Origin of the sequence: Nostoc sp. (genome assembly GCF_036919895.1) — a bacterium.
Classification (GTDB): Bacteria; Cyanobacteriota; Cyanobacteriia; order Cyanobacteriales; family Nostocaceae; genus Nostoc.
Window position 1 is genome coordinate 1 of record NZ_JBALBW010000059.1, and the last position, 44,201, is coordinate 44,201.

Below are 44,201 nucleotides of genomic sequence, written 5' to 3' on the forward strand. Positions count from 1 at the left end.
GATCGTCAGACTGAGGCAAGGGGGCAGGGGGCAGGGGGCAGGGGGGAAGTTTCTCTTTGACTAATTCAAAGCTTAATGTGCCGTCAGCGTTTACCTTGGCATTAATCAGCATCATATTGGGTGCGATCGCGGCAATAGCTGCTTCTGGTTCCCCAGACAAGGTAATCAGTGCATCTGCTTGGGTATCTTCGTAGTAGAAGGCAAATTCTTCTTGCTTGTATTTGGGATTTAAAGGTGCAGCAGTGCCACACAGTGCGGCAGCCAAAAAGGTAATAGCCATTGGTGAACCGTTAGTCATGGCAATGGCAATGCGATCGCCCCGTTTCAATCCAAAGCTGTTGAGTTGAGATACCAATCCAAGAATATTCTCGCGCAATTGCTTATAGGTTAGCGATCGCCCCCCAGGTGTCACGAGGGCCAAATGATTGTCTTCCCCTGCTAAAAGCTCAAATAAATTCATTAAAAACCTCCAGATTAATAAAAAAATTATTCTGCTTTTGTATAATATCAACCATTATTTACTTTCTTTTGTTAGTCAGTTGACGGTAAAGAACAAGAGCTAAAATTAAGTCAATAGTGTGTCTGTCATAACTAGAAATTAGAAAAATATTTTTCAGCAACTAAACCCCATCGATAAAATATGGATCGTCGGAATTTTCTAAAGTATGTCACTTTAGCAGGATCTAGTTTTGCCTTAACGAGTTGCGCTCAAGGCAAAAATTCCAAATTACAGGGTGAGGTGTCTCCCTCAGCGTCACCTGTGGCGGTAAATGAACCCCTAAAGGTGGGATTTGTTTATGTGAGTTCTGTAGGTGATTTTGGCTGGACTTACGCCCATGACTTAGGACGCAGAGATATGGAAGCCAATCTTCAAGATAAGGTAAAAACTACCTTTATTGAAAATGTCAACGAAGATATTGACGCTGAAAGGGTGATTCGTCAACTAGCATTAGATGGTAATAAGTTGATTTTTACAACTTCCTTTGAGTACATGAACCCCACAATTAAAGTTGCTAAAGACTTTGGTGATGTTATCTTTGAAAACTGTGGGGGATACAAGCGTGCTGCTAACGTTGGCACTTATCTAGGACGCTTTGAAGAACCGCGTTACTTAACCGGTATGATTGCTGGCAAGATGACAAAATCAAATGTAGTTGGGTTTATTGGTGCATACCCAATTCCAGAAGTAATTCGGGGAATCAATGCATTTACTCAAGGAATGCGCTCAACAAATCCCCAAGCAAAAGTTAAGGTACTTTGGGTACAAAGTTGGTACAATCCAGCTAAAGAAAGAGAAGCCGCTCAAGCTTTAATTAGTTCAGGTGCAGATGTACTAACGCAGCATACCGACTCTGGTGCTGTTGTCCAATTAGCTGAGGAAAAAGGCATTTATGCTTTTGGCTACAACAGTGATATGAGTAAGTTTGGTCAAATAACCCACCTGACATCAGTGATTAACAAATGGGGCAAATTCTATACAGATAAAGCCTTGGCTGTAATGAATAATAGTTGGAAATCTCAAAGTGTTTGGGATGGGATTGCTGAAGGGATGGTGGATATTTCCCCGATGAATCAAGCGATTCCTGCGGATGTGCAACAACTGGTGAATGCAAAGCGCGATGAATTTATTCAAGGTACTGCACATCCTTTTGATGGGTTAGTAAAAGACCAAAAAGGGGTAGTGCGAGTACCACAGGGTAAGGTGTTGGACGATCGCGGACAACTAGCGATGGATTGGTATGTCGAGGGAATTGAAGGGTCGATTCCCAAAATAAAATTATAGCCAGCAATTCAAAATCACCGTTAGCGATCGCGTAGCTTTCTTCCCCATCAGAGCAAGCGGAATCAAAGAGGTGGATCGCTAGAAGTTGAGATTGTTTCTCTATGAGACGCACTCGCGTTCGTCGTTTTTCCTAGCTATATCAGCCTCAAAAACCTTTGATATCTACCAGTTAGTCAGAGAAGGAGCTTTAGCTAGATAAGAGTTAGACCTTGCTAGAAATAATTTACAAACTGCGATCGCAGATTTGCAAGCAGCCGAAAAACAAGTTGCAGCAGGGATGTTCATTGGAATGAGTAAGGTACTACTCTATGCAATTGTGCATACTATTACAAGAGGTGAAGATTAAGTTGAAACTTTGGGAACCACTGAGACAATATACATATAGGACTCGTATTTGATTTTTGAACAAAATTAGGTATTGTAGGATGTGTTAGAACGAAGTTCGTAACGCATCCTTATCAAGGGTTTGGTGCCGTACTCTCCTTGCTAAGGTCGCTCAAGTCGGGAAACCCGCCCACACGACTCGCTCCCCTACGTATCTTTTCAGAAATCAAATCGGATTCCTCTAGTTCACCAAAGTTATAAGCATTGGAGCAAAGCAAATGAATGCTAGACTGATCGCTTTTTCTGGCTTTGTGACAGCATTTGTAGGTGCAGGAATAGGTTTTATTGCTGCTGGTTTATTTCCTTGCCCTTACACGAGTCAAATGTATCAAAATTTGGAGCAAAAATACGCCTTTGTGGGTGCAGTTGCTGGTTTGCTGATTGGTTCTAGTCAGGAAATTATTAGAGAACTCAAGCAAGAACGCGATGCCGAAGAAGACTTGCTCCGGGATTTGAACAAAGCTATTCACTCAAGTACAGATCAAAAACATTACTGATCTGTACTTGAGTGAATAGCTGTAATCTTATGCACAGAGGAAAATAAATTTCCCGATCGCTGAATTTGGAAAACCTCGCTCCTATTTCTCTGCCTTCGTCGGCTAGCTAAAGCGTACAAAAAGGGCTGAAAGTGCCAAGGACGAGTCAAGATGGAAGATCGAGAATCGCAAGAATCGGTTTGAAGCCGGATTTTTTCAAAAATCAAATAGGAATCCTATATACACTGCTCTCTATGCAAGTCAATTGGCTTGTATAATTGCGATTTGACATAGGAGAGTTGATGCGTTAACCAGAATAGAACGTTGCATTACACGATTCAGATGTCTACGTTTAAAATGAAATAGCTCTGCTGTACAGGTTTGGAGTTTTAAACCGGGAATTAGTTCAAACTCCAGTCATAAAAAGAATTGCCGAACTTAGCTGCAAAAAATTTACAGATTCTCATTATTATTTTTTAAATATTTTAATAACCCATTTAACTGTCTTAACTGTCTTAACTGTCTTAACTTTTAACTATCTTAACCGTCTTAACTGTCTTAACTGTCTTAACTGTCTACTTAATTATTGAATTATCTACTTTTAGCTGCTATTGCATTTTTTTGATAAATCTGAGACTATTTACAAGGCTAGTTTATATACCTTAAGTAAAAACTAGCTAATTAACTTTATATCCTCGAAGTTTCAAAAATTAAAATCATTAGTTTACAAGCTTAAAAAGCTTACACTCTAAAATAGTAAAATCTAAGATTGATTGTATTATTAGTATTTATCCGAGATTAGATTTAATTAATTTGTGGAGATTAAAATATTGTGGCAAATGATGTATATAGTCAATCAGTGATTACATTTGACGGGAAAGATGATTATATCGATTTTGGTAAAAATGATTTTGGTGGTGTTTTTGCTCAGGGAAGTACCGCCTTTACGATTTCGGGATGGGTGAATCCTCATAAGTTAACAGATCGAGCCACTACTTATGGAACGCATAATGTTTTTTTTGCTCGTTCTTCAGATCGATACAGTGATAATTTTGAGTTCGGAATTAGTGAATTAGGGAACCTAGATGTATACATTGATGAGAAAATTGACAACGTTCTCAAAACCTTTGGCAATGGAGAATTAACTATCGGACAATGGCACTTCTTTGCCATTGTTTTTAATAAGGGTCAACTGACTATATATCTTGATGATAGTGAGTATTTTGGCTATTGTACAGGTGACGCTTTAAACAAAGCAACTAGTTCTGTAACTCTGGGCGCAACTTTACACAATCAAATATATTTCACAGGACAATTAGCTAACATTAGCGTCTGGAATTATCCCTGTCCCCCAGTGGAAATCCAGAGTCATCGCTATCAGCCTCTAGTTGGAAATGAAGCCGGATTAGTAGCTTATTGGAAATTAAATGAAGGACAAGGGACAACTGTAAAAGACCAGACAGCAAATGCCCATAATGGAACCTTGCGTGGCAATCCTAGCTGGGATTTAGCAGAAATTTCATTAGGAACTGCACAATTATTGAATAGTGAAACAGCTAGTAGTTCGGAAGTGGAAAGCCAGTCGATTGTAGAGATTATTGCTGCTGAAGAAACTGCTAATGCGGTATTGATTGAGGTTCCTCCCGTTGAAGTTAGCGGAGTATCTCCGACAGAAGAAGGAAAAGCAAAAAAAGGGACAAAGAGACAAAGCGAAAAATCTACCAACATTTCATCCCGTATAATTCCCCAAATAATAGAGAAAAAAGCCGAAGAAGACCAAATTAGGGAAAACAAAGTTGCAGTCAATACTCAACAGCAACCACAAACATCAACTCAGGAGCGATCGCAAAAAACTATGAATACTAAAGCCAATCCCAAATACAAAATACTTGCCATTGATGGAGGCGGTATTCGAGGCATTATCCCCACAATGATCCTGGCAGAAATTGAAAGGCGGACACAAAAGCCGATTTTTAGTTTGTTTGATTTAATTTCTGGCACTTCTAGCGGCGGAATTCTGGCACTTGGATTAACTAAACCAAAATTAAATTTAGACGTACCTGATAGCCCACCCACCGCCCAATATAGTGCTGAGAATCTCCTGCAAATATATATTGAGTATGGGGCTGAAATATTTTACGAGCCATTCTGGGAAAAAGTACTCGGTCAGATAGAAGATATATTTGTTCAACCAAAATATTCTTCGGAGGGGAGAGAAGAAATTATCAGGCAATATTTTGGTGATACTTCTCTAGAAAATAATCTCAAAGAAGTTTTTGTAACTAGCTACGATATCGAGCAGCGAATTCCGATATTCTTTACCAACAAGCTAGAAAAACAACAGACAGAATCGAAAAAGTTCCGCAAGTTATGTGCGGGTTTTACGCTCACCGATGCGGCATTGGCAACTAGTGCAACTCCAACTTATTTCGCTCCCTATCGTGTTTCTAGTTCCCATAATCCCAACGGCTTTTATACTTTAGTCGATGGTGGAGTAATCGCTAATAATCCAGCTAATTTGGCTATTCTAGAAGCGCAAATTAGTAGACAAGAAAACAAACAAGTCCTGAATATAGAGGATATCTTATTAGTATCATTGGGTACTGGTTCTCTAACGAGTGTATATCCTTATGACGAAGTGAAAAAATGGGGACTATTACAATGGGCAAACCCACTGCTAAATATTGTACTTGACGGAGGAAGTGAAGTAGTCGCAGGAGAATTAGAAAGATTATTTGAGTCTAGCAACAAAGGTAATAAATCTTCTTATTATCGGTTCCAAACATTCTTAAAAAGTGAACTCGAAGCAATAGATAATGCCAAGCTAGAAAATATCCGGCAGTTACAACTTTTAGGTAACATACTCATCCAAGAAAAAAATCAAGAAATCGATGAGTTGTGTGAAATTTTAACCAAATAAATCTTAATATGAGAAATTAAAAAAATGGAAACCCTTCCCATCAAGATTTATGACGACACATTGCGAGATGGAGAACAGCAAGCAGGTCTATTTTTCTCTTACCCAAACAAACAAAAACTTGCCCATTTAATTGCCGAAACGGGAGTTCATGGAATTGACACTATGCCCTGTGTCTGCGAACAGGAAGCTGAACTAGTTAAAACATTAGTATCAGAAGGATTGGATAGTCAGATTTTGTCAGCTACCTTAATGAACAAGCAGTTTATTGATTTAGCCAAAGACTGCGGAGTTAAGCGGATCATCCTTTTCCATGCCGTTTCCGATCGACTACTGTTTTTACGAGATCCTCAAATCCGTCTGGTGAAAGAGTTTAAAGGGAAAACCATTGATGACAATATCCCCGCTCATGTCATCGATCAAATTCGCCAAAATGCTATCGATTTAATTGTCGAAAATTTGCATTATGCAACTGCGATCGCAGGATTGAGAGTAGACTTTGCAGCAGAAGATGCTTCTAGAGCCGATTTTGACTTTTTAGTGCAATGTATCCGCTCTTTTAGCCCTTATATTGAAAACTTCATTCTCTGTGATACGGTGGGGGTTCTCAGTCCAGAAAAGAGCTATATCTGGGTTAGCGACCTGCTCCAATCCACGACAGGGGTACCTTTCGGGGTACACTACCACAATGATATGGGCATGGCTCTCGAAAATACCCTCCAATCTCTCATGGCTGGAGCAATTTTAGTATCAGGTACATTTAGCGGCATTGGGGAACGTGCGGGAAATATTCCTATTGAGCAGGTATTGAATGGGTTACGAGTCCGCTTTGGAATTGAAGTCCAGGGTATAAACTATGAAGCGATCGCACCTGTGACAGATTACATTGAAAAATTAGGAGTTCGCCCAGCCCCCCCATACTCTCAAACTTCTCAATGGCATGAAACGGGGACTCATGTCAATTGTTTGTTTTCAGACCCCAACAGCTTTGCAATTTTTCCTCACGGCAATATAGACGTTGTATTTGGCAAATGGAGTGGAGTTAGTAATTTCCAATATCTGTTTGAAAAGCAAATGCAAAATCCTCAACCCAGAACGCAATACGAGAAAATGCGCTCAGTAATCAAATCTCTTGCTGTTGAGCAAGAACGTTATTTTACAGCCAACGAAGTATTGGAGTTATGGGAAAATGGGGTCTTTAAGTAAGCGATCCTATCGGATTGTTGGTATTCCAGGGGAAGGAATTGGGCCAGAAGTTGTGGAAGCTTCCTTAAAAATTCTCCAACATGTCGCTCAACTTGAGGGATTTACCTTACAGCTAGATTATGGTTGGCTTGGTGCAACTGCCTTGGAGCAGTTTGGTAGTTACTTCCCCCAAGCCACCGCTCAACTATGCGATGGAGCCGATGGGATTGTATTTGGTGCTGTTAGTCAAGGCGGATTACTAGAACTGCGAAAGCACTTCGACTTTTTTTGCAATCTTCGCCCCATCCGTAGCGTTGAAAGTCTCCTACATAAATCTAGTCTCCGACCAGAGAAAGTTCAAGGACTCGATATCTTGATCGTTCGAGAACTAGTCAGTGGCATCTATTTTGGGTCATCTGGACGAGCTTCAGATGACCAGGGAACTTACGGATATCATACGATGCGCTATTACGATGAAGAAATTCGTCGGATTGCTCGTAAGGCATTACAGCAAGCCCAAAACCGCCGAGGATTACTCACCGTAGCCCACAAAGAAAATGCCTTGCCCCATCTGCCCTGGACTCGTCTAGTAAAAGAAGAGGCAAGACAGTTTCCTGATGTTGTGATTGAACCAATGCTGGTGGATAACTTAGCCATGCAACTGGTTTTAAATCCGCAACGGTTTGATGTGATTTTGGCGGGAAATCTCTTTGGAGATATCCTCAGTGATATTGGCGGTGCATTAGTTGGTTCCATCGGCTTATTAGGATCTGCCAGTCTGAACGCTGACGGATTTGGTCTGTATGAAGCCATTCACGGTACAGCCCCAGACATTGCAGGTTTAGGAATTGCTAATCCCTTGGGAACTCTCGGAGCCTGTGTTTTAATGCTCCAGCAATGGGGAGAAGTGCAGGCTGCCCAACGGATTATTCAAGCACAAGACCGAATTTTAGCCAAAGGATACCGCACAGCCGATTTATCTCCTCAAGGAGAAGAAATTTTAGTCAACACTGAAACCTTGGTTAACCTTCTACTAGAAGAACTTTCGGTTGGGCAATATTCGGAATTAGGAGCTATCTATGCATGAGTAACGCAAATAAAGTTTTGCACCTGGGAGATGATATTAATACTGATGATATTATTCCTGCCAATCGGGCCACAACAGATGACCCGGAATATTTAAAACAGTATGCTTTAGAACACCTGATTGGTGAAGGTGAACTGCAAAAATACGATGTAATTGAAGCTGGAGAAAATTTTGGCTGTGGTTCCAGTCGAGAAGTTGCCCCCATTGCCATCCAAGCTGCGGGAATTAAGAAGATTCGGGCGCGATCCTTTGCAGAGATTTTTTATCGGAATAGTATCAATATTGGACTTTCCCTCGAAATTTTTGGGGAAAAAGAGCAAAATCCAGTAGTTGATGCGATCGCAACAGCAGGCGGGTTGATGGCTTTTAATCAGATGCGTCGTCATGGTCAGATTACCATTCCTCGCAGCCTGACATCTACTAGACCGATGACTTTAGTAGAAAAACTTTTAGCGAAAGCCTCCGGTAATTCTTACGTCAAACCGGGAGAGGTGGTTTTTGCCCAAATAGATTTAGCATTATCCCATGATGCTGTAGCCGGCCCTGTAGCTAAAACATTTTATAAACACTTTGGAGAAGGGGCAAAGTTATGGGATTCCCAAAGGGTGGTTTTGGTAGCAGATCACTTTATCCAAATTAACGACATCCGTCCAGATAACAAAGCCCATCTGATGTATGAACAGATGGTTAAGTTTGCCAAAGACCAAGGATGCCACTTATTTGATGTGGTTTCCCCAGGGGAAGCAGCTGGTATTTGCCACGTTTTACTCCCAGAAAAAGGATTTGTCCGGCCGGGAATGGTGATTGCTGGTACAGATTCTCATACCTGCACCTACGGGGCATTAGGAGCCTTTTCTACGGGCGTAGGTACGACAGATATGGCGAATATTTATGCCACAGGGGATATGTGGATTCGGGTTCCCCAAACCCTAGTATTTGAATTGTCTGGAATCTTACCTTCTAAAATCAGTGCCAAGGATATTATCCTATTTATCTTAGGACAAATCGGCTGTGCTGGCGCTACCAGTAAGGTAATGGAATTTAGAGGCTCAATCCTCACCCAACTACCATTTGATGAACGGTTGACTCTCGCTAATATGGCAGTTGAGTGTGGGGCAATATGTGGCTTAATTGTTCCTGATGAGGTGACACGTGAATATGTAAAAAATCGTAGTTCCCAAGAATTTGAAGAGATTAATGGGGATGCTGATGCTGAGTATGAAAGGATTTATCAATTTGACCTTAGCGATTTAGAACCGCAAGTTGCACGTCCCCCAAAACCCGATCAGGTAGTGGGTATTAGTCAGTTAGAGGATATTCCCATTACCAAAGCCTTCATTGGCTCTTGTACCGGCGGAAAACTCTATGATTTGGCTCAGGCTGCGGAAGTTTTGAAAGGTCGCCAACTGGCTGACGGTGTAAGCTTGTTTATAGTACCTGCAACCATTGAAATTCGAGATCAAGCTCAGGAGTTGGGCTATCTTGATATTTTTGAACAAGCGGGGGCGCAGATTCTCAAAACAGGTTGTGGGGCTTGTATCAATTCTGGATTGGGAGTTTTAGCAAAAGAAGAAACAGGCATTTATGCAACCAATCGCAATTTTAAAGGACGCAGTGGCGATCCAACGGGCAAAAATTATTTAGCCTCACCAAGAACAGTGGCTATATCTGCTGTTAATGGAAAAATTAGCGATCGCTTGAATTAAAAACTGAACTTTGAGATCGGGGTAAATTCAAAAAATATTAACCCAATGCGATCGCTAATGACTCTTATCTAGTTTAGTCTAGATTCTGAGATAGGTTTCTTTATTTACAAAGACTCTATCTTTTACCCTTAGTCATTTATTAACCAACAGTATAAGGATTTTAGGTAATTACAATGGACGAAATCGTTAAGAAGTTGGCTGGTCTGGGTCTTCCTGGTGTAATTCTTGTGGTTCTAACAGTCGCATCAGGAGGTAGTTCTGCGGCTGTTGCAGCTGCCATCACAGCATTAGGAGGGCCTTTTGGCATCGTCGGAGGTATAGGATTGCTTGGTTTAATAACCGTTCTGGGAGATACTGTAGCGGGATATGGAATTGAAGCTATTCTTAAGGCCATTTATACAGAACGGAGCAAAACCGAATCAGTGAGATACCTCCTCAAAGAAATTAAAGATTTACCCATTTCAGAGGAGCTAAAACTGAAATTGAAAAATGAACTTAGCCCAGAGGTGATTATTGATACTGAAGAGTATAACCAACCAAAAACAGTTGAAATTGTGGATGAATAATTTCACTATTACATTCGGTGAAATGCCTAGTTGAATGGCACTAAGTTAAAGGATTATTTCCTTTCGCTGACAAGATTTACTAAACACTCAATTGCTGTGAATTAAAGAAGATGACCTCTAAATACGGTTCGGTTAATACTTCTGACAAACTCCCTAAAAAAAGGGGGCTTTTAAACCTGTCTTACCTCATTTTCAAGGGTTTATTGCAGGGAAAGGGATCTTAACCGAACTTTATTTGATCGTCTTTGAGTACAATTTCAACGAATTAAACCCTAAAAGGACATAACTCCCAGTCATCTAAGGGACTTCCAAGGAATAAATTATTCCAAAAAACGAACGAACCACAGAGACGCAGAGAAGCCAGTGCGTTGCGGGGGTTCCCCCCGTTGTAGCACCTGGCGCAACACAGAGAGAGGAGAGATTAAGAAGATTTTTGCGTCAGTTTTGGAATATTTTTTTATTTGGAAGTCCCTAAATAGACTACTAGTACCGCAAGGCGTAATTCGTAATTCGTAATTCGTAATTAATTGTTTGCAAGGGTTTCAGACATTTAAAATGGGTGGTTTATTTAGCCGTGCTGTACTAGGGTAATATTGCAATTTATATACTAAGTTTATGGAAGAAATTATCATCAACTCTACTCAGTCTATTAATAATTCTGCTTTAACTGAGCAAGAACTATACAAAATATTAGTTGAATGGAATGATACTACAATAGATTACTCTAAACATCTGTGCATACATGAATTATTTGAAGCACAAGTAGAAAAAACTCCAGAGAAGATTGCTGTTGTTTTCAAAGAGCAACAACTAACTTATCAAGAGTTGAACTACCAAGCCAACAAAATCGCACATTATCTACAAAACTTGGGTGTAAAACCAGAAGTGCTGGTAGGGATTTGCGTTGAACGCTCCCTAGAAATGATTGTAGGAATGTTGGGCATCCTCAAGGCGGGTGGAGCTTATGTACCACTAGATCCAACCTATCCTAAAGAGCGTCTATCGTTCATGCTTTCAGATTCGCAAGCGCAGGTAGTATTAACCCAAGAAAAATTTGTTGAAGGGTTGACTGCAAGTGGTGCAAAGTTGCTTTGTGTGGATAGTGACTGGGAATCTTTTCAACGAAAGAGCAATGAGAATCCTAGTAGTGGGGTTGCACCAGATAATCTGGCTTATGTAATTTATACATCAGGGTCAACGGGAACACCCAAAGGCGTGCTGATTCAGCATCAAGGCGTGTGTAATCTCATCCAAGCACAAATAAAACTGTTTGATGTACAGCAAAATAGCCGTGTTCTTCAATTTGCTTCTTTCAGCTTTGATGCTTCAGTTTGGGAAATGTTCATGGCTCTGTGTTCAGGAGCTAGCCTTTACATTGGAACTCAAGATTCCTTGCGCCCAGGAACAGATTTAATTAAATTTTTGCGCGAGCAATCAATAACTCAGATAACACTACCACCCACAGCACTAGCAGCGTTGCCAATAGAGGAATTGCCAAACTTGCAAACTCTTATCGTCGCTGGAGAAGCTTGTAATCCGAAACTGATAGCTGAATGGTCAAAAGGGCGGCGCTTTTTTAATGCTTACGGGCCAACGGAATCAACAGTCTGTGCCACAGTAGCAGAATATACTGGCGACACTCAACTGACGATTGGCCGAGCGATCGCTAATACACAAGTTTATATCCTCAACAACCATCAGCAACCAGTTCCAATTGGCACTCCTGGCGAATTGTATATTGGTGGCGACGGCTTGGCCAGAGGCTACCTAAACCGCCCAGAGTTAACCAAGGAAAAATTTATCTCCAATCCCTTTGCAGAAGCAGAAGGGAATAGATTATACAAGACTGGTGACTTAGCCCGCTTCTTACCAGATGGCAACATTGAGTTTTTGGGGCGAATCGATCATCAGGTGAAGATTCGCGGCTTCCGTATTGAATTAGGAGAAATTGAGGCGCTTTTGAGCCAACATTCGGATGTGCAGCAGGTAGTGGTAATCGCCCGTGAAGACATCCCTGGTGATAAGCGTATCGTCGCCTATATTGTTCCTAACCAAAAACTTGATGTGAGCGCCACTACCCTTAAGCGCTTTCTTCAAGAAAAACTGCCCAGCTATATGGTGCCAGCAGCTTTTGTAATTCTCGACTCCTTGCCCCTTACTCCCAATGGTAAAGTCGATCGTCAAAATCTTCCAGCTGGCGATCGCACACGTCCCGATCTTGAAGAAACTTTTATCGCACCTCGTAACGCCACTGAAGAAACACTCTTCAGCATCTGGGCTAAGTTACTGGGACTTGAGCAAATAGGAATCGATGACAATTTTTTCAATTTGGGGGGTCATTCTTTAATAGCTGCTCAGATTCTTTCCCGCATCCGCGAAGGTTTCCAAGTCGAGTTATTCTTTCACCATATCTTTGCCAATCCTACCATAGCGGGTCTAGCTGGGCTGATTGAACAGCACAGCCAACTCAAGCAACAATTGCAACGTCCCGCTATGGAACCAATTTCACGTTCGGGATACTTGCCTGCTTCTTTTGCTCAAGAGCGAGTATATTTCATCCAAGAAGTAGCTCCTGAAACTACTGCCTACCAAGCTCAGGTAACTCTCCGATTCACTGGGAAACTTGATGTAGCAGCATTACAGCAGTGCCTCAGTGAGATTGTCCGACGGCATGAAATTTTCCGCACAACTTTTCCGGCAGTAGATGGACGGTTATTTCAGGTAATCCATCCACACCAACCAATTAAGTTAACAGTAGTAGACCTCCAGACATTTCCTGAGTCTGAGCAAGAAGCAGAAATTCAGCGCCTATTTGATGCAGAGGTGCAAAAGCCTTTTTACTTAAATCAACTGCCGTTAGTTAGGTGGTTATTGTTGAAGTTAAGCGAACAAGACCATATTTTGATCCATATCGAACATCACATGGTTCATGATGGTTGGTCTTTCAACAACGTGTTCTTGAATGAGTTTGTGAAACTTTATCAAGCCTTCTGTTTGGGTAATCATTCCCCATTACCGGAATTAACCCTCCAGTTTGGAGACTATGCTCATTGGCAGCGAGAGTGGGTTAAAAGCCAGGAAGCCCAAGCTCAATTAGCCTATTGGCAACAACAGTTATCCGGCAGTCCGCCTCTGTTGGAATTACCTTATGACCGCCCGCGACCAGTAGAACAAACTTATAACGGCGCTCAAGTCAGGGTAGAGTTACCCATTAGCTTGTGCAAATCCTTGAGAGTTCTGAGCCGTCAAGAGGGAATCACCTTATTCATGACGACGCTGGCAACTTTTTTAGTAATTTTGCACCGATACACCAGACAAGACGATCTCTGTTTAGGGACAGCTGTTGCCAATCGGCGGATGCGCGAGACAGAACAATTAATTGGCATGATTGTCAATAATTTAGTTTTACGCACCGATTTGTCTGGAAATCCCACATTTCGGGAATTACTAGGTCGAGTCCGCCAAGTAAGTTTAGAAGCTTTTGCTAACGAAGATTTACCCTTCGATAAGGTTGTGGAAGTTCTGAAACCAATACGGAACCTGAGTTATAATCCCTTGTTTCAAGTGATGTTCAGTTTCCATGATTCTCCCCAGCCAGACTTAACTCTCCCAGAGTTGAACATCAGAACTAATGTAGCCCTCAGTAACCAATCAACAAAGTTCGATCTTGATGTAGTTCTAATCCCGCAACATGGTGGGGAGAAGGGAATTAGTGTTATTTGGGAATATAACACTGACTTATTCGATGCTGCCACAATCCAGCAGATGGCAGAGCAGTATCAAACTTTACTAGAGGGAATTATAGCTAACCCAGAGCAGCGAATTTCCGAATTACCACTGTTAACGCCGACTCAGCAGCAATTATTGCTGGAGTGGAATCAGACTCACAAAGAGTATCCTGCTAAAGAGTGTGTGCATGAGTTATTTGAGGCTCAGGTGGAGTTAACTCCCGATGCTGTGGCGATTCAACAAGCAGGTCAAAAGTTAACTTACCGCGAATTGAGCGATCGCGCCAATCAATTAGCCCACTATCTCCAAAGTTTAGGAGTCAAAACAGAAACGCTGGTTGGTATCTGCGTTGAACGTTCTCTAGAGATGATTGTCGGTTTACTTGGTATTCTCAAAGCCGGGGGTGCATACATTCCCATCGATCCTGCTTATCCCAAAGAACGATTGGCTGACATTTTAGAAGATACGCAACTGAGCATTTTGCTGACTCAAGAAAGATTTCAGGAAAAATTAGCAGATTATGGCGGAAAAACGATCTGTTTAGATAAAGACTGGGGAATAATTGCTCAACAAAATACAAGCAATCCAATTTGTGACGTTCAACTTGATAACCTAGCCTATATTATTTATACCTCTGGTTCTACGGGAAAACCCAAGGGTGTAATGGTTGAACAGCGATCGCTAATAAATTTCGTCATCACTGCCACTCATGAATATGGAATCAATGCAGACGATAATATTCTCCAATTTGCGTCTATTTGCTTTGATACATCCATTGAAGAAATCTTTCCTTGTCTTTTAGTCGGTGCAACATTAGTACTGCGTACCGAAGAGATATTGCACTCCAGCGATGAGTTTTGGCGATGTTGCCGAGAATGGCAGTTGACTGTTTTGGATCTTCCTACAGCGTATTGGCATCAATTAGTAGCAGAACTTACCCGTGAAGACTCCCGAATTCCTGAAAGTCTCAGGGTTGTGATTATTGGGGGAGAAGAAGCTCAACTAGAAAAAGTGAAGCATTGGCACAGTAGTATTGCTCATTTTTCTCAGCCGCCGCAATTATTTAATAGTTACGGGCCAACGGAAGCAACGGTTGTAAACACCCTAGATTGCTTAACCCCAGCAGCCACCTCTGTTAGCATTGGACGACCTATCAGCAATGTTCAGGTTTATGTTCTAGATCGATATCTGCAACCAGTGCCTATAGGAGTTCCCGGAGAACTGCACATTAGCGGAGCAGGTTTAGCTAGAGGATATTGGCAACGCCCTGAACTCACATCTGAGAAATTTATTGAGAATCCATTTTACAATCCAAAATCCAAAATCCAAAATCCAAAATTATATAAAACTGGCGACCTAGCACGATTTCGCGCAGATGGCAACCTAGAATATCTCGGTCGAGTTGACGATCAGGTGAAGATTCGCGGTTTCCGCATTGAGTTGGGAGAAATCGAAACAGTGTTGCGTCAACATTCACAGGTGTTTCAGGCTGTCGTTATTGCCCGTAAAGACATCCCTGGACAAAAACGCCTTGTGGCTTATGTTGTTCCGCACAAACAGCAACCAAATGCTGATGAACTCCGCCATTTCCTCAAGCAAAAACTGCCTAATTATATGGTTCCCTCGGCTTTCGTGCTGCTAGAGGCGCTGCCGATGACACCCAACCGCAAGGTAGACTACCGCGCCCTACCAGCCCCCAACTTTTCGCGGAGTGTAGAAGATAACTTTGTTGCACCCCAAACCTTGATAGAAGAGAGATTAGTGGCCATTTGGTCAGAAATCTTAAGACTAAAACAGGTTGGCATCCACGATAACTTCTTTGAATTGGGTGGAGATTCAATTCTCAGCATTCAGGTAATTTCTCGTGCCAATCAAGCGGGAATTCAAATTGCTCCCAAACAGCTATTTAAATACCAAACTATTGCTGAGTTAGCTGCTGTGGCGGGTATGACTCGCCAAGTTAAAGCTGAACAAGGATTAGTTACTGGCAAAGTGGCGCTGACACCGATCCAACATTGGTTTTTCGAGCAGAAATTGCCCGAACCTGATTACTTTAACCAATCAGTGTTGCTAGAAGTGCCGCCAGACTTGCAACCAGAGCTATTACAGAAAGTTGTGCAACAATTGTTACTGCATCACGATGCTTTGCGTTCGTGCTTTGCACGTCTCCCCTTGGGAGAATCGCAGTTTGTGCAAGAAGGGGAAAACTGGCAGCAGTTTAACACCGCTACTCAAGAACTAGTGCCATTTAGTGTTATCAATTTGTCGCATCTGTCGCCAGAAGAACAACAAACAGCGATGAAAGCTGAGGATACTGAACTCCAAGCTAGTTTGAATTTATCTATCGGAGCGATCGCGCGAGTGGTGCTGTTTCGGTTAGGCAACGATCGATCTGGTCGGTTACTATTCATCATCCATCATTTAGTAGTAGATGGCATTTCGTGGCGAATTTTGCTCGAAGACTTGGCTACAGCTTACCAACAAATCAGCCGTGGTGAAGCGATTAAATTACCAGCCAAGACAACTTCCTTTCAATATTGGAGCGATCGCCTCAGAGAATACGCAAAATCAAAGGCGATATCAGATGAGTGGAATTACTGGCTAAGTGAGTCTAGTTTCAAAATTACCGCCTTACCAGTAGACTATCCTGCAAATAAAGAAAATAACACCATAGCCTCAACCGCTACTGTGTCACTTTCTTTAAACGAAGAACAGACTCGCGCCCTCTTGCAGGATGTACCCTCTGCCTACAATACTCAAATTAATGATGTGCTGTTGACTGCCTTAGTGCAAAGCTTTGCCCAGTGGACGGGAGAACGTTCTCTGCTTGTTGATTTAGAAGGACATGGACGGGAAGACTTATTTGAAGATGTGGATTTGTCGCGGACTGTGGGCTGGTTTACTACCTTATTCCCCGTTAGCTTACAGCTAGAAGAAACTGACCATCCTGGAGAGGTCTTAAAGTTAGTTAAAGAACAACTGCGACGCATCCCCAACCGAGGCATTGGCTATGGTGTGTTGCGATATTTGCATCAGGATGACACAATCCGCACGAGACTAGAGAGTTTACCCCAAGCACAAGTAAGTTTCAACTACCTTGGTCAGTTCGATCGGGTGCTGACGGCATCTGCTGTATTGGGTTTAACTCAAGAATTCAAAGCTGAACAGAGTTTACTTAATCAACGCAGCCACCTATTAGGCGTAAGCGGACTAATTCGCGCCGGAAAATTGGAGATGACTTGGGCTTACAGCAAGAAAGTCCATAAACAAGACACCATCGAGCATTTAGCCCTTGGGTTTATAGAGGCATTGCGATCGCTCATTACCCACTGTCAATCCCCTGATGCGATCGGTCATACACCTTCAGACTTCTCAGCAGCCAGACTCAGCCAAAAACAGCTTGACAAATTCCTAACCAAAATCAATAAAAAAAAGTAGTCATTTGTCCCTCAATCCCCAATCCCCAATTATCATGAACAATATTGACGATCTTTATGAACTTTCGCCCATGCAGCAGGGGATGCTGTTTCACACGCTTTATGCGCCAGAATCGGAAATTTATTTTGAGCAGTTGCTTTGTATTCTCCAAGGAGAATTAAATTTTTCTGCCTTTGAGCAAGCTTGGAAGCAGGTTGTAGCAAGGCATCCAGTTTTACGCAGTTCTTTTTATTGGGAGGAGATAGAAAAACCCTTGCAAATGGTGAGTAAGCAAGTGGATCTTCCGTGGGAAGTACTGGATTGGCGGAATTTCACAGCCGATGAACAACAACAGCATCTAGAGGATTTTTTGAAATGCGATCGCACAAAAGGATTGGTTCTTGCTGAATCTCCCTTAATGCGCTTCACTCTGATTTATCTAGAGAAGCAAACTTATCAATTTATTTGGAGTCATCATCATATCCTTTTTGATGGCTGGTCGATGCAAATTATTTTGAAAGAAGTTTTAGCTTTTTATGAGGCTGATCATCGAGGCGAATCTTTACGCCTTAAACCTTCTCGTCCTTATCGAGATTATATTCATTGGTTACAACAACAGGATATTGCTCAAGCAAAAAACTTTTGGCAAAAAACTCTTCAGGGTTTTGAGGCTCCTATCTTAATTGGGAATAGGGAACAGGGAATAGGAAATAGTGGACAGGAAACATATAATGAGGAATGTTTCCAGTTATCTCAAACGGTAACTGAAAAGTTGCAATATGCTGCTCGACTACACCATTTAACTTTGAATAATTTGGTGCAAGGTGCTTGGGCATTATTGCTTTCCCGCTACAGTGGAGAAAGTGATGTGGTTTTTGGTGCAACTGTATCCGGCCGTCCACCGAATTTTGAAAATGTAGACTCGATGGTGGGGTTATTTATCAACACCCTCCCCATCCGCTTACAAATCGATGGCAAAACAGAATTATTGTCCTGGCTTAAGCAGTTACAAACTCAACAATTTGAACAAGAACAGTATGCTTATTTTTCCCTAGCAGAAATTCAAAAAATAAGTGATGTTCCTGCCGGGATGCCATTGTTTGAAAGTATTCTAGTATTTGAAAACTATCCGCTAGATTCTACTGTCCAAAAAACTAAAAAATCTTTAGAAATTAGTGACATCTGCTGTTTTGAACGGACGAATTATCCTCTAACGGTGGTTGTGAATCCTCAATCACAATTGTCTGGAAGGATTGTTTATGATACCAAGTATTTTGAGCAACAGACAATTGCTCGTATCATTGGACATTTCCAAACACTGTTAGCAGGGATGGCAGCTAATTTACAACAATCTATTTCTCAAATATCCATGCTCAGTGCAGCCGAAGAGAAAGAATTAGTGCTGCAAGAAAATCATCAAAATATGGATTCTATTGAATATAAATGTATTCATATTTTATTTGAAGAACAGGTAGAAAAAACCCCTAATGCAGTCGCAGTTATATATGAAAAAGAACATTTAACTTATCGGGAGTTGAATAACCGCGCCAATCAATTAGCCCATTATTTACAAACGCTGGGAGTTAAACCAGAAGCACGGGTGGGAATTTGTGTCGAGCGTTCGTCGGAGACGTTGCCGAAGGCATCGTTTTTAATGGTAATAGGGATACTGGCTATCCTTAAAGCGGGTGGCGCTTATGTACCGCTAGATCCTGTTTATCCTTCTGAAAGATTGGCGTTTATGCTGGAAGATGTGCAGATACCCATCTTACTGACACAGAATCATTTACAACATAGACTTCCAATCCATAACCAAATTGTGGTTAATCTGGACTCGGATTGTCCAGTATTTTCTACTCACAAAGAAGATAATTTGTCAAGTCAAGTTAATCCAGAAAACTTAGCTTATATAACTTATACCTCTGGCTCGACAGGCACACCAAAAGGAACAGAAGTTCCCCATCGTAGCTTCATTGGTTTTATGTTTGGGGTTGATTACATTCACCTTGATGCAGAGCAAATTTGGCTGCAACATTCATCAATTTCATGGGATGCATTAACTCTAGAACTTTGGCCGCCTTTGCTTTATGGTGGACGTTGTGTGCTTTACCCAGACAAAATCCCTACACCTGAGAAATTAAGCAAAATTATTCAAGAGCAAAAGGTTAACATCCTGTTTCTAACTACCGCCCTTTTCAATCTGATGATTGACACCATGCCAGAGGGATTGTTAGGAGTTAAACAACTGCTGTTCGGGGGAGAGTCTGTTTCTGTACCTCATGTTCGTCGCGCCTTAGAACTATTACCAGAAACACAACTTATTCATGCTTATGGCCCTTCAGAATGTACAGTATTTACCTCTTGTTATCCGATTCCCAAACAACTTGCTAAAAATGTCCATTCAATTCCCATTGGTAAACCCATCGGTGATAGAAAAGTTTACTTACTAGATGGAGATTTACACCGGGTTCCGATTGGGGTTACTGGAGAACTTTATGTAGGTGGGGCGAGTGTTGCAAGAGGTTACTTAAATCAACCAATATTAACTCGTGAAAAATTTATTTCTAATCCTTTTATTGAGGGAGATACACTTTACAAAACTGGAGATTTAGTCCGCCGTCTCCCTGATGGAAATCTAGAATTTTTGGGACGAATTGATACACAGGTGAAAATCCGAGGTTTTCGCATTGAATTAGCAGAAATTGAAGCAGTTTTAAATCAAAATTCTGACATTAAACAAACCGTTGTCATGATGCGGGAAGATGAACGGGGTAAAAAGTATTTAGTAGCTTATCTCGTTACTAAAGACAATCAACTAACGCCTAGTACTCTACGAAACTTCCTGAAGACAAAGCTGCCCGATTACATGATTCCGACGGCGTTCGTATTTCTGGAAGCATTACCTTTTACGCCTAATGCTAAGATAAATCGCCGTGCTTTACCTATTCCAGATACTTCTCAAAGACGTGTAGATATTGATTTTGTTGCTCCTTCTACACCAACTGAACAAGAATTAGCCACGATTTGGGCTGAAATTCTACGATTAAATAAAATTGGAATTCATGATAACTTTTTCGAGTTGGGAGGACATTCTTTACTGGCTACTCAAGTTATTTCCCGATTAAAAGAAGCCTTTTCTGTAGATTTCCCCCTGCGTTACCTCTTTGAAAACCCGACTATTGCTGAACTATCTCAAAAAGTAATTGTTCAACAAATTGAACAAGCAGAGAATGATGCTTTAGCAGAGATTTTGGCGGAAGTGGAAGAATTATCAGAGGTAGAAGTGAGGCGGCAATTACTGTTATGAGTATTTTTTAAACGCAAAGGTACGCCGAGGCAACGCAAAGGTACGCAGAGTATTTATATAGAGAATTGACGAGAGATTAATAAAATATTGTACTTCTTATCTCTCTGTGTTCTCTGCGTCTCTGTGGTTCGATTTAAATAATTTTTAACAACAAGTATTATGAGCGATATTCTAAAACGTCTTAAAACCCTCTCACCTGAAAAGCGAGAATTAGTCTTACAAAAGCTGAAAAAACAAGAGCAATCTTCACAAAATGACAACAGACTAATTTCTGTTTCGCGCCAACAACCGCTTCCCCTCTCTTTTGCTCAACAAAGATTATGGTTTATCGACCAACTAGAAGGCGAAAATTGTGTATACAATGTCCCGTTTTTCTTACAAATTAGTGGATGTCTTGAAATAGCAGCTTTAAAAGAAGCTATTACAGCAATTATTCAACGTCATGAAGTATTACGTTCTAGCTTTTCAGTTGTCGATGGTTCGCCGATACAGGTGATTCATGACAATCCCCAGTTGATGATGCAACTGATAGATTGGCGACAATTGACAGAAGCAGAACAGTTAGAAAAAGCGCAACAGTTAGCGATAGAAGAATTACAACAACCCTTTAACTTATCAAACCCACCTTTGCTGCGGGTAAAGTTGTTGCAATTGAGTAACCAATCTCATCTGCTGTTGCTCGTTATTCATCATATCGTTTGTGATGGCTGGTCAATGCAGATATTCCGCCGGGAATTATTCACGCTTTATACCGCCTTCTGTGCTGGGAAACTTTCTCCTTTACCAGAATTATCGCTGCAATATGCCGATTTTGCTCACTGGCAAAGGCAATGGTTACAGGGAGAGGTACTTCAAAAGCAACTCAATTACTGGCAAAAACAATTAGCCGGAATCCCGCCACTGTTAGAATTACCCACAAATCAACCCCGCCCATCAACTCAAACCTATCGGGGGCGTAGTGAGTTTGGCACACTCAATCAGGATTTAACTCAAAAGTTGAAGCGTTTGAGTCAGGAGTCAGGAACAACTCTGTTTATGACCTTACTGACAGTGTTTGCGCTGTTACTTTCGCGCTACAGTGGACAGGAGAATATTGTTGTTGGTTCTGCGATCGCAAACCGTAACCGTCGAGAAACTGAGCCATTAATTGGCTTTTTTGTCAATACCTTAGCATTACGTACCAACTTACAAGGCAATCCCACCTTCTTAGAATTGCTGGAACGGGTGAAGCAAGTAACCCTAGATGCTTACGAACATCAGGATTTACCCTTTGAAAAACTAGTTGATGAATTGGGTTTAGAGCGATCGCTTTCCTATCATCCCCTATTTCAGGTAGCTTTTGGCTTGCAAAATGAAACCCAAGAGACACTAGAAACCCCTGGATTAACCCTGAATCCCTTTAAATGGGAAAACACAACAACGCTGTTTGATTTGTCCCTAATGGTTCGGGAAACTCCTCAAGGGTTAACAGGGGAATGGGAATATGCCACCGATTTGTTTGCAGCTACAACTATTCAACGGATGGTAGGAAATTTTGCAGTTTTGATTCAGGGAATTGTTGATAATCCTCAACAACCAATTAATACTCTACCGTTACTCACACAAGTTGAACGTCAACAACTACAACATTGGAATCAAACAGAAACTGATTATCCTCTTAATCAAACTTTAGTTGACTTGTTTGAGGCTCAAGTTGCGAAAAATCCTAATAATCTTGCTTTAGTATTTGAATCCCAAAGCCTAACTTATCAACAACTTAATCAAAAAGCTAACCAACTCGCTCATTATTTAATTCAAAATTACCAAATTAAACCAGATACCTTAATTGGTATCTGTGTTGAACGTTCTTTAGAAATGATTATTGGCGTACTCGGTATCCTCAAAGCGGGTGCTGCTTATGTACCGATTGACCCCAATTATCCACAAGAGCGTATTGGATTTATGCTACAAGATTGTGGAACATCGGTATTGCTCAACCAAAGTTTTCTTCAAAAACAATTACATCTGGCTGAACTAGAACACCAGGTAATTTGTTTAGATGAAGATATTTTTAGTTCGGCATCAACAGATAATCCCAATCGGAAAATTACAGCTGATAATTTAGCTTATATAATCTATACTTCTGGTTCTACGGGACGACCCAAAGGGGTGATGATTGAGCATCAAGCAATTGTTAATCTCGCTTTAGCTTGGACAAAAACTTTTCAAGTTCAACCCCAAAGTCGTTGGCTTCAGTTTGGTTCTTTTAGTTTTGATTTATCTATTGGTGAAATTGCTACTGCATTGTCCGCAGGTGCTTGTTTGTATTTAGCCCAGAAAGAAAGTTTGTTACCTAGTCAAGCTTTAGTTGATTTGTTGGCTGATTATAAAATTTCCCATTTTGCATTACCTCCTTCTGCTTTATCTGTATTACCGGAAGCGATCTTACCTGATTTACAAGCCATAATCGTTGGTGGTGAAGCTTGCCCAGCCGAATTGGTGACACAATGGAGCAGAGGAAGATGTTTTTTCAATTGCTACGGCCCGACTGAATCGACGGTTATCGCCACTATTGCTAATAGTCAACCTAATGTCAAAAAACCTCCCATTGGTCAACCATTATCTAATATTCGCATCTACATTTTAGATGCTCACAATCAACCATTACCCCCAGGAATACCGGGGGAATTGTGCATTGCAGGAGTAGGTTTAGCACGAGGCTATTTGAATCGCCCCGATTTAACCGCCGAAAAGTTTATTCAAGTTAATTTATTCGGTAAAAATGAACGAATTTACAAAACTGGTGATTTAGCAAGATGGAATTTTGATGGTAATCTTGAGTATCTAGATCGGATTGATGCTCAGGTTAAATTACGGGGCTTCCGTATTGAATTGGGTGAAATTGAATCGCTATTATTGCAACACACTTCAGTTAAAGAAGCAGTTGTAACTCTATATAAAACTGATAGTAATCCCAGGTTGGTAGCATATATCACGGCTGTGGAAAAATCCAGCGATTTAGCTAATCAACTCAAAGAGTATCTGAAAACTCGCCTGCCAAATTATATGGTTCCTAGCCAGATTATGGTATTGGATAAGCTGCCACTTACACCTAACGGTAAACTAGATCGGAAAGCACTACCAACACCAGATTTAAACGCTTCCAATGACTTTGAAATTCTTGTTACGCCAACAGAAGAACTTCTGGCTATTTTATGGCAAAGTCTTTTAAAAGCTAAGTCCGTTGGTCGTAGAGACAACTTTTTTGAACTGGGTGGACATTCCCTATTGGCGACTCAATTAGTTACCCGCATTCGTGAGAGTTTTGGTGTGGAAATACCTGTACGCAAGGTATTTGAGCAGAGCATTTTGTCTGAGTTGGCAACAGAAATTGATAAAGCCTCTTCAGTAATCGCTTTACCACCCATCACACCACAGCCGGAAAATGCTCCTAAAAATCTCTCCTTTGCCCAATCAAGACTCTGGTTTTTAGCCCAACTTGAAGGCACTGGAACCTCGACTAATTATAATATGTCAACGGCTTTACAGCTTGATGGCAAGTTAAATATAGAGGCGTTGCAAGCAAGTTTTAATTATCTCCCCAATCGCCATACCATTCTCCGTACTTATTTTCCAGCTTTGGAGGGAAAGGCGCAAGTAGTTGTCCAAAATTTAGAATATATTGAAGTACTGGAAATTGCAGATTTACAAAAACTTGATTCCCAGACTCAAGCAGAAACTGTACAACAGTTATTAGATAACCACGCCCAAGAACCCTTTGATTTAAATACTGGCCCTCTATTCAAAGCAAAACTACTGCAATTAAGCGAACATAAAAATGTGTTGCTCTTGAATATGCACCATATTATCAGTGATGGCTGGTCGATGGGCGTATTTAAACGGGAATGGGAACAGGCTTATTCGGCTTTTGCTGCGGGGTATGCTCCAAAATTGTCACCATTGCCGATTCAGTATAGTGATTATGCTGCTTGGCAGCGCAGTTGGTTGCAAGGGGAGATTTTAGAAAGTCAGGAAAATTACTGGAAACAACAACTAGACGATGTTCCCCAATTACTAGATTTGCCTACCGATTATCCCCGTCCAGCCCAACAAAGTTACCAAGGTGGACGTGAAGAATATCGTTTGAGTAACGAACTGACTCAGAAACTCAAAATCTTGAGTCAAAAATACGGGGTTAGTTTGTTTATGACCCTGTTGACGGCTTTTAATATCTTGCTATCGCGTTACAGCCGTCAAGAAGATTTATGTGTTGGTTCTGCGATCGCTAACCGCACCCATAGTTATACAGAATCATTAATTGGCTTTTTTGTCAATACCTTAGTATTACGGAGCAAAATCAAGCCAGAGCAAGGATTTAAGGAGTTACTCCAGCAAACACGCCAAACTTGCTTAGATGCATACTCCCATCAAGATATTCCCTTTGAGTATTTGGTAGAACAGTTACAACCAGAACGCAGTCTCAGCCATAACCCTTTATTCCAAGTGATGATTGTGTTGCAAAACACCGAAGGGGCCGGGACAAATGTTAGTCTTCCAGGGCTGGATATTAAATGGTTGGATCAAAGTTATCCTTATGCCAAGTTTGATTTGACACTCGATCTTTGCGAAAGAGACGAGCAACTACATTGTATGTGGGAATATGCCACCGATTTATTTGAGGCAGAAACCATTCAACGCATGGCGGGACACTTTGAAGTCTTACTTGGTGCGATTATCGAAAATCCTCAACAGCCGATTAGTAAGCTGCCCTTGATGACAACAGCAGAAATTCAACAACTGCAAGTTTGGAATCAAACTAACATTGATTATCCTCAAAATCAGACCCTTGTAACTTTGTTTGAACAACAAGTTGCACAAACCCCCGATAATATTGCCGTGGTGTTTGAAGATTGCAGCCTGAGTTATCAAGAACTGAATCAGAAAGCTAATCAACTGGCATATTCTCTATTAGAACTCAAAAAAGAGCAACAATTACCTGATAATCCATTGATAGCGATTTGTGTAGAGCGATCGCTAGAGATGGTCATTGGCTTGTTTGGTATTCTCAAAATGGGTGGGGCTTATGTGCCGATTGATCCGAGTTATCCCCAAGAGCGGATTCGTTTTATGCTGGAAGACTGTGGGGCAAAGGTTTTGCTAACTCATAGTCAGCTTAAACATAGATTAGCGATTAAAGAATGGGATCGGCAATACCAAATAATATGTCTAGATAAAGCTAACTTTGCAAATCAATCTCCAGATAACCCACCTTGCCAAAATCAAGATGATTTGGCTTATGTAATTTATACATCAGGTTCTACTGGGCGACCAAAAGGCGTAGAAATACTGCACCGTGGTTTAAGTAACTATTTGCACTGGGCAAAAGACTTCTATGCGGTAGCCCAAGGGCAAGGGACACCTGTACAGTCTTCCCTGAGCTTTGATGCAACCATTACCTCTCTTTTTCTACCTCTAATTTGTGGACGTACCACCACCTTGGTGAGAGAAAAACAAGAAATTGAAGCTTTAGCAAACATCGTCAAAGAGAACAAACATCTTTCCCTTGTCAAAATCACGCCGTCTCATCTGGAAATCTTAAATCAGCAACTCGATGCAGTTACTATGCCAAATCGAGTGAATGCCTTTGTTTTAGGTGGTGAGGCATTACACGCTAACCAAATAATTCCGTGGCTGACTCATGCCCCCGATACGCGCTTAATTAACGAATATGGGCCTACAGAAGCGGTTGTGGGGTGTTGCGTTTACGAAGCAACTGGAAAAACGGATGTAGTAGGTGATTTATTGATTGGACAACCAATTGCCAATGCACGAATTTACATTTTAGACAACCAAAATCAACCGCTACCTCCAGGAATTCCTGGCGAACTTTGTATTGCGGGTACTGGTTTAGCCCGTGGATATCTAAATCGTGCCGAACTCACAGCAGAAAAATTTATCGAACTGGAATTATTTGGGGAAAAAGAACGAGTATATAAAACCGGGGATTTAGCAAGATGGTTGCGAGACGGAAACTTAGAATATCTGGGGCGGATTGATAACCAAGTAAAACTGCGGGGCTTTCGGATTGAATTGGGTGAAATTGAAGCTTTATTAACTCAACACCCCAAAATTGGACAAGCAGTTGTGATTTTAGCAGGAGAAGATGCGATCGCGCAACGCTTGCTAGCTTACATTGTACCCACACCAACAGATAACAACTTTGAAGATAAAAGTCTGCAAGTTGAACAGGTTGAATTATGGCAACAAGTTTTTAATGATAGCTACTCTCAGCAACAAATCCCAACCGAAGATCCAACCTTGAATCTAGCAGGCTGGAATGATAGTTACACAGGAAAACCAATTCCTCAAGCGGCGATGGAGGAATGGCGAGATACAACAGTAGCCCAAATTCTGGAACTGCAACCGCAACGGATTTGGGAAATTGGTTGTGGGACAGGGCTATTATTATTTAAAATTGCGCCTCATTGTCAGCAATATTTGGGTACGGATCTTTCACCTGAAGCATTGCACTATATTGAACGACATCTCAAACAGCAATCTCTCCAAAACAAAGTTAGCTTAAAAGCCAGTGCTGCGAAACAGTTTGACGGCATTGAAACAAATGCTTATGACTTGGTAATCATGAATTCAGTCATCCAGTATTTTCCCTCATTGGATTACTTTTTGTCAGTGTTGGATGGGGCTATGAAAGCTATAACGACTCAGGGAAAAATCTTTATTGGGGATGTGCGAAATCTGCATCTCTTGAAAGCTTTCCACACCGCAGTCGAGTTTCATCGCGCCCCTGATGAGTTATTAATTAAGGACTTGCGTCAACAGATTCAAAAAAGCATTGAAACTGAAGGTGAATTACTGATTGATCCTGATTTCTTTATTGCCTTAAAACAAAGATTTCCGCGAATTAGCCATCTACAAATTCAATTGCAACGGGGTTATGCCCAAACGGAAATGAGCCGTTTTCGTTATAACGTTATTTTACATTTGGATCAAGTAGATACTCCCGTTACATCACCTCAATGGTTAGATTGGCAAAGTGAAGAACTGAATTTGGAAACAATCGAGAAAATTTTAACGACTCAGCAACCAGATTTGTTAGGTATTAAGAATATTCCTAATGCTCGTCTCACCTCAGAAATGATGCTATTAGAAGAAATTGTTCAATTAGATGGTAATGTTGCAGATATAAAAGCGGTAATTTCTCAAGTTAAACCGGGTATAGAACCCGAAGCATTCCGAAGTTTAGCAGGAAATTTTCCCTATACACCTTTTATCCAATATAATCCTACCGAATTTTCTAATTACGATGTTGTTTTTCAACGGAATATTTCTGGAGAAGTGACATTACCACGATTTACGCAAGGGGAGAATTTACAACTGAAACCTTGGCAAGATTATGCAAACCAACCGTTACAACATCGCACTAATCAAGTCGATTCAATTTTGTTAGCTGAATGGCGAGATTTTCTGGGCAAAACTCTCCCTGATTATATGATTCCTAGCCATTTCACTATTTTAGAGCAACTGCCATTAACACCGAATGGTAAAGTAGACTATAAAGCCTTACCTACCCCAGATACAGGAGTTTCAGAAACAGATATTGAATTACCTGTAACTTCGACAGAAAAATTGCTTGCCGAATTGTGGGCGAAGCTGCTTAAATATGAAGCGATCGCCCGACAAGATAACTTCTTCAACTTGGGGGGACATTCATTATTAGCAACCCAACTCATTGCTCGCATCCGTGATAAATTCAAGGTGGAACTGCCTTTGCGGAAGATATTTGAATTCCCTATCCTCACTGAATTAGCTCATTATATTAATACCTGTATGTGGGTTAATTCTACGGATGAAAGTATGCAGCCTCTCAACTCAGATGAAGAGGAAATCGAATTTTAAATTACCACGACTGAAAACACATTTTCAAGTAAAATTATCTTTAACTTAATCTATGATTGCCCTATCTGATTCCGCTTTTCTCACTCCCGAAGCCTACCTAGAACTAGAAGAAAAAAGCAACATTAAACACGAATATATCGATGGTCAAGTTTATGCAATGGCAGAAACAACTGATACCCATAACACCATTGCCCTAAATCTTGCTTTATTGATTCGTAATCACTTCCGAGGGTCAGACTGTCGAGTGTACTTTGCCGATATTAAAGCCCAACTTGAAAAACGTAACCGCTTTTATTACCCTGATATCATCGTAACCTGTGACTCTAAAGACCGAGAAGCCCCGACTTATAAACGCTTTCCTAAACTTATTATCGAAGTTTTATCCGAGTCCACTGAAGGCTTTGACAGAGGTGATAAATTTAACGACTATCAAACCCTTGATACCCTAGAGGAATATGTTTTAGTTAACAGCAAACACCAACGAGTTGAAACCTTTCGCCGTAATGACCAAGGCTTATGGGTGCTACAAACCTATACACCTGATGAGCAAACATTTGAACTCCAAAGCATTAACCTGACCGCTACTTTTACCGACCTTTACGACAATGTAGAATTGGAAGCAATTGTACAGCAACCAGAACTAATTTAAAAGGGTAAGTTCGTAGTAAGGACTTTAGTCCTTATATTCTAAGCACTAAAGTGCTTACTACAAACCATGAAAAATAGTTTAAAAAGTCATATTTACTGTTAATAATAAATTTTGAATTTGTGCGAATAAAATTATGACTAAAAATGAGCAATTTGTTGGTTTAATGCTGCGTTTGCAGAATATAGGATGTCGAATTTGGGCTGAAGATGATAAGCTCCGAATTCGGACTAATAAAAACACCCTCACTTCTGAACTCAAGCAAGAGATTCAAACCAACAAGGCAGATATATTAGCATTTTTAAATTCTGCCAAAGCTACAACAGTCATAGCAGAGGAAATCCCGGTATTACCAGATGATGCCCCAAAGCTTCTTTCATTTGCTCAACAACGCCTCTGGCTTTTAGCGCAACTCCAAGGGCCGTCAGCTAGTTACAATATGCCGATGGTTTTACAACTGGACGGCAACCTCAATATTAATGCCCTGCGCTCTACTTTCGCTTATCTGCTTAACCGCCATACCAGCCTACGGATGTATTTTCCCACAGTGGCAGGAAATCGCCAGGTTGCGATACTTGCGGCGGTAAACTACGCAAATTTAGACGACATCGAAGCTTTAACGATACAAAACTGCCGTAACCTTGAAGAATATCCCCAATCCTCAGCCATTCAACATTTTATCGATGCTCATGTTCAAGAACCCTTTGACTTAAATACTGGCCCTTTATTTAAAGCGAAACTGCTGCAACTCCAAGAGCAAAAATATGTATTACTCATTAATATGCACCACATAGTGAGTGATGGCTGGTCAATGGGAGTGTTTCTCCGTGAGTTCAGGCAAGCTTATACGGCTTTTGCCCAAAATCAGACACCAAGCCTTGCACCATTACCTATTCAATACAGCGACTACGCAAACTGGCAACGAAACTGGCTACAGGGTGAAGTATTAGAAGCTCAAATTAACTACTGGAAACATCAACTTCAGGATGCTCCCCCATTACTAGAGTTACCTACCGATTATCCCCGTCCAGCATTGCAAAGCTACCGAGGCGCACGTTATCTCTATTCCCTAACGCCAGAATTAAGCGCTGCTGTTAAAGCCTTAAGTCAAGAACAAGGCACAAGCTTATTTATGACTTTGTTGGCAGCTTTGAATGTTCTACTTTCTCGTTACAGTCGCCAAGAAGATTTATGTATTGGTTCTCCTATTGCTAACCGCACCCATAGTCAAACAGAGTCATTAATTGGCTTTTTTGTCAATACTTTGGTATTGCGTAACCACATTAAACCTGAGCAAAACTTTATTGAGTTCCTTCAAGAAACTCGCCAAACTTGTTTAGATGCATATTCTCATCAAGATATTCCCTTTGAGTTTCTGGTAGAAAAGTTACAACCAGAACGCAGTATGAGCCATAATCCTTTATTCCAGGTCATGTTAGCTCTGGAAAATAATGAAAGTCCCGACTTTAGTTTGCCAGAATTAGAGATTCAATGGCTCGATTTATATTGTCCATTTGCTAAGTTTGACCTCACACTTCTGGTCATAGAATCTGACAACCAGTTAAATTGCTCTTGGGAATATGCTACCGATCTTTTTGATAAAAGTACTATCCAACGGATGGCGGAACAGTTTGAAGTTTTGCTTAAGGGAATTGTTGATAAACCTCAGCAACCTATAAAAACTCTACCTTTGATGACAGCCGCCGAAGCTCTACAACTACAACGCTGGAATCGAACAGAAACTAATTATCCCCACGATAAAACTCTAGTTGAGCTATTTGAACAACAAGTTGCGAAAAATCCTGATAATCTCGCTTTGGTGTTTGAATCCCAAAGCCTAACTTACCAACAACTTAATCAAAAAGCTAACCAACTCGCTCATTACCTAATTCAAAATTACCAAATTCAGCCAGACACTTTAATTGGTATCTGCGTTGAACGGTCATTCGAGATGATTATTGGTGTACTCGGTATCCTCAAAGCAGGTGCTTCTTATGTACCAATTGACCCCAATTATCCACAAGAACGCATTGGGTTTATGCTACAAGATTGTGGAACCTCAGTTTTGCTCACCCAAAGTTTTATTAAAGATAAATTACCTCTAACCGAATTAAAACATCAGGTGATTTGCTTAGATAAAGATCCTTTTAGTTCAGCATTAATAGATAATCCCAATCTTCAAATTACGCCTAATAATTTAGCTTATATAATCTATACCTCTGGTTCTACGGGACGACCCAAGGGGGTGATGATTGAGCATCAATCAATTGTCAATCTAGCTTTAGCTTGGGCGAAAACTTTTCAAGTTCAACCCCAAAGTCGTTGGCTTCAGTTTGGTTCTTTTAGTTTCGATTTATCTATTGGTGAAATTGCCACTGCTTTATCCGCAGGTGCTTGTTTGTATTTAGCCCAGAAAGAAACTTTGTTACCTAGTCAAGCTTTGGTTGACTTGTTAGCTGATTATCAAATTTCCCATTTTGCGTTACCTCCTTCTGCCTTATCTGTATTACCTCCAGCCACCTTACCTGATTTGCAAGCCATAATTGTTGGTGGTGAAGCTTGCCCAGCCGAATTGGTGACACAATGGGGAACAAGAAGATGTTTTTTCAATTGCTACGGGCCGACGGAATCGACGGTTATCGCCACTATCGCTAGTTGTGAACAAAATGGGAAAAAACCGCCAATTGGTAAACCATTATCTAATATCCGCATCTACATTTTAGATGTTCACAACCAACCATTACCTCCAGGAATTTCAGGGGAATTGTGCATCGCAGGAGTGGGTTTAGCACGAGGCTATTTGAATCGCCCTGATTTAACCGCCGAAAAGTTTATTCAAGTTAACTTATTCGGTAAAACTGAGCGAATTTACAAAACTGGTGATTTAGCAAAATGGAATTCTGATGGTAATCTTGAGTACCTGGGTCGCATTGACGATCAGATTAAATTACGAGGATTTCGGATTGAACTCGGTGAAATTGAATCAATCTTATTGCAACATCCCTTAGTTAAAGAAGCAATTGTAACTCTATATAAAACTGAGAATAACCAAAGTTTGATTGCATATCTAACGGGAATTACTAGTGATTTATCTACACAATTAAAAAACGATCTTAAATCCCGTCTGCCCGATTACATGATACCTACTCAGATTATCGTCCTAGATAAGTTGCCTTTAACTCCCAATGGGAAAATTGACCGAAAAGCTTTACCCGCTCCCAATGATGAGATTGAAGGCTTATATGAAGCCCCACGCAACGAAGTTGAACAACAGCTAGCAAAGGTTTGGTCTGCTGTTCTCGAACGTCAAGAAATTGGAATTAATGATAACTTCTTTGACTTGGGGGGACATTCTTTACTAGCGGTAAAACTGCTCAATAATATTCAAGAAATATTTGATCGACAACTTTCTTTAAGTAGTTTATTTCAGAATCCTACTATTGCTCAACTGGCACAACAACTAAGTAATAATGAGGTTCAACAGTCAAATTCTGATTTACTTGTACTTCAACCTTTAGGAGATGCAACCCCTCTATTTTGTCTTCCTGGCGCAAACGGACACAGCTTCTATTTTCGAGATTTAGCAATCAATTTCACTAATGAACGGGCAGTATATGGACTCGAAACTCCAGGAAGAAACGGCTCTAATACTCTCCCTGAGTCGGTTGAGCTTCATGCTAGTCAACTGATTGAGCAATTACGTCAACAGCAACCCAAAAGTCCGTACATACTGGCAGGATATTCTTCAGGCAGTGCCGTTGCTTTTGAAATGGCTTCTCAACTCGAACAGCAAGGTGAAACGGTTAGTTTACTGGCTATCTTTGATGCCGGACTAGTTTCTCGCCCTGAGTATATTACTGATAGAACAGACCTTGATTGGATTTGGCAAACGATTCAACGAATTGAAGCCTTGAAGGGAATCTCTTTAGGTCTGCAATATGCTGATTTAGCCGCTCAAACTGATGATCAAGCCAGGTGGGAACTGACGGCAGAGTATTTGTACCGTCATAATGTTCTACCAGAACACTCAACCCTCTCCTTGCTGAAAACAAATCTGCAAGTGATGAAAGTGCTGACGCTCAATTATGCTAAATATCAGCCCCATCATCCAATTTCTGCACCCATTGTTTTATTCCGCGCTCAAGAAGTTCAGGAGATTCTTTTGCAAGAACTACAAGCTTTTTCCGATTGCGATCTACCTGATTGGGGCTGGCAAAGCTATACTCAACAGGCTGTCAGGGCTATTGAAGTACCTGGAAACCACGGTCGAATGCTTTATGAACCCAATGTAAAAATCTTAGCCAGACAATTACAGCTTGCGATCGCAGATGGAGCATGGTAGAGATTAATACCAAAATAGGAGTACAATATGCAATCCAAAACTTTTCGCGATCAACCCTTAAAGAAAGATTCTTTTATTTCAACTTTTACTCAATTTTGGGAGGATGTAAGAGCGATCGCAGGGCCTTACTGGTATCCCACGGAGGCACAAGGAAGAGTATTTTCAAATGTAATTCGTGCATGGGGAATGCTCATCCTCCTAATATTATTAATAGTTGCGCTTGTGGGTGTAACAGCCTTTAATAGCTTCATTAGTCGCTATTTGGTCGATGTGATTATTGAAGAGAAAAATTTTGATAAATTTGTTGAGACAGTATCGCTTTATGGTGCTGCTCTTGTCTGTGTAACACTCTTAGTAGGATTTACGAAATTTATCAGAAAAAAAATTGCTCTTGATTGGTATGAATGGCTAAATAATCACACCTTAGAAAAATATTTCGGGAATCGAGCTTATTATAAAATCAACTTTAAATCTGATATTGATAATCCAGATCAACGTTTATCTCAAGAAATTGAACCTATTACTAGAAGCGCTCTCAATTTTTCAGCTACTTTGCTAGAAAAGACGCTAGAAATGATAACTTTTTTAGTCATCCTCTGGTCAATTTCCCAATTTGTTGCAGTTGTTTTGATTGCTTATACCATCATAGGTAATGTGATTGCTGTTTACTTGACTCAAGAATTGAATAAGATTAATCAAGAGGAACTTGAATTTAAAGCTGATTATGCTTATGCTCTAACCCATGTTCGGAATCACGCTGAATCGATAGCTTTTTTTCGGGGAGAAAAACAAGAAGTTAATATAATTCAGCGCCGATTTAGTAATCTTCTAAAAAGTGCTAAACGCAAGATTAATTGGGAGAGAAATAAAGATATTTTTAGCAGGGGATATCAGGCTGTTATCCAAATATTTCCCTTTGTAGTACTAGGCCCTTTATATATTAGAGATGAAATTGATTTTGGAGAAGTTGGTCAAGCTAGTTTAGCTTGCAATCTGTTTGCTAATGCTATGGCAGAAGTAATCAATGAATTTGGAACTTCTGGAAGATTTTCTAGTTACGTTGAGCGTTTAGGTGAGTTTTCAAATGCGTTAGCAGCTGTTACTAAAGAACCAGAGAATGTAAAGACGATTAAAACTATAGAAGAAAAGCGTCTTGCTTTCGAGCATGTCACCTTACAAACACCAAACTATGAGCAGTTAATCGTCGAAGATTTATCACTTTCTGTTCAGCCTGGAGAAGGTTTATTGATTGTTGGGCCGAGTGGTCGAGGTAAAAGTTCTCTGTTGAGAGCGATCGCTGGTTTGTGGAATGCTGGAAGTGGCCGTCTGGTGCGACCTCCCTTAGATGAAGTATTGTTTTTGCCCCAACGTCCTTATATAATTTTGGGAACTTTGCGCGAACAGTTACTCTATCCTCAAACAAATCGTAAAATGAGCGATCGAGAACTTGAAGGAATTTTGCAACAAGTTAACTTACAAAACTTGCTGAGTCGAGTAGATGGTTTTGATACTGAACTTCCTTGGGAAAATATACTCTCTTTGGGAGAACAACAGCGTCTTGCATTCGCACGATTATTAGTCACTCATCCGAGCTTTACTATATTAGATGAAGCAACAAGTGCTTTAGATTTGAATAATGAAGGGAATTTATATCAACAGTTACAATCAACGAAAACAACTTTTATCAGTGTTGGACATAGAGAAAGTTTGTTTAATTATCATCAATGGGTTTTAGAATTATCACAAGATTCTAGTTGGCAACTTGTCAGTGTGGAAGATTATCGGCTTCAACAAGTAAATCAAATTGTCAAAGAACCATCCGTAAAGGCTGAAGTACCAATAGATATTTTACCTAATAATCAATCCCCAACTCAACCAGAAATATCTCCTGAGATAAGCACAATTTCCGGACTTTCTCATAAGGAAATGCAAACATTAACAGACTCTCCTATTAACACTATTAGAAGCAAAGCTAGTCTGGGAAAATCCATTACTGCTAAGGATGGTTTTACTTACCGCTATGATAAAGACCCCAATGTGTTGAAATGGATAAGAGCTTAACAACTATTTATACTTTTGAAAACCAGGAACATGCTAACTAAACAGCAAAGACAACTAATTGCTTACGAAAATATTTCCATTTACGAACAAACTTATAAATTGCCCGTTTTAAAAAATAACGGGGTAAAAATAGTTCAAAAAAAAATTAGAGAACGTCAAAGATTAATTAAAGAAGGCGTTCGATATAACCACCAGTTTGGGGGGCTAATTAAGCGAAAAGAAGAAATTAGTCAGGGAGAAATTTTTGAGGAGATCCAATTATTCATTAAGGACTACATTCATATTATTGATTTACTAGAAAACTATAAAGATAGTTATCATGATTTTTTGTTAAAACTTACAGATAACTTAAAAAAATTATTTAAACAAAAATATCTGGAAATAAAAAGTTTAGAAGATGAAAGAAGCAAACTAGAGATAAAAAATAAAGAAAATCTGAAAATAGTTGAAGAGTTGAGATGGGAAAAGCAAGAAAACTTTAAGGCAGTTTTATTATTAAGCAATGCTTATTTTATGATGTTAGAGAAAATAAAATTGCTTGGTAAAGGAATTAAAAACCTTACAGAAGATACCAAAAATCAAAAAGAAATCGTTCAGCAAATAATTAGAGATTTAGAAGTCTATCAAGAGATTTATGAATATCAAATAAAAGCTAATAAAATCCGTCAGGAAATAGCTAAAATTGCTCATACTGCAAGTAATTTTGAAAATTCTCTGCAAGATTATTTTAGTCCGTTTCAATCTTTAATAGATGAAGTTGTTAAAGTAGATGAATATTTTTATAAAACTGTTGGAGATATTAAAATTTTAGGTGATAATATTTTGAAGTACAAGTCTAATTTATTAAACCTTGAAACAAACGAGACAATTGCTGATACTTTTCTTGATTTCATGGTGACAAGTTATGAGAAACAAACTAGATTAAAAGATGCTTTTATTGAATCTCAATTATTAGATTGGCAAATCAATAATTTTGATTTGAGTGAGAATGATGTCTTTTTAGATAAGGGGATTGATTTAATATCTAATTATATATCTAGTGAACTCACCGATCAAAGAAAACTACTAGGGATAGCAGAAGTAAACTTTGTTTCTACAGTGCCTCTATCTTATCTTCAAGATATAGGATTGATGGAACTGACTAATAACAATGTTACGTTCCAAAGTAATAGAAATATCGATTATACCCAACTGCGGGATCTTCTCGCACAGCACAAGTGGAAAGAAGCTGACATTGAAACTACTAAATTAATTCTACAAGTCATGAATAAGACTTATTGGAATGAAGTTTATAAGGAAGATATTGATAATTTCTCTTGTCAAGACTTCCATATTATCGATCAACTTTGGGAAGAATACAGTTATGGTTACTTCGGCTTCAGTGTTCAGGAAAGTATCTGGAGTGAAATGGGTGGTCAAGTAGACTATGAAACAGAAAAGAGACTTGGCGATCGCCTTGGTTGGCGAAAAGAGGGAAACTGGTTAGACTACGAACAACTAACTTTTAAATTGTCCCCGATGACACCGATGGGACATTTACCAGCTAAATGGCTACATTATGACCAACATACCTTTGACTTATCTTCAAAGTCATCTACAGAAGACCTTTCAATGGGAGCGTGGCGGGTAGGGTCTTGGTTAGTTTGGCAGATGCATTTATTTTTTTCTCGGGTAAAAATTTGTAACCGAACATCAATACTTTAATAAATTTAAAACATCAATATGGATAATATTAATCTTTCTGATATAGAAATAGAAGTTTTACTTTTTGGAAAATGGCGTTTTGATACAGCTTGGGAAAAAATATCTATTATCTTTAAAGATGATATGACTTACGAACAAACTAGGGTTCAAACATTTTTTCTATATAAACCTAAAGAACTGATAACAGGGAATAAATTTAATGGTGTATGGTACGTAACCGATCGCAAACTGCATCTAAATATTAAAAGTATTCCTAAATCATTTTTAAATTTACAAATACCCCTAGCTTTTAAAATTTCTATTGCAGATATTGTAGCTACTGTGGGTTCTTTATTTACAGCCGAAAAGTATGAAATCGTTAAAATTAATAGTTCTAAATTTTTGCTAAAGGATGGAGAACAATCAATTATTGGTACAAAAATAAGTATCCCATCTGGAATGTGGGGTAAGACTTAACAATTAAAAATTAAAAATTAAAAATTAAAAATAATCAAATTACAGACAGCTAGGTTTACCTACTTGCTACTGCCCGATCGCTAATCATCTCACGAATTGCATAAGCTGTGGCGGGTGCTAGTAAAACACCGTTGCGATAGTGTCCGGTAGCTAAGAGGATGTTACTAAACCCTGGTAACTTACCAATAACTGGGGCTGGGCGACCTTCAGGACGGGGACGTAACCCTGACCAAGTGCGGAGAATTGTTGCCGTAGCTAACTCTGGGCAAAATGCGATCGCTTGTTTTCTCACAGATTCCAATAGTTCTTGATTTGGCGGTATCTCATTTCCATTGCTGGGAAATTCCACCGTCGCACCTACCCAATAATCTCCACCGCCTACAGGAACAATATGCACATCGTTACCCGTTATTGCTGGCTGGAAGTCTGGATTGCCTAATGGATGCCCTACGCGCATTTGCAATGCTTGCCCAAGTACGGGGCGGATGTCAATTATCTGATTTAATTTTGCCGTCAAAGGTGTAGAACCTAGCCCTGCTGCAACTACAAACCAATCAGCGGCTATTTTTCCTTCTGTAGTCTCAAGTTGATTGCAAAATTGTAGGGAAGATTCAGGTGTTGAGTTTGAGGCATCCAAAACAGTCACGCCAAATTTGAAAGTTACCCCATTTTGCTGGGCAGCCTCAACTAAAGCTAATGTGAGAGCAGTGGGATCGAGTTGACGATCTTGGGGAGAATAGATAGCGCCAGTAATTGTTTCACAATCGACTTGAGGACAGATATTCTGGAGTTTAGCTGTGTCCCATATTTCTAAATGCCAGCCTTGAGATTGGCGAATTTCTACAAGTTTTTCCCATGCTGCTAAATTCTCTTCCTCCAAACCCAGGCTGAGAATTCCCTGACGGTTAAAAGGGATTTTGCGGCCTGTTAAAGCTTCTAATTCGGGAATTAAAGTTTCATAGCGTTGGATGCTAGTTTGTCGCATCTGCCAAGCTTTGCCCTTGATTTTTTGACTGATTACGCCCATCAAAACGCCAAGTGCAGCGCCTGTGGAAGCTTGGGCTGGTGGTTGGCGATCGCAAACTGTGATTTTGAGTCCTTTGACTAGACTCAGTTCATAAGCGATCGCAGCCCCAACTACACCACAACCGATAATAACTACATTCATGACTTGTGCTTCAAGTGAGAAGTTAGGAGTTAGGAGTTAAAAATTTAAAATTCCTAACTCCTGTACAGATGCGATAAATCGCGTCTCTAACTCCTAACTCTTGTACAGACACGATTCATCGCGTCTCTAATTATTAACCCTCTTCTTTTTTAGGAAGCAAATCGAGGAATTTGTCAAGGTCTGCAAAAGCAGCTTGGGAGTTATTTAAGGCAACTAGAGGATTGCTAGCACTAGTAGCTTTATCGAGTTTAACCAGGTCTTTAAAAAAATCTCGCGTTATTTGACGGGCTGTAGGTTGGTCTTTGGGTAGAAGGTTGGGAGTGATATAAGTCAGATTCAGCTTTACTTCTGTTATCGGGCCATGTATAAAGTTACGCACATTGATCCAATCACCTTTTTTAATCAAGGTTGTCAACTCATCTGAGCGATCGCGCACAGCCTGAATTTGAGGAACATAAGTCTGAATTCTTTCAAGTTGAGTCGCTGTGTAAGTTGGAGGTGCGATCGCAACACCAGGGCTACCACAACTCATGAGGAATGTGGCCAATAATACTAAAACAAGTGAAAAAATCGAGCGTTGACGCACCATACAATGAACTTAATTGCTTTTTGTTTACCGATTAATAGTGTCATTTTAGATCGTCGCTAGCGCAATTTATCGTTATTGTCTGCCAAGAATCTTGCAGAAAGTCTTGATATTTTTCCCAAAGGGCAGAGTTTCATCTGCTTTTTAGAAATTTTTAAGTACAATTACTTAATAGGTGTTAGAGGTGTTAGCCAGTCCCAACAAGAAGCGATTTTTGGCATCTGTTTAGTAACCAGAATTGTTAGGGAAGTATGATTTAGAGTTGCTAAATCTCAAAGGTCTTGATAAGCTGAAACACCAATATATATAAGCCTTCTGGCGGTTTTTCTCTCTTCACATCCCCGAAGATGCCGACGCAATTATAGGAGTGTTTTTTAGTGAATGCAGCTGAACAGGCAACAAACCTTGAACTCGCCAGCAACATTGCTACGGTAGTTAACTTGTTCAAATTCGAGTTTCCTGATGCCAAATCTGACCTCAAACCCTGGAAAAATGACCCGGAAACTAGGGAGTTAGTCGATCCAGAGTCTATAGATATTGGCTTTCACTTTCCTGGTATTAGCAAATCTTGGCGAAGTCGCAGTATTTTAATTCAAATCAGATTTTATCAAGATCCCGTCAATAATTCCCGCCGTGCGATCGGCGTGGAGGTAGCTGGATTCGATCATCGCGGTGAAGCGTGGCGACTTTCTACAGTAGAAAACTGGAGTGTTGTCGGCGCATCTTCGCCCTCTGATGAAATCGAAGATAAGCTCAAACAAATTTGCCGACAGATTTTAGAAATTTTTAATAAACAAAGTGAATAAAGTACTTCCAAATAAAAAATATCCCAAAACAGACACAAAACCCCTCTCATTTCTCCTCTCTCTGTGTTCTCTGCGCCTCTGTGGTTCGTTTATTTAGATAATTTATTTCTTCGACTTGTCTCAGAGAAACTAGTGAGGAATAATACAGAGGAAAGCTTTGCGTAGGCATAGCCCAACCCAGGCATCACTAGCCCCCTTATCATAATGACCACTGTAATATTTGTACATGGCACTGGTATTAGAGAACGAGAATACAACGAAACCTTTCAGGTAATTGAGCAAAAGATTCACGCCCAACGTCCTGATATCAAAGTTGCTCCCTGCCTTTGGGGTGCATTAGGTGCGAAATTCAATAATAATCGGGCATCAGTACCCTTAGAAGATGCAACACTAGCTTTATCTCCAGGAGAAGAAGACGCAGAGATTGTATTGTGGGGGCAATTATACCGCGATCCTCTGTATGAATTGCGGCTGTTGTCTTTGAAACCGATAGAGTCAGGAAATCCCTTTGGGGAAGAACCAGGGGATATTTTACAATCTCGTGTAGCCAGTCTCACACCCACATCTCAACTGCAAGCTAAGTTGCAAGAGGCGGGAATTGCAGAGGTATTTGAGCCAGCACGAGAGGCTATTATCCACAGTGAACCCTATGAACGGGCTTTGCTCACAGTTTCCGAAGCTGATTTGAGTGAATATTATGCACCAATAGCTAGAGCGATTGTGGCTCAAGCAATGTTTATTAGCGAACAGGAAGAAAAATTTCCCCCCATACTCACCGATGCCCAATTGCGCGATGATGTTGTGGAATTGCTGACTCTGGGTTTAGGAGAGGCGGAATTAGGATTGGGTAGCTGGTTATTAAAGCCATTTGTTGAACTAGCACAGCACGGCGGAACAAATTATGTGAGAGGAAACCGCCATGAGTTAACTGATAAAATTTCGCCTATGCCTGGTGATATTTTGTTGTATCAGACGCGGGGTGAAAAAATCAGGGAGTTTATCAAGCAACGAATCGAAGAAGCAGAACCGCCAGTGGTTTTAATCGCCCATAGTTTGGGAGGTATCGCTTGTGTAGATTTGTTAGTACAGCAGCAGTTATCTCAGGTGGAATTATTGGTAACAGTTGGTTCCCAAGCACCATTTTTATATGAGATTAACGCCCTCTACAGCTTAGAATATGGGCAGTTATTGCCAGAGCATTTCCCGGAATGGTTGAATATCTACGATTTACGGGATTTTCTCAGTTACGTGGGTAAGAATATTTTCCCTGATAGAGTGCAGGATGTGCTAGTGGATAGCAGACAACCATTTCCCCGTTCCCACGGTGCTTATTGGACAAATGCTAAAACCTGGGAGGCGATTATTTCGAAGTTGCCATAATGCTTTACTTTTTAGGGTATCTAGAAAACCCCTCTCTCAACCTCTCCCCTACAAGGCAAATCATTAGTTATGATTCCCACAGTCATTGCACCCCACCCCCAACCCCTCCCCGCAGGCGGGGAGGGGAGACAAAGCATAGCTTTGGCGGGGTGGGGTTCTTCGAGTTTAATAAGCAATCAAGCGGAGATGATATTAGGTCATTTTCCCCATTATGTGAGAGGCTAGGTCATCATGCAGTTGATGGCTAAACCTGAGCGGACATTTGGGTTAATTGTGGGTATTGAAAAGTACCACGAAACTGCTTGGAACGTGCCAGGTGGGGGGCCAGCCAATGACGCGCTGAAATTTGCTGATTGGCTGCATCGGCGCGGTGTACCGAGGGAGAATATTCGGTTATGTTTATCAGCGCTGGAAGAAAATCATCAGTTAATTGGGGAATGTGGGTTAACTGTAGAGTTAGCAACAGAGCAAAATATCTCCGACATTGTGACTAACTTTTTATCCCCAAAGTCGGGGGATTTACTATACATTTTTTGGGCGGGACATGGTTTGATTACCTCAGAACGAGAGCGTCGGTTGTTTTGTGCTGATACAAATCAACAGAATTGGCAGAATTTAGATTTAAATTCTTTATTGGTTTTGTTGGGTTCCGATAAATTTCAGATTCGGAATCATATTTGTATTATTGATGCCTGTGCCAATTATGTTTTAGAGTCGAAGGGAAGACCAACTAATTTAGGTGGTAAAGCTTTTTTGAGTGGACAGCCACATAAAGATAGTCAACAATTTGTGTTACTGGCTACGCGGGAAGGAGAAAAAGCTGAGGTAAATTCTGAAAATAAAACAGGATACTTTTCTCAAGCAGTGAGAGAGGCTTTTGCTGAAGCTAATGGGAATTTTCCACCGGATATGAAAGGAGTTACTGAGGCAGTTAAGCAGCGATTTATTAGTTTAGATAAAAAACAACTGCCGACTTATTTTTATTCCCGCAGTTGGGATGGAGATATTGAAAAATCTCATTTCAACCCGTTTGATATTCCGCATAATATCCAACAGAGTCAAGCTCGTAAGTTTGTTGGCAGAGATGAGCAAATACAACAATTGCGTCAGCTATTGCAAGTAAATGATGTTGTGGCTATTAGCGATGTGACTGGACAAGGTGGCGTGGGTAAAACAGAGTTAGCTATTCAATACTCATGGCAATATTTGGAAGATTATTCTGGTGGGTGTTGTTGGTTAAATCCCCAAGGTATTGATTTGGGAACCCAGTTAGTAGAATTTGGAGTTGTGAATTTACCTAACTTTAATCCACCGGATGGATTAAGCCTAGCAGGTCAAGTTGCTTATTGCTGGAAGAACTGGCAAGCTGGGAAAGTTTTATTAGTATTTGATGATGTTAAAGACTGGATGCAAATTAAACCCTATTTGCCACCTAAAGGTTCTCGGTTTAAGGTGTTAATTACCACTCGTCAAAACACGGGGTTAATATATCCATCACTGCCGTTAGGTGAATTGTCACCTGATGCAGCCTTAGAATTATTAGCAAAGCTATTGGGGGATGAATATGTTCAACAGGAGGTGGAGACAGCAAAAGGAATTTGCAAATTAATGGGCTATATACCAATTGGACTTTACCAAATAGCGGCGTATAGTCGTAACCGAGGGGGAGTATTATGCTAGCAGACATCCTCGCACAGCTACAGAAGCAAGCATCAGCAGGTGAGTCTGGTGTAGCAGCAGCTTTTGAGTTGAATTGGCAAAGCTTGGAACCAGAGGCACAAAAATTGGCTTGTTTGGTGAGTTTATTTGCTTTGGCTCCTATCCCCTGGTCAATGGTAGAATCAGCCGCAAGTGCTAGCCTTATGGAATTTGACCTCAAAGCTAACTGCACTATTTTAGTTGAACGTTATTTGCTGCAAGAATTGGCAGATGACACTTACCAAATCCATGATCGCATTCGGGAATTGTTGCAGCAGAAGTTAGAAGAGTTAGCGGAAGCTGACAAACTCAAGCGCGGCTTTTGTCAAGCAATGGTAGCCGTAGCAAAAGATATTCCTCAGACACCCACATTGATAGAAATTGCTCAAGCAACTCTTGCCATCCCTCACCTTGCCGGAACTGCTACAGTTTACCAAACTTGGTTAAGCGATGATGATTTAATCTGGCCTTTTGTAGGCTTATGTAGATTTTACCAAGGTCAAGGAGCCTACGAGCAAGCTTTACCTTGGCGTGAACAAAGTTTATCAGTTACTAAAAAACGTTTTGGGGATGAACACCCAGATGTGGCAACTAGCCTGAACAATTTGGCATTACTCTACGATTCACAGGGAAGGTACAGCGATGCCGAACCTTTGTACATCGAAGCTTTGGCGATGAGTAAACGCCTGCTGGGGGATGAACACCCAGATGTGGCAAGTAGCCTGAACAATTTGGCATTCCTCTACAATTCACAGGGAAGGTACAGCGATGCCGAACCTTTGTACATCGAAGCTTTGTCCATGACAAAACGCCTGCTGGGGGATGAACACCCAGATGTGGCAAGTAGCCTGAACAATTTGGCATTCCTCTACAATTCACAGGGAAGGTACAGCGATGCCGA

The 44,201-nt window shown here is 40.5% G+C and carries 23 protein-coding genes; 19 read left to right on the forward strand and 4 right to left on the reverse strand.

Annotation, left to right across the window (positions count from 1 at the left end):
- The coding region (locus V7K55_RS10775) for an AMP-binding protein (protein WP_334830997.1) at positions 1-460 on the reverse strand (460 nt) is incomplete at its 3' end.
- Positions 461-640: 180 nt separating this feature from the next.
- On the opposite strand from V7K55_RS10775, the gene V7K55_RS10780 reads away from it, so the two are divergent.
- Positions 641-1,783 carry a BMP family ABC transporter substrate-binding protein gene (locus tag V7K55_RS10780; RefSeq protein WP_334830999.1) on the forward strand — a complete coding sequence of 381 codons (1,143 nt, stop codon included), beginning with the start codon at positions 641-643 and terminating at the stop codon, positions 1,781-1,783.
- Positions 1,784-1,945: 162 nt separating this feature from the next.
- Here V7K55_RS10780 and V7K55_RS10785 read toward each other — a convergent pair whose 3' ends face one another.
- A complete protein-coding gene (locus tag V7K55_RS10785; protein WP_334831001.1) occupies positions 1,946-2,068 on the reverse strand; it encodes a hypothetical protein in 123 nt (40 codons plus the stop codon).
- Between the two features lie 317 nt (positions 2,069-2,385).
- Between V7K55_RS10785 and V7K55_RS10790 the strand changes: the two genes are divergently transcribed.
- The 14 genes from V7K55_RS10790 (at position 2,386) to V7K55_RS10855 (ending at position 37,662) form a co-directional block, all read left to right on the forward strand.
- Positions 2,386-2,664, forward strand: coding sequence for a hypothetical protein (locus V7K55_RS10790; RefSeq protein WP_334831003.1), 279 nt, complete (start codon positions 2,386-2,388; stop codon positions 2,662-2,664).
- Positions 2,665-3,475: 811 nt separating this feature from the next.
- Positions 3,476-5,563, forward strand: a complete 2,088-nt coding sequence (locus tag V7K55_RS10795) for a patatin-like phospholipase family protein (protein WP_334831005.1) — start codon at positions 3,476-3,478, stop codon at positions 5,561-5,563.
- 24 nt (positions 5,564-5,587) lie between these two features.
- Positions 5,588-6,766 carry a 2-isopropylmalate synthase gene (locus V7K55_RS10800; RefSeq protein WP_334831007.1) on the forward strand — a complete coding sequence of 393 codons (1,179 nt, stop codon included), beginning with the start codon at positions 5,588-5,590 and terminating at the stop codon, positions 6,764-6,766.
- Positions 6,750-7,832 carry an isocitrate/isopropylmalate dehydrogenase family protein gene (locus V7K55_RS10805; protein ID WP_334831009.1) on the forward strand — a complete coding sequence of 361 codons (1,083 nt, stop codon included), beginning with the start codon at positions 6,750-6,752 and terminating at the stop codon, positions 7,830-7,832. Before V7K55_RS10800 ends, V7K55_RS10805 begins: the two co-directional genes overlap by 17 nt.
- Positions 7,829-9,538: an aconitase/3-isopropylmalate dehydratase large subunit family protein gene (locus V7K55_RS10810; protein WP_334831013.1), complete on the forward strand. Its 1,710-nt coding sequence runs from the start codon at positions 7,829-7,831 to the stop codon at positions 9,536-9,538. The genes V7K55_RS10805 and V7K55_RS10810 overlap by 4 nt, the downstream gene beginning before the upstream one ends.
- Positions 9,539-9,711: 173 nt before the next feature.
- A complete protein-coding gene (locus V7K55_RS10815; RefSeq protein WP_334831015.1) occupies positions 9,712-10,104 on the forward strand; it encodes a hypothetical protein in 393 nt (130 codons plus the stop codon).
- Positions 10,105-10,719: 615 nt separating this feature from the next.
- Positions 10,720-17,271, forward strand: a complete 6,552-nt coding sequence (locus tag V7K55_RS10820; protein WP_334831017.1) for an amino acid adenylation domain-containing protein — start codon at positions 10,720-10,722, stop codon at positions 17,269-17,271.
- A 34-nt stretch (positions 17,272-17,305) separates the two neighbouring features.
- A complete protein-coding gene (locus tag V7K55_RS10825) occupies positions 17,306-20,557 on the forward strand; it encodes an amino acid adenylation domain-containing protein (protein ID WP_334831019.1) in 3,252 nt (1,083 codons plus the stop codon).
- 159 nt (positions 20,558-20,716) lie between these two features.
- The gene (locus tag V7K55_RS10830) at positions 20,717-28,453 is read left to right on the forward strand and encodes an amino acid adenylation domain-containing protein (RefSeq protein ID WP_334831021.1); all 7,737 of its coding nucleotides are present in this window, start codon (positions 20,717-20,719) and stop codon (positions 28,451-28,453) included.
- 52 nt (positions 28,454-28,505) lie between these two features.
- Positions 28,506-29,102, forward strand: coding sequence for a Uma2 family endonuclease (locus V7K55_RS10835; RefSeq protein ID WP_334831023.1), 597 nt, complete (start codon positions 28,506-28,508; stop codon positions 29,100-29,102).
- Between the two features lie 133 nt (positions 29,103-29,235).
- Positions 29,236-33,441 (forward strand): non-ribosomal peptide synthetase, encoded by a 4,206-nt coding sequence (locus V7K55_RS10840; RefSeq protein ID WP_334831026.1) that lies wholly within the window; start codon positions 29,236-29,238, stop codon positions 33,439-33,441.
- 27 nt (positions 33,442-33,468) lie between these two features.
- Positions 33,469-35,502, forward strand: coding sequence for an ABC transporter ATP-binding protein/permease (locus tag V7K55_RS10845; protein WP_334831028.1), 2,034 nt, complete (start codon positions 33,469-33,471; stop codon positions 35,500-35,502).
- Positions 35,503-35,532: 30 nt separating this feature from the next.
- Positions 35,533-37,206 carry a GUN4 domain-containing protein gene (locus V7K55_RS10850; protein ID WP_334831030.1) on the forward strand — a complete coding sequence of 558 codons (1,674 nt, stop codon included), beginning with the start codon at positions 35,533-35,535 and terminating at the stop codon, positions 37,204-37,206.
- An 18-nt stretch (positions 37,207-37,224) separates the two neighbouring features.
- The gene (locus tag V7K55_RS10855; protein WP_334831032.1) at positions 37,225-37,662 is read left to right on the forward strand and encodes a hypothetical protein; all 438 of its coding nucleotides are present in this window, start codon (positions 37,225-37,227) and stop codon (positions 37,660-37,662) included.
- A gap of 55 nt (positions 37,663-37,717) precedes the next feature.
- On the opposite strand, the gene V7K55_RS10860 is transcribed toward V7K55_RS10855, so the two are convergent.
- Positions 37,718-38,830 carry an NAD(P)/FAD-dependent oxidoreductase gene (locus tag V7K55_RS10860; protein ID WP_334831035.1) on the reverse strand — a complete coding sequence of 371 codons (1,113 nt, stop codon included), beginning with the start codon at positions 38,828-38,830 and terminating at the stop codon, positions 37,718-37,720.
- Positions 38,831-38,963: 133 nt separating this feature from the next.
- The gene (gene psbQ / locus V7K55_RS10865) at positions 38,964-39,419 is read right to left on the reverse strand and encodes a photosystem II protein PsbQ (RefSeq protein ID WP_334831036.1); all 456 of its coding nucleotides are present in this window, start codon (positions 39,417-39,419) and stop codon (positions 38,964-38,966) included.
- 374 nt (positions 39,420-39,793) lie between these two features.
- Between psbQ and V7K55_RS10870 the strand changes: the two genes are divergently transcribed.
- From V7K55_RS10870 to V7K55_RS10885, 4 genes are all read left to right on the forward strand, one after another.
- A complete protein-coding gene (locus tag V7K55_RS10870; protein WP_334831038.1) occupies positions 39,794-40,222 on the forward strand; it encodes a hypothetical protein in 429 nt (142 codons plus the stop codon).
- A 204-nt stretch (positions 40,223-40,426) separates the two neighbouring features.
- Entirely contained in the window at positions 40,427-41,602 is a 1,176-nt protein-coding gene (locus tag V7K55_RS10875) for a hypothetical protein (RefSeq protein ID WP_334831040.1), read from the forward strand.
- A gap of 240 nt (positions 41,603-41,842) precedes the next feature.
- Positions 41,843-43,282 (forward strand): NB-ARC domain-containing protein,Caspase domain-containing protein, encoded by a 1,440-nt coding sequence (locus V7K55_RS10880; RefSeq protein WP_334831042.1) that lies wholly within the window; start codon positions 41,843-41,845, stop codon positions 43,280-43,282.
- Positions 43,276-44,201 (forward strand): tetratricopeptide repeat protein (locus V7K55_RS10885; protein WP_334831044.1); only part of this gene is annotated, 926 nt, incomplete at its 3' end. The genes V7K55_RS10880 and V7K55_RS10885, both read left to right, overlap by 7 nt.

What these genes read in the sequence shown, in the direction of transcription:
- V7K55_RS10780 (WP_334830999.1), top strand. Translation starts at nt 641, where the DNA reads ATGGATCGTCGGAATTTTCTAAAGTATGTCACTTTAGCAGGATCTAGT.
- V7K55_RS10785 (WP_334831001.1), bottom strand. Translation starts at nt 2,068, where the DNA reads ATGAACATCCCTGCTGCAACTTGTTTTTCGGCTGCTTGCAAATCTGCG.
- V7K55_RS10790 (WP_334831003.1), top strand. Translation starts at nt 2,386, where the DNA reads ATGAATGCTAGACTGATCGCTTTTTCTGGCTTTGTGACAGCATTTGTA.
- V7K55_RS10800 (WP_334831007.1), top strand. Translation starts at nt 5,588, where the DNA reads ATGGAAACCCTTCCCATCAAGATTTATGACGACACATTGCGAGATGGA.
- V7K55_RS10805 (WP_334831009.1), top strand. Translation starts at nt 6,750, where the DNA reads ATGGGGTCTTTAAGTAAGCGATCCTATCGGATTGTTGGTATTCCAGGG.
- V7K55_RS10810 (WP_334831013.1), top strand. Translation starts at nt 7,829, where the DNA reads ATGAGTAACGCAAATAAAGTTTTGCACCTGGGAGATGATATTAATACT.
- V7K55_RS10815 (WP_334831015.1), top strand. Translation starts at nt 9,712, where the DNA reads ATGGACGAAATCGTTAAGAAGTTGGCTGGTCTGGGTCTTCCTGGTGTA.
- V7K55_RS10820 (WP_334831017.1), top strand. Translation starts at nt 10,720, where the DNA reads ATGGAAGAAATTATCATCAACTCTACTCAGTCTATTAATAATTCTGCT.
- V7K55_RS10825 (WP_334831019.1), top strand. Translation starts at nt 17,306, where the DNA reads ATGAACAATATTGACGATCTTTATGAACTTTCGCCCATGCAGCAGGGG.
- V7K55_RS10830 (WP_334831021.1), top strand. Translation starts at nt 20,717, where the DNA reads ATGAGCGATATTCTAAAACGTCTTAAAACCCTCTCACCTGAAAAGCGA.
- V7K55_RS10835 (WP_334831023.1), top strand. Translation starts at nt 28,506, where the DNA reads ATGATTGCCCTATCTGATTCCGCTTTTCTCACTCCCGAAGCCTACCTA.
- V7K55_RS10840 (WP_334831026.1), top strand. Translation starts at nt 29,236, where the DNA reads ATGACTAAAAATGAGCAATTTGTTGGTTTAATGCTGCGTTTGCAGAAT.
- V7K55_RS10845 (WP_334831028.1), top strand. Translation starts at nt 33,469, where the DNA reads ATGCAATCCAAAACTTTTCGCGATCAACCCTTAAAGAAAGATTCTTTT.
- V7K55_RS10850 (WP_334831030.1), top strand. Translation starts at nt 35,533, where the DNA reads ATGCTAACTAAACAGCAAAGACAACTAATTGCTTACGAAAATATTTCC.
- V7K55_RS10855 (WP_334831032.1), top strand. Translation starts at nt 37,225, where the DNA reads ATGGATAATATTAATCTTTCTGATATAGAAATAGAAGTTTTACTTTTT.
- V7K55_RS10860 (WP_334831035.1), bottom strand. Translation starts at nt 38,830, where the DNA reads ATGAATGTAGTTATTATCGGTTGTGGTGTAGTTGGGGCTGCGATCGCT.
- psbQ (WP_334831036.1), bottom strand. Translation starts at nt 39,419, where the DNA reads ATGGTGCGTCAACGCTCGATTTTTTCACTTGTTTTAGTATTATTGGCC.
- V7K55_RS10875 (WP_334831040.1), top strand. Translation starts at nt 40,427, where the DNA reads ATGACCACTGTAATATTTGTACATGGCACTGGTATTAGAGAACGAGAA.
- V7K55_RS10880 (WP_334831042.1), top strand. Translation starts at nt 41,843, where the DNA reads ATGGCTAAACCTGAGCGGACATTTGGGTTAATTGTGGGTATTGAAAAG.